General features: G+C 65.0%; 51 protein-coding genes, 1 tRNA gene and 1 pseudogene (1 of these 53 cut by a window edge). 13 read left to right on the forward strand and 40 right to left on the reverse strand.

Going from position 1 to position 55,668, the window contains the following annotated elements; genetic code table 11:
• Window positions 1-779, forward strand: the 3' portion of a protein-coding gene (locus tag TBU01S_RS01035) for a DnaJ C-terminal domain-containing protein (RefSeq protein ID WP_068634835.1). It extends 265 nt beyond the left edge of the window; only the last 779 of its 1,044 coding nucleotides appear in the window; the start codon falls outside the window, past its left edge; its stop codon occupies window positions 777-779.
• Window positions 766-2,178, forward strand: coding sequence for a membrane-bound lytic murein transglycosylase MltF (gene mltF, locus TBU01S_RS01040; protein ID WP_068634773.1), 1,413 nt, complete (start codon window positions 766-768; stop codon window positions 2,176-2,178). Before TBU01S_RS01035 ends, mltF begins: the two co-directional genes overlap by 14 nt.
• Before the next feature lie 8 nt (window positions 2,179-2,186).
• Here mltF and serS read toward each other — a convergent pair whose 3' ends face one another.
• Entirely contained in the window at window positions 2,187-3,479 is a 1,293-nt protein-coding gene (serS, locus tag TBU01S_RS01045) for a serine--tRNA ligase (protein WP_068634774.1), read from the reverse strand.
• Between the two features lie 301 nt (window positions 3,480-3,780).
• On the opposite strand from serS, the gene TBU01S_RS01050 reads away from it, so the two are divergent.
• A complete protein-coding gene (locus tag TBU01S_RS01050) occupies window positions 3,781-4,044 on the forward strand; it encodes a hypothetical protein (RefSeq protein ID WP_068634775.1) in 264 nt (87 codons plus the stop codon).
• Here the strand turns inward: TBU01S_RS01050 and TBU01S_RS01055 are convergent.
• The 4 genes from TBU01S_RS01055 to TBU01S_RS01070 all read right to left on the reverse strand — a co-directional run bounded on the left by TBU01S_RS01055 (window position 4,016) and on the right by TBU01S_RS01070 (window position 9,242).
• Window positions 4,016-5,407 (reverse strand): replication-associated recombination protein A, encoded by a 1,392-nt coding sequence (locus TBU01S_RS01055; protein WP_068634776.1) that lies wholly within the window; start codon window positions 5,405-5,407, stop codon window positions 4,016-4,018. The two genes, TBU01S_RS01050 and TBU01S_RS01055, sit on opposite strands and share 29 nt — an antisense overlap.
• A gap of 2 nt (window positions 5,408-5,409) precedes the next feature.
• A complete protein-coding gene (lolA, locus tag TBU01S_RS01060) occupies window positions 5,410-6,126 on the reverse strand; it encodes an outer membrane lipoprotein periplasmic chaperone LolA (protein ID WP_083953396.1) in 717 nt (238 codons plus the stop codon).
• Window positions 6,126-8,414 carry a DNA translocase FtsK gene (locus TBU01S_RS01065; protein WP_068634777.1) on the reverse strand — a complete coding sequence of 763 codons (2,289 nt, stop codon included), beginning with the start codon at window positions 8,412-8,414 and terminating at the stop codon, window positions 6,126-6,128. The genes lolA and TBU01S_RS01065 overlap by 1 nt, the downstream gene beginning before the upstream one ends.
• Window positions 8,415-8,570: 156 nt before the next feature.
• Entirely contained in the window at window positions 8,571-9,242 is a 672-nt protein-coding gene (locus tag TBU01S_RS01070; RefSeq protein ID WP_068634778.1) for a Crp/Fnr family transcriptional regulator, read from the reverse strand.
• Window positions 9,243-9,421: 179 nt separating this feature from the next.
• Here TBU01S_RS01070 and trxB point away from each other — a divergent pair, with 179 nt between their 5' ends.
• Both trxB and TBU01S_RS01080 read left to right on the forward strand, forming a co-directional pair.
• Window positions 9,422-10,375, forward strand: coding sequence for a thioredoxin-disulfide reductase (gene trxB, locus TBU01S_RS01075; RefSeq protein WP_068634779.1), 954 nt, complete (start codon window positions 9,422-9,424; stop codon window positions 10,373-10,375).
• A gap of 8 nt (window positions 10,376-10,383) precedes the next feature.
• Window positions 10,384-11,481 (forward strand): Smr/MutS family protein, encoded by a 1,098-nt coding sequence (locus TBU01S_RS01080; protein ID WP_068634780.1) that lies wholly within the window; start codon window positions 10,384-10,386, stop codon window positions 11,479-11,481.
• A 49-nt stretch (window positions 11,482-11,530) separates the two neighbouring features.
• Here TBU01S_RS01080 and TBU01S_RS01085 read toward each other — a convergent pair whose 3' ends face one another.
• Complete coding sequence (locus tag TBU01S_RS01085) at window positions 11,531-11,869, reverse strand: P-II family nitrogen regulator (protein WP_068634781.1); 339 nt, start codon at window positions 11,867-11,869, stop codon at window positions 11,531-11,533.
• A 366-nt stretch (window positions 11,870-12,235) separates the two neighbouring features.
• Here TBU01S_RS01085 and TBU01S_RS01090 point away from each other — a divergent pair, with 366 nt between their 5' ends.
• Window positions 12,236-13,417 carry a GNAT family N-acetyltransferase gene (locus tag TBU01S_RS01090; protein WP_068634782.1) on the forward strand — a complete coding sequence of 394 codons (1,182 nt, stop codon included), beginning with the start codon at window positions 12,236-12,238 and terminating at the stop codon, window positions 13,415-13,417.
• A gap of 54 nt (window positions 13,418-13,471) precedes the next feature.
• Here the strand turns inward: TBU01S_RS01090 and TBU01S_RS01095 are convergent, their stop codons facing one another.
• The 18 genes from TBU01S_RS01095 to tpiA all read right to left on the reverse strand — a co-directional run bounded on the left by TBU01S_RS01095 (window position 13,472) and on the right by tpiA (window position 30,006).
• Window positions 13,472-14,035 (reverse strand): NUDIX domain-containing protein, encoded by a 564-nt coding sequence (locus TBU01S_RS01095; RefSeq protein ID WP_068634783.1) that lies wholly within the window; start codon window positions 14,033-14,035, stop codon window positions 13,472-13,474.
• A gap of 4 nt (window positions 14,036-14,039) precedes the next feature.
• The gene (gene nuoN / locus TBU01S_RS01100) at window positions 14,040-15,509 is read right to left on the reverse strand and encodes an NADH-quinone oxidoreductase subunit NuoN (protein WP_068634784.1); all 1,470 of its coding nucleotides are present in this window, start codon (window positions 15,507-15,509) and stop codon (window positions 14,040-14,042) included.
• A 52-nt stretch (window positions 15,510-15,561) separates the two neighbouring features.
• Window positions 15,562-17,043: an NADH-quinone oxidoreductase subunit M gene (locus TBU01S_RS01105; protein WP_068634785.1), complete on the reverse strand. Its 1,482-nt coding sequence runs from the start codon at window positions 17,041-17,043 to the stop codon at window positions 15,562-15,564.
• Between the two features lie 77 nt (window positions 17,044-17,120).
• The gene (gene nuoL / locus TBU01S_RS01110; protein ID WP_068634786.1) at window positions 17,121-19,142 is read right to left on the reverse strand and encodes an NADH-quinone oxidoreductase subunit L; all 2,022 of its coding nucleotides are present in this window, start codon (window positions 19,140-19,142) and stop codon (window positions 17,121-17,123) included.
• Window positions 19,143-19,154: 12 nt separating this feature from the next.
• Complete coding sequence (gene nuoK / locus TBU01S_RS01115; RefSeq protein WP_004333802.1) at window positions 19,155-19,460, reverse strand: NADH-quinone oxidoreductase subunit NuoK; 306 nt, start codon at window positions 19,458-19,460, stop codon at window positions 19,155-19,157.
• A 62-nt stretch (window positions 19,461-19,522) separates the two neighbouring features.
• Window positions 19,523-20,128, reverse strand: coding sequence for an NADH-quinone oxidoreductase subunit J (locus tag TBU01S_RS01120; RefSeq protein WP_068634787.1), 606 nt, complete (start codon window positions 20,126-20,128; stop codon window positions 19,523-19,525).
• Window positions 20,129-20,161: 33 nt separating this feature from the next.
• The gene (nuoI, locus tag TBU01S_RS01125; protein WP_068634788.1) at window positions 20,162-20,647 is read right to left on the reverse strand and encodes an NADH-quinone oxidoreductase subunit NuoI; all 486 of its coding nucleotides are present in this window, start codon (window positions 20,645-20,647) and stop codon (window positions 20,162-20,164) included.
• Between the two features lie 7 nt (window positions 20,648-20,654).
• The gene (gene nuoH / locus TBU01S_RS01130) at window positions 20,655-21,704 is read right to left on the reverse strand and encodes an NADH-quinone oxidoreductase subunit NuoH (protein ID WP_068634789.1); all 1,050 of its coding nucleotides are present in this window, start codon (window positions 21,702-21,704) and stop codon (window positions 20,655-20,657) included.
• Entirely contained in the window at window positions 21,704-24,043 is a 2,340-nt protein-coding gene (gene nuoG / locus TBU01S_RS01135) for an NADH-quinone oxidoreductase subunit NuoG (RefSeq protein WP_068634790.1), read from the reverse strand. The genes nuoH and nuoG overlap by 1 nt, the downstream gene beginning before the upstream one ends.
• Window positions 24,037-25,341, reverse strand: coding sequence for an NADH-quinone oxidoreductase subunit NuoF (gene nuoF, locus TBU01S_RS01140; protein ID WP_068634791.1), 1,305 nt, complete (start codon window positions 25,339-25,341; stop codon window positions 24,037-24,039). Before nuoF ends, nuoG begins: the two co-directional genes overlap by 7 nt.
• An 11-nt stretch (window positions 25,342-25,352) precedes the next feature.
• Window positions 25,353-25,832, reverse strand: coding sequence for an NADH-quinone oxidoreductase subunit NuoE (gene nuoE, locus TBU01S_RS01145; protein ID WP_004333791.1), 480 nt, complete (start codon window positions 25,830-25,832; stop codon window positions 25,353-25,355).
• A gap of 77 nt (window positions 25,833-25,909) precedes the next feature.
• Entirely contained in the window at window positions 25,910-27,163 is a 1,254-nt protein-coding gene (locus TBU01S_RS01150) for an NADH-quinone oxidoreductase subunit D (protein WP_068634792.1), read from the reverse strand.
• On the reverse strand, window positions 27,156-27,761 hold the full coding sequence (locus TBU01S_RS01155) for an NADH-quinone oxidoreductase subunit C (RefSeq protein WP_068634793.1): 606 nt from the start codon (window positions 27,759-27,761) through the stop codon (window positions 27,156-27,158). Before TBU01S_RS01155 ends, TBU01S_RS01150 begins: the two co-directional genes overlap by 8 nt.
• 14 nt (window positions 27,762-27,775) lie before the next feature.
• Window positions 27,776-28,252 carry a NuoB/complex I 20 kDa subunit family protein gene (locus tag TBU01S_RS23535; RefSeq protein WP_068634794.1) on the reverse strand — a complete coding sequence of 159 codons (477 nt, stop codon included), beginning with the start codon at window positions 28,250-28,252 and terminating at the stop codon, window positions 27,776-27,778.
• Window positions 28,253-28,255: 3 nt separating this feature from the next.
• Complete coding sequence (ndhC, locus tag TBU01S_RS23540) at window positions 28,256-28,630, reverse strand: NADH-quinone oxidoreductase subunit A (protein WP_068634795.1); 375 nt, start codon at window positions 28,628-28,630, stop codon at window positions 28,256-28,258.
• 101 nt (window positions 28,631-28,731) lie between these two features.
• A tRNA-Leu gene (locus TBU01S_RS01170) sits at window positions 28,732-28,816 on the reverse strand.
• A gap of 65 nt (window positions 28,817-28,881) precedes the next feature.
• Window positions 28,882-29,241, reverse strand: a complete 360-nt coding sequence (gene secG / locus TBU01S_RS01175; protein WP_068634796.1) for a preprotein translocase subunit SecG — start codon at window positions 29,239-29,241, stop codon at window positions 28,882-28,884.
• A gap of 30 nt (window positions 29,242-29,271) precedes the next feature.
• A complete protein-coding gene (gene tpiA, locus TBU01S_RS01180; protein ID WP_068634797.1) occupies window positions 29,272-30,006 on the reverse strand; it encodes a triose-phosphate isomerase in 735 nt (244 codons plus the stop codon).
• A gap of 272 nt (window positions 30,007-30,278) precedes the next feature.
• Here tpiA and TBU01S_RS01185 point away from each other — a divergent pair, with 272 nt between their 5' ends.
• The gene (locus tag TBU01S_RS01185; RefSeq protein WP_068634798.1) at window positions 30,279-30,524 is read left to right on the forward strand and encodes a DUF2789 domain-containing protein; all 246 of its coding nucleotides are present in this window, start codon (window positions 30,279-30,281) and stop codon (window positions 30,522-30,524) included.
• Between the two features lie 216 nt (window positions 30,525-30,740).
• Here the strand turns inward: TBU01S_RS01185 and pstB are convergent, their stop codons facing one another.
• The 8 genes from pstB to TBU01S_RS01225 all read right to left on the reverse strand — a co-directional run bounded on the left by pstB (window position 30,741) and on the right by TBU01S_RS01225 (window position 39,622).
• Window positions 30,741-31,505, reverse strand: coding sequence for a phosphate ABC transporter ATP-binding protein PstB (gene pstB / locus TBU01S_RS01190; RefSeq protein ID WP_068634799.1), 765 nt, complete (start codon window positions 31,503-31,505; stop codon window positions 30,741-30,743).
• Between the two features lie 67 nt (window positions 31,506-31,572).
• Window positions 31,573-32,415 (reverse strand): phosphate ABC transporter permease PstA, encoded by an 843-nt coding sequence (gene pstA / locus TBU01S_RS01195; protein ID WP_068634800.1) that lies wholly within the window; start codon window positions 32,413-32,415, stop codon window positions 31,573-31,575.
• 13 nt (window positions 32,416-32,428) lie between these two features.
• Entirely contained in the window at window positions 32,429-33,391 is a 963-nt protein-coding gene (gene pstC / locus TBU01S_RS01200) for a phosphate ABC transporter permease PstC (RefSeq protein ID WP_068634801.1), read from the reverse strand.
• A 114-nt stretch (window positions 33,392-33,505) separates the two neighbouring features.
• Entirely contained in the window at window positions 33,506-34,549 is a 1,044-nt protein-coding gene (gene pstS, locus TBU01S_RS01205) for a phosphate ABC transporter substrate-binding protein PstS (protein ID WP_245650810.1), read from the reverse strand.
• Between the two features lie 138 nt (window positions 34,550-34,687).
• Window positions 34,688-36,040, reverse strand: a complete 1,353-nt coding sequence (glmM, locus tag TBU01S_RS01210) for a phosphoglucosamine mutase (protein ID WP_068634802.1) — start codon at window positions 36,038-36,040, stop codon at window positions 34,688-34,690.
• Window positions 36,041-36,096: 56 nt separating this feature from the next.
• A complete protein-coding gene (gene folP, locus TBU01S_RS01215) occupies window positions 36,097-36,927 on the reverse strand; it encodes a dihydropteroate synthase (RefSeq protein WP_068634803.1) in 831 nt (276 codons plus the stop codon).
• Window positions 36,928-36,994: 67 nt separating this feature from the next.
• Window positions 36,995-38,887: an ATP-dependent zinc metalloprotease FtsH gene (ftsH, locus tag TBU01S_RS01220; protein ID WP_068634804.1), complete on the reverse strand. Its 1,893-nt coding sequence runs from the start codon at window positions 38,885-38,887 to the stop codon at window positions 36,995-36,997.
• Window positions 38,888-39,001: 114 nt separating this feature from the next.
• Window positions 39,002-39,622: an RlmE family RNA methyltransferase gene (locus TBU01S_RS01225; protein WP_068634805.1), complete on the reverse strand. Its 621-nt coding sequence runs from the start codon at window positions 39,620-39,622 to the stop codon at window positions 39,002-39,004.
• Between the two features lie 90 nt (window positions 39,623-39,712).
• Between TBU01S_RS01225 and yhbY the strand changes: the two genes are divergently transcribed.
• Entirely contained in the window at window positions 39,713-40,168 is a 456-nt protein-coding gene (gene yhbY, locus TBU01S_RS01230; protein ID WP_068634806.1) for a ribosome assembly RNA-binding protein YhbY, read from the forward strand.
• Between the two features lie 97 nt (window positions 40,169-40,265).
• Here yhbY and greA read toward each other — a convergent pair whose 3' ends face one another.
• The 5 genes from greA to TBU01S_RS01255 all read right to left on the reverse strand — a co-directional run bounded on the left by greA (window position 40,266) and on the right by TBU01S_RS01255 (window position 46,748).
• Window positions 40,266-40,742, reverse strand: coding sequence for a transcription elongation factor GreA (gene greA, locus TBU01S_RS01235; protein ID WP_068634807.1), 477 nt, complete (start codon window positions 40,740-40,742; stop codon window positions 40,266-40,268).
• On the reverse strand, window positions 40,739-43,969 hold the full coding sequence (gene carB / locus TBU01S_RS01240) for a carbamoyl-phosphate synthase large subunit (protein WP_068634808.1): 3,231 nt from the start codon (window positions 43,967-43,969) through the stop codon (window positions 40,739-40,741). The genes greA and carB overlap by 4 nt, the downstream gene beginning before the upstream one ends.
• A gap of 96 nt (window positions 43,970-44,065) precedes the next feature.
• Window positions 44,066-45,208: a glutamine-hydrolyzing carbamoyl-phosphate synthase small subunit gene (carA, locus tag TBU01S_RS01245; protein WP_068634809.1), complete on the reverse strand. Its 1,143-nt coding sequence runs from the start codon at window positions 45,206-45,208 to the stop codon at window positions 44,066-44,068.
• A 253-nt stretch (window positions 45,209-45,461) separates the two neighbouring features.
• Window positions 45,462-46,268 (reverse strand): 4-hydroxy-tetrahydrodipicolinate reductase, encoded by an 807-nt coding sequence (gene dapB, locus TBU01S_RS01250; protein WP_068634810.1) that lies wholly within the window; start codon window positions 46,266-46,268, stop codon window positions 45,462-45,464.
• Window positions 46,269-46,343: 75 nt separating this feature from the next.
• Window positions 46,344-46,748 (reverse strand): outer membrane protein assembly factor BamE, encoded by a 405-nt coding sequence (locus TBU01S_RS01255; protein ID WP_068634811.1) that lies wholly within the window; start codon window positions 46,746-46,748, stop codon window positions 46,344-46,346.
• A gap of 184 nt (window positions 46,749-46,932) precedes the next feature.
• On the opposite strand from TBU01S_RS01255, the gene fur reads away from it, so the two are divergent.
• Entirely contained in the window at window positions 46,933-47,376 is a 444-nt protein-coding gene (gene fur / locus TBU01S_RS01260; protein WP_068634812.1) for a ferric iron uptake transcriptional regulator, read from the forward strand.
• 106 nt (window positions 47,377-47,482) lie between these two features.
• Here the strand turns inward: fur and recN are convergent, their stop codons facing one another.
• Together recN and TBU01S_RS01270 are read right to left on the reverse strand one after the other, a co-directional pair.
• A complete protein-coding gene (gene recN, locus TBU01S_RS01265) occupies window positions 47,483-49,147 on the reverse strand; it encodes a DNA repair protein RecN (protein ID WP_068634813.1) in 1,665 nt (554 codons plus the stop codon).
• Window positions 49,148-49,214: 67 nt separating this feature from the next.
• Window positions 49,215-50,099: an NAD kinase gene (locus TBU01S_RS01270; RefSeq protein ID WP_068634814.1), complete on the reverse strand. Its 885-nt coding sequence runs from the start codon at window positions 50,097-50,099 to the stop codon at window positions 49,215-49,217.
• A 132-nt stretch (window positions 50,100-50,231) separates the two neighbouring features.
• Here TBU01S_RS01270 and hrcA point away from each other — a divergent pair, with 132 nt between their 5' ends.
• Both hrcA and hemH read left to right on the forward strand, forming a co-directional pair.
• The gene (gene hrcA / locus TBU01S_RS01275; protein ID WP_068634815.1) at window positions 50,232-51,260 is read left to right on the forward strand and encodes a heat-inducible transcriptional repressor HrcA; all 1,029 of its coding nucleotides are present in this window, start codon (window positions 50,232-50,234) and stop codon (window positions 51,258-51,260) included.
• A 64-nt stretch (window positions 51,261-51,324) separates the two neighbouring features.
• The gene (gene hemH, locus TBU01S_RS01280; protein WP_068634816.1) at window positions 51,325-52,374 is read left to right on the forward strand and encodes a ferrochelatase; all 1,050 of its coding nucleotides are present in this window, start codon (window positions 51,325-51,327) and stop codon (window positions 52,372-52,374) included.
• Here hemH and TBU01S_RS01285 read toward each other — a convergent pair whose 3' ends face one another.
• Window positions 52,375-53,739: a protein kinase domain-containing protein gene (locus TBU01S_RS01285; protein WP_068634817.1), complete on the reverse strand. Its 1,365-nt coding sequence runs from the start codon at window positions 53,737-53,739 to the stop codon at window positions 52,375-52,377.
• 188 nt (window positions 53,740-53,927) lie between these two features.
• Here TBU01S_RS01285 and TBU01S_RS01290 point away from each other — a divergent pair, with 188 nt between their 5' ends.
• Together TBU01S_RS01290 and TBU01S_RS01295 are read left to right on the forward strand one after the other, a co-directional pair.
• Window positions 53,928-55,247 (forward strand): TRZ/ATZ family hydrolase, encoded by a 1,320-nt coding sequence (locus TBU01S_RS01290; protein WP_068634818.1) that lies wholly within the window; start codon window positions 53,928-53,930, stop codon window positions 55,245-55,247.
• A 113-nt stretch (window positions 55,248-55,360) separates the two neighbouring features.
• A pseudogene (locus tag TBU01S_RS01295) lies at window positions 55,361-55,668 on the forward strand (OmpA family protein); the annotation flags it as partial.

Genomic DNA, 55,668 nt, shown 5'->3' on the forward strand with positions numbered 1-55,668 from the left:
CCCCCCGCGGCGCCGACCGCTCCATGGACCTGGAGCTGGACCTGGAAGAGGCCTTCCTCGGCGGCACCAGGCAGATCTGCCTGAGCCAGGCGAGCAGCTGCACCCATTGCTCGGGCACGGGCGAAATCCGGCTGACTTTCACCCGGCTGTGCGAACCCTGCCGCGGCTCGGGGAAGGTGCGCAATGGCAAGGGCCTGCAAAGCTGCACGGCCTGCGCCGGCCGTGGCTACCGCAGCACCGCGGCCTGTCCGGACTGCGAAGGCAGCGGCCAGCAAACCAGTGAACGCTGGCTGGCCGTGAGCCTGCCGGCCGGGCTGGTCGACGGCGACAGCCTGCGCCTGAGCGGCGAAGGCGAGCCCCATCCCGAACACTCCGGCAAGCCCGGCGATCTCCACTTGCGCATCCGGCTGAATGCCCACCCGCTATACACGCGCAAGGGGCGCGACCTGCTGCTGCAACGCCCGATCAGCGCGCTGCGCCTGCTGCTCGGTGGGACAGTGCCCGTCCCGCACCCGGGCGGGCCGCGCAAGGTGACGATCCCGGCCGGCAGCGCATCGGCACGCCAGGTCCGCTTCGATGGCGAAGGCTTCCCCGCCCGCGCGGGCCGCCCCGCCGGCGACATGGTGATCGACTTCCAGCCGCTCATGCCCACGCAGGTGGATACGGCCCTGCATGCACAGTTCGAAGCCTTGGAGGCCGAACTGCAGCGCGGGCTGGGGCAATACCTGCCCGAGCTCGCTGCATGGGAAGCGAAGTGGATGCAGAATGCGGGGCGATAAAACCGCTGCCGCGAGACGACTATCGACCCTGCTGCTGGGCTTGTCGCTGGCGGCCTGCGGGCCGGCCGAAACACCCCGCATCGCCGACTACCTCAGCCTGGGTGAGCTGCGCATCGCCACTCGCCACGATGCCATCTCCTACCGGCTCGACGAAAACGGCCGGGCAAGCGGCTTCGAGCATGACTTGCTGCTGGCGCTCGGCGACGAGCTCGACGTCGACGTCACTTTCGTGCCCTACCCCGACACCACCCGTGCGCTGGATGCGGTGATCAACGGCCAGGTACACATGGCCGCCGCCAGCCTGGGTGTGAACAGGCGCCTGCCGCTGCGATGGTCGAAGCCGATGCGCGAGGTGGAGTACGTCGTCGTCGGCCGCAGCGGCGGCCAGGCGGAAGCATCGGCCGACGAACAGTCTCTCGCCGGACGCACGATCTCGGCCCGCCGCGGCTCGCTGGCGGCGGAGAAGATCATGGACATCCGCAAGCACCGTCCCGGCGTCAACGTGCATTTCCCGATCAAGGCCGGTGAAGAACAACTGCTTGCCGATCTCGCCGCAGGCAAGCTCGACCTGGTCGCCACCGACCGCCTGCACTATGCGCTTGCCGCCCATCTCCATCCCGCACTGGAAATCGTCTACGAGCTGCCGGGACGTTCGGCCATTGCCTGGGCGCTGCCGGCCGGGCAGCACGCGCTGGCGGCCGAAGTCGACGCCTTCATCGGCCGGGCCGCGGCCGACGGCCGCCTCGCCCGCCTGGCCGACCGCTACTTCGACTACGTGCGCCGTCTGAACACTGCCGACATCACCACTTTCCTGGCCCGCATCCAGGAACGCCTGCCCCGCTACCGCGCCTTCTTCCACGAGGCCGAAGCCCAGACCGGCATCGACTGGCGCTACGTCGCCGCGGTGGCCTATCAGGAGTCGCACTGGGATCCGCAGGCCACCTCCTTCACCGGCGTGCGCGGCATGATGATGCTGACGGCGGACACGGCCGACCGGCTGGGCGTGAACGACCGGCTCGACCCTCGCCAGAGCATCCTCGGCGGCGCGCGCTACCTGGCGATGCTGAAAGGCTTGCTGCCGGACGAAATCGACGAACCGGACCGCACCTGGCTGGCAACGGCGGCCTACAACCTGGGCATGGGGCACATGAACGGTGCCCGTGCGATCGCCCGCCGGCTGGGCAAGGACGATCGAGCGTGGTGGGAAATGAAATCGGTGCTGCCGCTGCTGTCCCGGCCGGAATACGCCCAGCGGCTCAAATCCGGCCCGGCGCGCGGCGGCGAAGCGGTGGTGATGACGGAGAACGTACGCAGCTACCACGACATCCTGGCTCGCCTGGAGCCGCCCTACGAAGCGGGGCCGGCCTTGCCCCGCCTTCGGCTGGGCAAGGCCGACTGAGCAGGCGCTCAGAGCGCCGGTTCGAGCCGCTCGATGCCGCCCATGTAGGGCACCAGCACTTTCGGGATCACGATCGAGCCGTCCGCCTGCTGGTAGTTCTCCAGCACCGCGACCAGCGTGCGGCCGACGGCCAGCCCGGAACCGTTGAGCGTATGCACCAGCTCGTTCTTGCCCTGCGCGTTCTTGAAGCGCGCCTGCATGCGGCGGGCCTGGAAAGCCTCGCAGTTCGAGCAGCTCGAAATCTCGCGATAGGTGTTCTGCGCCGGCAGCCAGACTTCCAGGTCGTAGGTCTTGCTTGCCGAAAAGCCCATGTCGCCGGTGCATAGCGTGATCACGCGATACGGCAGTTCCAGCTTCTGCAGGATGGCTTCGGCATGGCCGACCATCTGTTCCAGCGCCTCGTAGCTGGTCGAGGGCTCGACCACCTGCACCATTTCCACCTTGTCGAACTGGTGCTGGCGGATCATGCCGCGCACGTCGCGACCGCCGCTGCCCGCTTCCGAGCGGAAGCAGGGGCTGTGCGCCGTCATCCGGATCGGCAGCGCATCGAGCGCCAGCACTTCCTCGCGCACGCTGTTGGTCAGCGTGATCTCGGCGGTCGGGATCAGGTATTGCTCCAGGCCCTCCTCGTCGCCGCCGCGCAGCACCCAGAACAGGTCTTCCTTGAACTTGGGCAGTTGGCCGGTGCCGAACAGCGCCTCGCGGTTGACGATGTAGGGCGTGTAGCACTCGGTATAGCCGTGCTCGCGGGTATGGGTGTCGAGCATGAACTGCGCCAGCGCACGGTGCAGGCGCGCCACCGGCCCGCGCAGGAAGGCGAAGCGCGAGCCCGACAGCTTGGCGCCGGTCTCGAAATCCAGCCCCAGCGGCGCGCCGAGATCGACGTGGTCGCGCGCTTCGAAATCGAAGCTGGCCGGCGTGCCCCAGCGGCGGACTTCGACGTTGCCGCTCTCGTCCTCGCCCACCGGCACGCTCTCGTGCGGCAGGTTGGGCAGGCGGGCGACGAAATCGTTGATGCGTTCGAGCAGCCCCGGCAAGGCCTGCTCGCAGGCTTTCAACTCGTCGCCGAGCTGGGCCACTTCGGCCATCACCGGGCCGGCGTCCTCGCCCTTGCCCTTGAGCATGCCGATCTGTTTCGACAGGGCGTTGCGGCGCGCCTGCAGTTCCTGGGTCCGGGTCTGGAGCTGCTTGCGCTCTTCCTCGAGCGCGAGGAAGGCGGCGCTGTCCAGTTGCAGGCCGCGGCTGGACAGCCGGCTGGCAACGGTGTCGATCTGGTTACGCAGAAGCTGGATATCGAGCATCGAGTTGTCCTGAAAATCGTTGGTGGGTCATCGGCCTGAAACAAGCCTGGAGTTGAAGCGTGCGGCGTGCAGTCGAGCTGCGGTCGCGGACTCGATCGTGCGGGCAGCCGCAGATGCTTCGGCAGCGGTCATGAGCAGGCAAGGAACACTTCCCGGAATGACGCACCGCAATAATCGATTAAATAAATCAATCCCTTACAAAGTTCACCCTACGTAAATTGAACTTGCTATTTCCGCTTTGTCGGATAAGTTCAAAGAATCAACAAGCCGCATCAGACGGCGTAACAATGGAGGAGTGAATATGCTATCGATTCGTGACTGCCTGGACTACTGCGACATCACCGACGACGAAGTCGCGCTGGTTGCCGAACATGAAGGGATCCCCGATGCCGCCGCTGCGCAAGTGGTTTGCGGCTTGGTCCAGACACCCGAAGGAGTCCTGCTGCTGACCAACTTCATGCTCGACCTCGTCGAGCGTGCCAACGAATGCGGCGACAAGGAAAAAGCCGCCAAGGCGGAATCCGTCTGCGCCCGCTTCATGGCCGATCATCCGCTGACGCATTAGCTGCGCCATCCGACGCCGAACGCTCGCCCGCCTGCTTGCCAAGCGGTCGGGCGTTCGGGCTTTCTACAGCTTCATCCAGCGCACGCAACTGGGCCAGCTTTTCCGCGATGCGGCCTTCCATGCCACGCGGCGTGGGCCGATACCACTCGGGACGTGCCATGCCTTCGGGCAGGTAGCTCTCGCCGGCGGCATAGGCGCCCGGTTCGTCATGGGCATAGCGGTAAGCCTTGCCGTAACCCAGACTCTTCATCAGCTTCGTCGGCGCATTGCGCAGGTGCAGCGGCACCGGGCGTGAGCCGTCGCGTTTGACGAATTCGCGCGCCGCATTGTAGGCCTTGTAGGCTGCATTCGATTTGGCCGCACAGGCGAGGAAGATCGTCGCCTGCGCCAGCGCCAGTTCGCCTTCGGGAGAACCGAGGCGCTCGTAGGTGGCGCAGGCGTTCAGCGTCATTTCGAGCGCCCGCGGGTCGGCGAGGCCGATGTCTTCCACTGCCATGCGGATCAGGCGCCGGCCGACATAGAGCGGGTCCGCGCCGCCGTCGAGCATCCGGCACAGCCAGTAGAGCGAGGCATCGGGGTTCGAGCCCCGGACCGATTTGTGCAGCGCCGATATCTGGTCGTAGAAGGCTTCTCCGCCCTTGTCGAAACGGCGCAGGTTCTGCGACAGCGCGGCATCGACGAAGGCCGCATCAACCTTTGCCGCGCCCGCGGTTTCGGCCGCCACCTGCACTTGTTCGATCAGGTTCATCAGCCGCCGCGCGTCGCCGTCGGCAAAACCGATCATGCGTTCGCGGGCGTCGTCGTCGAACGGCAGGTCCGGACATGCCGCCAGGCGCGCCCGCTCGAACAGCGCGGTCATGGCCTCGGCATCGATCGGTTCGAGGACGTAGACCGCCGCACGCGACAGCAGCGCCGAATTGACTTCGAAGGAAGGGTTCTCGGTGGTGGCGCCGATGAAGGTCACCAGACCCTGCTCGACATAGGGCAGGAAGGCATCCTGCTGCGACTTGTTGAAGCGATGCACTTCATCCACGAACAGGATGGTGTGCCGCCCCCGCGCCTTCGCCGCCTGGGCCTGCTGGATCGCTTCGCGGATCTCCTTGACCCCGGAAAACACCGCCGACAGCGCGGCGAAGTCGGCGTCGAAGCCCTGCGCCATCAGGCGGGCGAGCGTGGTCTTGCCGACGCCGGGCGGTCCCCACAGGATCATCGAATGCGGCTTGCGCGAGGCAAAGGCCAGCCGCAGGGGCTTGCCTTCGCCCAGCAGATGGGCCTGGCCTGCGACCTCGTCGAGCGACTTCGGCCGCATGCGCTCGGCCAGCGGCACCTGCGGCGGCGCGATGGATTCGAACAGATCGGCCACGGTCAACGCGTCGGAGCAGCACCGCTGCTGCCCGCCGCGCCCGGCAGTTCGCCGATCACGTCGGCACCTGCCGGCGGCTCGAAACGGAAGCGGTCGGATGCCAGGTCGGGGTTCGGCTGCAGCCGGGTGAAGCGGATCAGCGTGGTCTGGCCGAAGTTGTCGCGCATCTCCATGCTGTGCAGACGGCCATCCTTCAGGCCGATGCGCAGGGACTCGAAGCCGCTGTCGGTCTGCCTGGGGCGTGCTTCGACCCAGTCCAGTTCGCCATCGCTGCCGCCATCGGCAAGAACGAAACCCTCTTCGATGTCACCGCTGCCGAACAGGATCGCCGCCGGCGTCGCCCCCAGGGCATCGCCGAGCGCGCGCACCGTGACCTGGTTCAGGTCCGGGTCCCAGGTCCACAGCGTGCTGCCGTCGCCGACCAGTACCTGGCGGTAGGGACGCTGGTACTCCCAATGGAAGCGCCCGGGCCGCGCATAGGCGAAGCTGCCCGACGCCTGCTGGGGCTTGCGGCCGGAGCGGGCAACGACGATCTGTTCGAAATCGCCTTCGGCGCTGCGCGTCTCCGACACGAACTGGCGCAACTGGGCGATGCCGTCCGCCGCCAGCGCGGCAGCGCCGGCACAAGCCAATGCAAGGGCCAGCGAGACGCGCGCGATCACCGGGGCACGAGCCGCAAGCCGGCGAGCCACCGCCCCTGTACCGAAATGCATTCCCATCATTCGCTCTCCTTGGCCGGCACGATCACTTCGCGGTTGCCGTTGCTGCCCATCGCCGACACCAGGCCGGCACGTTCCATCTGCTCGATCAGGCGCGCCGCGCGGTTGTAGCCGATGCGCAGGTGGCGCTGCACCAGCGAGATCGACGGCCGGCGGGTCTTGATCACGACTTCGACCGCCTGGTCGTACAGCGGGTCGGCCTCGCCATCGCCGCCATCGCCTCCGCCGCCGGGCGCGGCATCGAGGTCGTCCTCGGGTTGCGACAGGATGCCTTCGACGTAGTCCGGCGGGCCGACGCGCTTGAGGTGATCCACCACCTTGTGCACCTCCTCGTCGGCGACAAAAGCGCCATGCACCCGTACCGGCAGGCCGGTGCCCGGCGCGAGGTAGAGCATGTCGCCCATGCCGAGCAGGTTCTCCGCGCCCATCTGGTCGAGGATGGTGCGCGAGTCGATCTTGCTGGACACCTGGAAGGCGATGCGGGTCGGCACGTTGGCCTTGATCAGGCCGGTGATGACGTCCACCGACGGCCGCTGCGTGGCGAGGATCAGGTGGATGCCCGCCGCGCGCGCCTTCTGCGCGAGGCGGGCAATCAACTCTTCCACCTTCTTGCCGACCACCATCATCATGTCGGCCAGTTCGTCCACAATGACGACGATGTAGGGCAGCGTGTCGAGCGGCTCGGGGTTCTCGGGCGTGATCGAGAAGGGGTTGGTCAGCGGCATCTCGGCCTTGCGCGCCTCCAGCACGGCCTTGTTGTAGCCGGACAGGTTGCGCACGCCGACCGCCGCCATCAGCTTGTAGCGCTTGTCCATTTCGGCGACGCACCAGTTCAGCGCGTTCGCCGCGTGCTTCATGTCGGTGACGACAGGCGCCAGCAGATGCGGGATGCCTTCGTAGATCGACAGTTCGAGCATCTTCGGGTCGACCATGATCAGCCGCACGCGGTCCGGCTCGCTCTTGTACAGCAGCGACAGGATCATCGCGTTGATGCCGACCGACTTGCCCGAACCGGTGGTGCCGGCCACCAGCAGGTGCGGCATCTTGGCCAGGTCGGCGACCACCGGCTGGCCGCCGATGTCCTTGCCGAGCACCACGGTGAGCGGCGAACCCATGTCGTGATAGACCTTGGAGCCGACGATCTCGGACAGGCGCACCGTCTGCCGCTTGGGATTGGGCAGCTCCAGCGCCATGCAGGACTTGCCCGGCACCGTCTCGACCACCCGCACCGACACCAGCGACAGCGCACGCGCCAGATCCTTGGCCAGATTGACCACCTGGCTGCCCTTGACGCCGGTCGCCGGCTCGATTTCGTAGCGCGTGATGACCGGGCCAGGATAGGCGGCCAGCACCTTGACCTCGACACCGAAGTCGCCGAGCTTGGTCTCGATCAGGCGCGAGGTGAATTCCAGCGTTTCGGCCGACGGCGGCTCGACATCTCCGGAAGCCGGATCGAGCAGAGCCAGCGGCGGCATCGCGCCTGCGCTCGCATCGGCGAACAGAGTCTGCTGGCGTTCCTTGTCGACGCGCTCGGACTTCTGCACGGCGATCAGCGGCGGTTCGATGCGCAGCGGCGCAGGCGCCACCTTCTCGGTCTTGCGGCGCCGGGTCTCGACCACCGCTTCACGCTTCTGCGCCACTTCGCGGCCGACGCGGCGATCCTGCCAGCGTTGCCAGCCCTGCTGCACGGCCAACACGGTCTGCTCCAGCAACAGCCCCACCCGCTCGACCACGGCCAGCCAGGACACGCCGGTGAACAGCGACAGCCCCGAAGCCATCAGCGCGAGCAGCAGCAGGGTACCGCCAGTGAAGCCGAAATAGCGCTGGGTGAGCCCGCCGATCTCCATCCCCAGCAAGCCGCCCGGCGCGAGCGGCACCTGGGCGCCGTGGCCGTGGAAGCGCAGGAACTCGAGCGCGCTGCTGGTCAGCAGCACGACGAGAAAGCCGGCCATGACGAAGATGAAGGACCGGTGGTCCAGCGTCAGCCGGTTCTTCAGCCGCCGGAAGCCCCACAGCAGGCTGTAGCCGAGGAAGATCACCCACCACCACGACGAAAGCCCGAACAGGTAGAGCAGCAGGTCGGCCAGCCAGGCGCCGAAGCGCCCGCCGGGGTTGATCACGCTGGCGACGTCCGAGGCATGGGACCAGCCCGGATCGGCCTTGCTGTAGCCGAGCAGGATCAGGCCGACGTAAAGGGACATGACGCCCAGGATCAGCCAGCGAGCCTCCTGCAGCAGCAGCGAGATCTTTTCGGGCAGGGGCTGAGGGCGGGACGAGCGAGACTGCATGAGGCGGCGGCGCGAAACCTGAATGAAACAACAGCGTCGATTATAAGCGATACGCCCCGGCGCTCCCGCGCCGCGTTGCGCATCCTCACAAAGCCCCAGGCCGGAGCGGCATGCAGACTCCGGCGAAACGCGCCCCTGCCGGGTCGTGCCCCGGGATCAGACCTCGCTGAGGCGTTCGCGCAGCACGATTCCCTGCGGACGCTCCTCGATCAGGCCCTGCTGCCCCAGATCCTTCATCACCCGGCTCACCATCTCGCGCGAGGCGCCGATCATCTTGGCGATGTCCTGCTTGGATATCTTGCGCACCACGACCGTTTCGCCGCCCACGTCCTCGGCCATCTCGATCAGCAGGCGGGCGACGCGGCCGTATACGTCCATCAGCGCCAGGCTCTCGATCTTGCGGTCGGCATTGCGCAGGCGGCTGGCCAGGTTGCACATGATCCGCCAGGCGATGTCGAAGTTGTCGCGCATGATCACGCGGAAATCCTGCTTGGCGATCAGCACCAGGTCGGCCGGTACCACCGCCACCACCGACGCCGAACGCGGCTGCTCGTCGAACATGCCCATCTCGCCGAACAGCTCGCCCTGGCCGAGGATGGACAGGATCACTTCCCGCCCGTCCTCGTCGCTGACGATGACCTTCAGGCTGCCGGTCAGGACGAAATAGACGAAATCGGAGCGATCTCCCGCATTGACGACCGGCTGGCCGCGCGGAATCCGCCGCATCATGGAGACGCGAGCCACGTTGGCGAGCACATCGTCTGACAGCCCGTGAAAGAGCGGGAAGGTCTTCAGGGCGATGATGGACACTGCAGCGGTTTTCGACATGCTGACTCCACGGAAGAACCTGCAAGTGCAGGCTTGTCTGGTCGATATGTCACAAGTGTAAACGAATATTGCCCGGGCGATTGCCATGGCATCCGGTCGCTGCCACCCTTCCGTTCCTCCGGCCTGCCGCCGCGGCCGGCTCGGCTATAATTTATCGTTTCACCGCAGGAACGCTCCCGATGACCACGAAACACGCCCGCCTGCTCATCCTCGGCTCCGGCCCGGCAGGCTACACCGCCGCGGTGTATGCCGCACGCGCGAATCTCGCCCCCGTTCTCATCACCGGCCTCGCCCAGGGCGGCCAGTTGATGACCACGACCGACGTCGACAACTGGCCGGCGGACGCCGACGGCGTGCTGGGCCCGGACCTGATGGCACGTTTCCAGAAGCATGCCGAACGCTTCAACACCGAGATGATCTTCGACCACATCCACACCGTGAAGCTGGCCGAAAAGCCCTTTCGCCTGGTCGGCGACTCGGGTGAATACAGCTGCGATGCGCTGATCATCGCCACCGGCGCGACCGCCAAGTATCTCGGCCTGCCCTCGGAAGAGAAGTTCGCCGGCCGCGGCGTGTCGGCCTGCGCCACCTGCGACGGCTTCTTCTACCGCAACCAGGACGTCGCCGTGGTCGGCGGCGGCAATACCGCGGTCGAGGAGGCACTGTATCTCGCCAACATCGCCAGGAAAGTCACCCTGGTTCATCGCCGCGAGAAGTTCCGCGCCGAGAAGATCATGGTCGACAAGCTGATGGACAAGGTCGCCGCGGGCAAGATCGAACTGGCGCTCAACAGCACGCTCGATGAAGTGCTCGGCGACAGCAGCGGCGTCACCGGCATGCGCATCAAGGACGTGAATGCCGGTGCGACCCGCGACGTCGGCCTGCAGGGCGTGTTCATCGCCATCGGCCACAAACCGAACACCGATCTCTTCGAAGGCCAGCTGGAAATGGAAGACGGCTACATCGTCACCCAGGGCGGGCGCAACGGCAATGCCACGCAGACCAGCGTTGCCGGCGTGTTTGCCGCGGGCGACGTCCAGGACCACGTGTACCGCCAGGCCGTGACCTCGGCCGGCACCGGCTGCATGGCCGCGCTCGACGCCGAGCGCTACCTCGACGGCCTCGGCAGCTGAGCGGACCGATGAGCCGCCGCCCGCGCACGCCTCCGGCCGAACCGGCGGACAAGCATGCCGGCGACGGCCGGCCTTGCCGGCCCGCCAGCGGCAATACGCCGTTCGCCGGCTTGCGCAGACAGTTGCAGGACGGCAAGGGCGGCATGCCCTCATCGCCGCCGCAGCATTCCCCGGGCAAGCGGATCCGGCCGTCTCCGATTGCGGACGACGCCAAGGCCGCCACTCCGGGTATCCAGCCCGACGAAGCCGAACTGGCGCTGTTTCGCAAGACCGTGGGCGCGGCAGTACCGGTCCGCAGCGGCAACCGGGCCGAAATCGAACGGGCACGCCCGGCGCCGCTGCCACGCCCGCGATCGCCGCAGCAGGACGAGGAAAGCATCGGACCGGGCGCTCCGGCCGCCCGGCTCGATCCCCTGCGCCTCGCCTACGAAGGCGTGGTGCCGCTGCGGGAGACGGGACGCATCGAACTCGATACGCCGCTGCGGCACGGCATGCGCACGCCGGCCGCGGACAAGGCGCGGGCGGCGCGCCCGGACGGGCGCGTCCTGCCCGCCGATGCCGGCAACGGCGACCCCGCGTCGCTGTTCCACAGCATGGTGGCCGACGTCCGCCCCATCGACACCCGCAACCGGGTCGAACTGCAGCGCCCCGCGCCCCGGCCGGCGCCGATCAAGCGTGAGGAAGACGAACGCGCGGCACTCGGCGAATCCCTGGCGGCGCCGCTGAGCTTCGAGGATCGGCTCGACATGGGGGAAGAAGCGGCTTTCCTCCGCCCCGGCCTGCCGCGACGAATACTGACGGATCTGCGGCGGGGGCGCTGGGTGCTGCAGGGCCAGCTCGACCTGCACGGCCTGGTGCGCGACGAGGCACGCGAAGCGCTGGCCCGCTTCCTGAGCGACAGTCTGCTGCAGGGCAAGCGCTGCATCCGGGTGATCCACGGCAAAGGCCACGGCTCCCCCGGCAAAGTCTCGATTCTCAAGCAGTTGTCGCGCGGCTGGCTGGCACAGCGCGAGGAGATCCTGGCCTTCTGCCAGGCCGGTCCGCACGATGGCGGCGGCGGCGCACTGCTGGTGCTGCTGCGCGCGCAGAACGGCGCGCGCAGTTGAAGAAGCGGCCGAACGCCGCCCTTCTTTCATTGCCCGCCTTTCTCGCCGTTCAGATCGCCGCTTCGTTGGTCTCGCCGGTACGGATGCGAATGACCTGCTCGACGGGCATGATGAAAATCTTGCCATCACCGATCTTGCCGGTATGGGCTGCCTTGACGATCGCCTCGACCGCGGCATCGACCAGTTCGTCGCTCACCACCACTTCGACCTTGATCTTCGGCAGGAAATCGACGACGTATTCCGCCCCGCGGTAGAGCTCGGTATGGCCCTTCTGGCGGCCGAAGCCCTTGACCTCGGTGACGGTCAGACCGGTGATGCCGACTTCGGACAGGGACTCGCGGACTTCATCCAGCTTGAACGGTTTGACAATCGCTTCGATCTTCTTCATCGGCCTCTCCTGTTTCTGATCTTCGTTGTGGTAGCTGAATGTTATCGGATAACGCCCGCCCTTATCGAATCCCATCGCGAATCCCATCGCGCGCCCTTCGTCTGACATACCCAGTGATCGGGCCCGGTATTGCCCGCCCACCGCCCCGGAAGCACCCGAATCGATGCCGCGGTGTCGCCCCGGCCACGCAGCACGCCGGACGGGGACAACCCACAAGCCGGGTGAGCAAGCCTGTGGATAAGCCGTGGACAGCGCTTGCAAGTGGCCGCCGCCAAAGCGTATCTTTGCACTGCACAAAATTTGAGCAGCACCCCGACTCTGCCGGCATGGCACTGCAATACCTCCGGCATTTCCCAAGTTCCCGCGATGCCCTTTCCCGACGGACTGCATTTTTTCGACTCGATCGCACCCATCGCTCCCCGGCACTGGGACGCCCTGTCGCCCGATCCGCTGCCGCCGCATCTGCGCCACGCCTACCTGCACGCGCTGGAAGCGAGCGCCTGCGTGGGCGGGCACAGCGGCTGGATACCGCGGCATGCGACGCTGTGGGACGGCGGACGGCTGATCGCGGCGATGCCGCTGTACCTGAAGACGCATTCCTGGGGTGAATACGTCTTCGACTGGGCCTGGGCAAAGGCCTACCAAGAACACGGCCTCGACTACTATCCGAAATGGCTGGCGGCCGTGCCTTTCACGCCGATTCCGGGGCCGCGCATCCTCGGGCGCTCGCCTGCCACGCGCCGGCAACTCGTCGATGCCGTGCTGCACCAGGTCGAAGGCAGCGGCATGTCTTCGCTTCACGTGCTGTTTCCGCACGAGCGGGATCTGGAACTGCTGCGGGACAGCGGCCTCGCCGTACGCCATGGCGTGCAGTTCCACTGGGAAAACGGCAGGAGGGCGACGGACACGGACGATGCCGGCCCTTATTGCGATTTCGAGGATTTCCTCGGCAGCCTGAACCACGACAAGCGCAAGAAGATTCGCCAGGAGCGCCGCCGCGCATCGATGCACGGCCTGCGGATGCGCTGGCTCGACGGCCGCAGCACCCGGGACGGGGACTGGGCCTTCCTGAACCGCTGCTATGCCAACACCTATGCCGCACACCGCTCGACGCCCTACCTGAACCTGGATTTCTTCCTGCGGCTCGCCGCCGGCATGCCGGACCAGGTTCTGCTGCTGCTCGCCGAACGGGAAGAACGGCCGGTCGCCTGCGCCTTCTTCCTGCGCGACGACGAGGCCTTGTACGGGCGCTACTGGGGGGCGATCGCAGCGCTGCCTTTCCTGCACTTCGAGCTGTGCTACTACCAAGCGATCGAATACTGCATCCGGCATGGGTTGCGGCGCTTCGAAGGCGGCGCACAAGGGGAGCACAAGCTGTCCCGCGGGCTTCTGCCGGTCAGGACGCAGTCGGCGCACTGGATCGCCGATCCGCGCTTCAGCGCCGCGGTGGATGACTACCTGGAACGGGAGCGCACACAGATGGGCTTCTACCTGGACGAACTCGACGAGCACACCCCTTACCGGCGGGCTGCCCCTGCCGATGGCTGATCGAAGGCCGGGCCTTTCTCAGCCGACGTTTTGTCCGGAATATTCCAGCGCAGTTCAGCCTTGCCCGGCCGGGATCAGGGGCAGGCAGCGGTAGAGCGCGGCGATCGACTTGCCGTCGGTCAGCTCGCCGTTGTGGATCGCCTCCTCGGCTTGCTCCACGCTCAGACTGAGCAATTCGAGGAATTCGCCGTCGTCCAGCGCATGCCCGACGTGGCGAAGCCCCGTAGCGAGGAATATCTCGATCCGTTCGTCGGAATAGCCAATGCACGGATGCATGACGCCGATGTAGCGCCACTGCTCCGCTTCGTAGCCGGTTTCCTCGCGCAGCTCCCGCCGGGCGCAGGCGAGGATGTCCTCGCCGGGATCGATCTTGCCGGCGGGCAGCTCCAGGAACACCCGCCGCAAGGGATAGCGGAACTGGCGTTCGAACAGCAGACGGCCATCCGGCAGAAGCGCGACCACGACGACGGCGCCGGGGTGGCGGATGTATTCCCTCAGCCCCTCGCTGCCATCGGGCAGCAGTACCCGGTCGCGCCAAACCTTGAGCAGCCTGCCGTCGACGAGCTGCTCGCTCGCCAGCTCCCGCTCTTCGAGCGGGTCGGGCCGGGTCGTGCTCACCGAATCAAAGCGAGCCGAGCAAGGCGTAGGCGCACAGCGACATCAGCATCTGCGGCGCCAGGCCCAGGGCAGCGATCGCGATGCCGTTCGCCGACAGCATGACCCGCACTTCGGCCGGCGCATGGATCGGCGACTCGTCGACCGGCGCATCGAAGTACATCACCTTGACGACGCGCAGGTAGTAGAACGCCCCCGCCACCGACAGCAGCACCGCGACCACGGCCAGCCAGAAATAGCCCGCGGCGACCACCGCCTGCAGTACGGCCAGCTTGGCGAAGAAGCCGATGAAGAAAGGCACGCCCGCCATCGAGAACATCACGAACAGCATCATCAGCGCAAACCACGGGCTGCGCCTGTTGAGGCCCTTGAAGTCGTCGATGTTCTCGGCCTCGAAGCCGGCCCGCGACAGCAAGATCAGCATGCCGAAGGACGCCAGGCTCATGATCACGTAGGCGACGGCATAGAACATCGCCGAGCTGTAGGCATTGAGCGCGAAGTGCCGGTCGCCATCGACCACGCCCGCCAGCAGGCCGAGCAGCATGAAGCCCATGTGCGAGATACCGGAATAGGCCAGCATCCGCTTGATGTTCTGCTGCGCGATCGCTGCCAGGTTGCCGAGTGCGATCGACGCGACCGCGACCAGCATCAGCATGCCCTGCCATTCCTCGGCGACGTCGAACAATGCCCAGATCAGCAGGCGGACGGCCATCGCGAACGCGGCGAGCTTGGGCGCGGCCGAGATCATCAGCGTCACGGCCGTGGGCGCGCCCTGATAGACGTCCGGCACCCACATGTGGAAGGGCACCACGCCCAGCTTGAAGCAGATGCCAGCGACCAGGAAGACGAGGCCGAAGGTCAGCACGGTCTGGTTCGCCGCCTGGTTGTAGATGGACTGGGCGACGGCGGAGAATTCCAGCGAGCCGGTCGCGCCATAGACCATCGACATGCCGTACAGCAGCAGGCCCGAGGCCAGCGCGCCGAGGACGAAGTACTTCATCGCCGCTTCGGTCGAACGTGCGGAGTCGCGATCGAAGGCGACCATCGTGTACAGCGCCAGCGACATCATTTCCAGGCCAATGTACATCGGCAGCATGTGGTTGGCCGAGACCATGACCATCATGCCCAGCGTCATCAGCAAGGCCAGCAGGTAGTACTCCGGCTTGTCGATCTTGCGATCGGCCAGGTAGCCCCGGCCGTACAGCAGCGCGATCGCGGTGGCGAAATAGATCATCAGCTTCAGGAAACTGCCCATCAGATCGCTGATGAACAGGTTGCTGAAGGTATATACCGGTTCGCCTTGCATCGTGTAGATGGTGATGAAGGCCGCCGCGATCAGCGTCGCCTGCGTTGTGTAGTAAGCCAGCGAGCGTGCGATGCTGCGGGCGAAGGTGCTCGCCAGCATGATCACCAGGGCCATCACGGCGACGAAAATCTCTGCCGCGGCGGGGTAGAAGTCGGGGACGACAAAGTTCATCTTCTGACCAGTCCGTTAAGTGTCTCTAAAGGTGCCTCGAGCCTGACGGCACTCAGAGCTTGCTCACGGCAACATGCCGCAGGAGTTCGTTGACCGAAGCGTGCATCACTTCGGTGAAGGGATAGGGATACAGGCCCATCGCCAGCACGCAGAAAGCAAGGATGGCGAGGAAGGCGAACTCGCGGGAGTTGAGATCCTCGAGCTCCGCCACGTGCTTGTTGGCAACCTTGCCGAACACCACCCGCTTGTACATCCACAGCGAGTAGGCCGCGCCGAGAATCAGCGTGATCGCCGCGCAGAAGCCGACCCAGAAGTTGAACTGCACCGCGCCGAGGATGACCATGAATTCGCCGACGAAGCCCGAGGTTGCCGGCAGCCCGGAGTTGGCCATCGCGAACAGCATGAAGAAGGCGGCGAACTTGGGCATGGTATGCACCACGCCGCCGTAGTCGGCGATCTGGCGCGAATGCACGCGGTCGTACAGCACGCCGATGCAAAGGAACATCGCGCCCGAGACGAAGCCGTGCGAGATCATCTGCACCAGCGCGCCTTCGACACCCATCGGGTTGAAGATGAAGAAGCCCAGGGTGACGAAACCCATGTGCGAGATCGAGGAATACGCGACCAGCTTCTTCATGTCGGCCTGCACCAGCGCGACGAAACCGATATACACCACCGCGATCAGCGACAGCGTGATGATCAGCCAGGCAAGCTCCTGCGACGCATCCGGCACGATCGGCAGCGAGAAGCGCAGGAAGCCGTAGGCGCCGAGCTTCAGCGCGATCGCGGCCAGCACCACCGAGCCGCCGGTGGGCGCTTCGACGTGGGCATCCGGCAGCCAGGTATGCACCGGCCACATCGGCACCTTGACGCCGAAGGCGATCAGGAAGGCCAGGAAGATCAGGATCTGCGGCTCCATCTGCAGCGGCAGTTGATGCCAGTCGAGGATGCTGAAGCTGCCGCCGGACTGCATGAACAGGTACAGCAGCGCGATCAGCATCAGCAGCGAGCCGAGCAGCGTGTAGAGGAAGAACTTGATCGCGGCATAGACGCGGTTCGGGCCGCCCCAGACGCCGATGATCAGGTACAGCGGAATCAGCGAAGCCTCGAAGAACACGTAGAACAGCACGCCGTCCAGCGCCGAGAAAATGCCGTTCATCAGGCCCGACATGATCAGGAAGGCCGCCATGTACTGCGCCACGCGATCCTCGATCACCTTCCAGCCTGCCATCACGACCATGATGGTGATGAAGGCGTTGAGGATCACGAACAGCACCGAGATGCCATCGACACCCAGGTGGTAGTTGATGTTGAAGCGCGGCACCCAGGAGCTGAGCTCGACGAACTGCATCGCGCTGGTCGTCGTGTCGAAGCCGGTGTAGAGCGGAATGGTGACGACGAAACCCACCACGGCAACCGCCAAGGCGAGCATCCGCGCCAGCGGGGCATTGCGATCGGAGCCGGTCGCGAGCACCAGCAGGCCGCCAAGAATCGGCACCCAGATCGCCAGACTGAGGAGAGGAATGTCCGTCATCGTTGCTTTCCGTTCAGTGCGCCGCGGGCGGCGCGTTCCATCTTGTTATGAGTACGTTCCTGTTTGCCCTGCCCCGCTTACCCGCGGTTGAACCAGAAGGTAAGCAGGATGAACACGCCGATGATCATCACGAAGGCGTACTGGTACAGGTGGCCGGTCTGGAACAGGCGTGACATCTGCGCGACCCAGCCCACCAGCCTGGCCGTGCCATTCACCGCGACGCCATCGATCAGGGCCTGGTCGCCCGCCTTCCACAAGCCCTTGCCGAGCGCGCGCGCGCCACCAGCGAAGAAGATCTCGTTGAAACGGTCGAAGAAGTACTTGTTCTCCAGCAGGCAGTAGATCGGCTTGAAGATGCGCTGGATCGCGGCCGGGATGTCCGGCCTCACCATGTAGAAGAACCAGGCCACCACGACACCGCCCATCGCCAGCCAGAACGGCGCGGTCTGCAGGCCGTGGATCGCCATCGCCAGCGGGCCGTGGAAGTTCGCTTCGAGCTCCTTCAGGCCGACGTGGTTGTCGCCGACGAAGATGACGTCCTTGAACCAGTCACCGAACAGCATCGGTTCGATGGTGAAGAAGCCGATCAGCACCGAGGGGATGGCCAGCAGCACCAGCGGCAGCGTGACGACCCACGGCGACTCGTGCGGCTTCTGGCCGGGGGCGAGGCCATGGTGGTGGTCGGCGCTCGGCTCCTCGTCGTCGTGGTCGCCATGGTGGTCATGATGGCCGTGCGCGTTGCCGAAGCGTTCCTTGCCGTGGAACACCAGGAAGTACATGCGGAAGGAGTAGAACGCGGTCACGAACACGCCCAGCATGACGCAGAACAGCGCGTAGCCGGCACCCGGGATGGTCGAGGCATGCACCGCCTCGATGATCGAGTCCTTGGAGAAGAAGCCCGAGAACAGCGGGAAGCCGATCAGCGCCAGCGAGCCCAGCAGCGAGGTGAACCAGGTGATCGGCATGTACTTCCACAGGCCGCCCATGTTGCGCATGTCCTGGTCGTGGTGCATGCCGATGATCACCGAGCCGGCACCGAGGAACAGCAGGGCCTTGAAGAAGGCGTGCGTCATCAGGTGGAAGACGGCTGCCGAGTAGGCCGACACGCCGAGCGCCACCGTCATGTAGCCGAGCTGGGACAGCGTCGAGTAGGCGACCACGCGCTTGATGTCGTTCTGCACGATGCCGAGGAAGCCCATGAACAGCGCGGTCGTGGCGCCGATCACCAGCACGAAGGACAGCGCCGTGTCGGACAGCTCGAACAGCGGCGACATGCGCGCCACCATGAAGATGCCGGCGGTCACCATGGTCGCGGCGTGGATCAGCGCCGAGATCGGGGTCGGGCCTTCCATCGAGTCGGGCAGCCAGACGTGCAGCGGCACCTGGGCGGACTTGCCCATCGCACCGATGAACAGACAGATGCAGATCGCGGTGATCAGCGGCCAGCCGGTGACGGCCATTTCCTGGGAAGCGAGGCTGTCGGCCTGGGCGAACACTTCGGCGTAGTTCAGCGAGCCGGTGTAAGCCGCGATCAGGCCGATGCCGAGCAGGAAGCCGAAGTCGCCGACACGGTTGACCAGGAAGGCCTTCAGGTTGGCGTAGATCGCGGTCGGGCGGTCGTACCAGAAGCCGATCAGCAGATACGAGACGAGGCCCACCGCTTCCCAGCCGAAGAACAGCTGCATGAAGTTGTTGGACATCACCAGCATCAGCATCGAGAAGGTGAACAGCGAGATGTAGCTGAAGAAGCGCTGGTAGCCGGGGTCTTCCGCCATGTAGCCGATGGTGTAGATGTGCACCATCAGCGACACGAAGGTCACCACCAGCATCATCATCACCGTCAGCGAGTCGATCAGGAAGCCGACTTCGAAGGTGAGGCCGCCCGCCACCATCCAGGTGTAGATCGTGCCGTTGAAGGTGTTGCCCGCCTGCACGTCCTGGTAGATGTACACCGAGGCGGCCAGTGCGATCGCCACGCCGAGGATGGTGACGACGTGCGCGCCGGTGCGTCCGATCGCCTTGCCGAACAGTCCGGCCAGAATCGCGCCGGCGAGCGGCGCCAGCGGCACGAGGAGATAGAGAGTCTGCATGTCCGTCATCGTGACGCTTCCTTAACCCTTGAGGCTGTCCAGATCATCCACGTGGATCGTGCGCATGTTGCGGAACATGACGATCAGGATCGCGAGGCCGATCGCGGACTCCGCCGCGGCGACCGTGAGGATGAAGAAAACGAAAACCTGGCCGGCGATGTCGCCCAGATAGTGCGAGAAGGCGATGAAGTTCATGTTCACCGCAAGCAGCATCAGTTCGATGGCCATCAGCAGCACGATCAGGTTCTTCCGGTTCAGGAAGATCCCGACAACGCTGATCGCGAACAAGATCGCGCCCAGGATGAGGTAGTGGGAAAGCGAAAGCATCTGTGGTGACTCCCTGATCGCACCGGTGCGTCACCGGTGCGTTTCTATTTTCGCGTGCTGTTTCAGTCTTCTTTTTCGGCCTGCATCTTGACCAGCTCGACGCGGCCCTCGCGCTTGACCGCCACCTGCTCGGAGGCCGGGATGCTCTTGATGCCCTTGCGCTTGCGCAGGGTCAGCGTGACCGCCGCGACCATCGCCACCAGCAGCACCAGCGAAGCCAGTTCGAACGGATAGACGTAGTCGGTATAGAGCACGCGGCCGAGTTCGCGGGTGTTGCTGAAGCTCTCACCCGCCGGCGGCGGCGCGGGCATCGCCTCGAGCCCGAAGTAGGAGCCGCCGAGCACCATCGCCATCTCGACCAGCATCAGGATGCCGACCAGCGCACCGACGGGCAGATAGCTCCAGAAGCCTTCGCGGATACGGTCGAGATTGATGTCCAGCATCATCACGACGAACAGGAACAGCACCATCACCGCGCCGACGTAGACCATCACCAGCGTGATGGCGAGGAATTCCGCCTGCAGCAACAGCCAGATACCGCCCGCGTTGAAGAAAGTCAGCACCAGGAACAGCGCGGCATGCACCGGGTTCCGGGCGGTGATTACCCTCAGCGCCGCGAACACCATGATCACGGCGAGAAAGTAGAAGACGAAGGTCTTGAATTCCATGTTCTTGACTCATGGCGCGCAAGGCGCCGTCCGTTAGCGGTATTTGGCGTCCTGCTCGCGGTCGGCCGCGATCTGCGCTTCGTGGCGGTCCCCCACGGCAAGCAGCATCTGCTTGGTGTAGTAGAGATCGCCCCGCTGTTCGCCGTGGTACTCGAACACGCGCGTCTCGACGATGGCATCGACGGGACAGGCTTCCTCGCAGAAACCGCAGAAGATGCACTTCGTCAGATCGATGTCGTAGCGGCTGGTACGGCGCGAGCCGTCCTCACGCTGCTCGGATTCGATCGTGATCGCCATTGCCGGGCAGATCGCTTCGCACAGCTTGCACGCGATGCAGCGCTCCTCGCCGTTCGGATAGCGGCGCAGGGCATGCAGGCCGCGGAAGCGGTTGCTCTGAGGCGTTTTTTCCTCGGGGAACTGGACGGTGATCTTGCGCTGGAAGAAATGCCGCCCGGTCAGGGCCATGCCCTTGACCAATTCCTTCAGGAACAGACTGCCGATGTAATCCTTGGCACCCATGGTCTTCTCAACTCCAGATCGACAGCGGCGACATCATCCACACCGCCACCACAAACACCCACACGAGGGTCACAGGGATGAACACTTTCCAGCCCAGGCGCATGATCTGGTCGTAGCGGAAGCGAGGGAAAGTCGCACGTGCCCACAGGAAGATGAACAGAATCGCGGCGGTCTTGATCGCCAGCCAGTGGAAGCCATCCGGCAGGAAACCCACCGGCGACAGCCAGCCGCCCAGGAACAGGACCGAGGTCAGGATCGAGACCAGGATCATGTTGGCGTACTCGGCGAGGAAGAACAGCGCGAAGGCCATGCCCGAATATTCGACCATGTGGCCCGCCACCACCTCGGCTTCGCCTTCGACGACGTCGAAAGGCGCGCGGTTGGTTTCGGCGATGCCCGAGATCAGATAGACGACGAACATCGGCAGTAGCGGCAGCCAGTTCCACGACAGGAAGCCCAGGCCCATGTCGGCGAACATGCCGGTCCCCTGCGAGATGACGATGTCGCTCAGGTTCAGGCTGGCCGAGATCAGCAGCACGCAGATCAGCGCGAAGCCCATCGACACTTCGTAGGACACCATCTGCGCGGCGGCGCGCATCGAGCCCAGGAAGGGATACTTCGAGTTCGATGCCCAGCCGGCGACGATCACGCCATAGACTTCCAGCGAGGTGATCGCGAGCAGGAACAGCAGGCCGGCATTGACGTTGGCCAGCACCAGCCCGTCATCGAAGGGCACCACCGCCCAGGCCGCCAGCGACGGCGCGATGGCGAGGATCGGGCCGAGGATGAACAGCCCCTTGTTGGAACTGCTCGGAACGATGATTTCCTTCAGCAGCAGCTTGACGCCGTCGGCGATCGGCTGCAGCAGGCCTTTCGGGCCGACGCGGTTGGGGCCGATGCGAACCTGCATGTAGCCGATGACCTTGCGCTCGGCCAGGGTCAGGTAGGCCACACAGATCATCAGGGGCGCGATGATCGCGACGATCTTGGCCAGCGTCCACACTGCAGGCCAGGCAGGGCCGAAGAAGTCGGCGACGGGTTGCAGCATCGATTCCATCAGGCACGCTCCAAGCTCAATTCACCGCTCATCGCGCCGAGCGTCGCGGTCGATATGTGCGCGGCCGCAATCCTCACGCAGGCTGTGGCAAGCGCCGGATCGGCCTGCGCGACCAGTTCCGCGGACGCCGGCCCCTGCGTCACGCGGACGCGGTCGCCGTCGGCGATACCCAGCGCGGCGAGCGTCGCGGGCGCGATACGCGCCGTCGGCGCCTTGGCATCGCGGGTCTTCTGCAAGGCCTCGGCACGACGAACGATCGGATCGGCAAAATGGATCGGCACGTCGGTGACACGCTCCAGCGCTCCGCCCGGAGCTTCGGCCACGCTGACGATGATGCCCTCGATGCTGTTGCCGAGCTTCGACGCCACATCCTCACCCAGCGCCTCGGCGCGCACGGCTTCGGAATCGTTCTGCGAGAAGCCATCGAGCGACAGCAGGTTGCCCAGCACGCGCAGCACCTTCCAGGCCGGCCGCGTCTCGCCTTGCGGGCGGGCGACGGCATTGAAGCTCTGCGCCCGACCTTCGCAATTCACGTAAGTACCGGAGGTCTCGGTGAAGGGCGCGACCGGCAGCATCACGTCGGCGACGCCACGCAGCGACTCGGAATCGAAGGCGCTCAGGGCGACGACCAGTTGGGCGGAACCCAGCGCGGCAGTGGCCGCCGAAGGATTGGCGAAATCGAAGGCGGGTTCGGCGCCGAGCACGACATAGGCCTTGCGCGCCTGCTCGATCATGGCCGCGGCGTCGAGGCCGCCGTTCGCCGGAACGGCGCCAGCCAGATGACCGCCGACGCTGTTGGCCGCCTCGCCGATGAAGCCGAAGACGCCACCGGTGAGATGAGCGATTTCCTGGGCGAGCATCTGCAGTTCGCTGGCGCGGGCATGCTGCACGGCCAGGTTGCCGAGCCAGACCGCAGGCTTGCGGCCCGAGGCCAGGCTCTTCGCGATCGAACGCGCTTCGTCCGACACCTGCTCCGGCAGTTTGCCGCGCAGCGCCACCGACACCTCGGCGCCCTTCTCTTCGGCCAGCGCCGCGACGATCTGCGCCAGCGCCGACACCATGGCCGACGGTGCGACCAGGGCACGACTCCTGACCGGCAGCAGCCACTCTTCGGCGTTCGGGCCGAGCGCACTCACCTGCAAGCCCTTCTTCGCCGCCTGGCGAACGCGCTGCGCCAGCAACGGTGCATCCTTGCGCAGGAAGCTGCCGACCACCAGCAGGCGGTCCAGCTCCTTGACGCCGGCGATCGGCATGCCCAGCCAGGGGGCACCGCCGCACTTGCCGTCGGCACGGAAGTCCGACTGGCGCAAGCGGAAATCGACGTTGTCCGAACCCAGGCCCCGCATCAGCTTCTGCAGCAGATACAGTTCTTCGACGGTGGCGTGCGGCGAACCCAGCGCGCCGATCGAGGCCGGGCCGTGGTCCTTGGCGATGCCGCGCAGCCCGTTGGCGACGAATTCGAGCGCCGCCTGCCAATCGACCCGCTTCCACTCGCCGCCCTGCTTGATCATCGGCACGGTCAGGCGTTCGTCGCTGTTGAGCGCCTCGTAGGAGAAGCGATCCTTGTCGGACAGCCAGCACTCGTTGATTTCTTCGTTCTCGAGCGGCAGCACGCGCTTGACCACGTCGTGCTTGGTCTGGACGATCAGGTTCGAGCCGAGCGAATCGTGCGGACTCACCGATTTGCGCCGCGACAGCTCCCAGGTGCGCGCGGCGAAGCGGAAGGGCTTCGAGGTCAGCGCGCCCACCGGGCAGAGGTCGATGATGTTGCCCGACAGCTCCGAGTCGATGGTCTTCTCGATGAAGGGCATGATCTCGGCGTGCTCGCCGCGGAAGGCCTGGCCGAGTTCCATCTCGCCGGCGATCTCGGCGGTGAAGCGGACACAGCGCGTGCAGTTGATGCAGCGCGTCATGTCGGTCGACACCAGCGAGCCGAGGTTCTTGTTGAAGACGACGCGCTTCTCTTCCTGGTAGCGCGAAGCCGACGAACCATAGCCGACCGCCAGATCCTGCAGCTGGCACTCACCGCCCTGGTCGCAGATCGGGCAGTCGAGCGGGTGGTTGATCAGCAGGAACTCCATGACGCCCTTCTGGGCCTTCACGGCGAGTTCCGAGTGCGTCCACACCTTCATGCCGTTGGTCACCGGCGTGGCACAGGCGGGTAGCGGCTTGGGCGCCTTCTCCACCTGGACGAGACACATCCGGCAGTTGGCCGCGATCGACAGTTTCTTGTGATAGCAGAAGTGCGGAATGTAGGCGCCGGCAGCGGCGGCAGCATCCATCACGGTGCTGCCGTCGTCGACCTGGACCTGCTTGCCGTCGATTTCGATCTCTAGCATGACGGGCTCACGTAGATTTGACTGCCAGCGTACTGCACTTCAGGCGGCACGAGGCATTTCTTGTTTTCGATGTGGTACTCGAACTCGGCGCCGAAGTGCTTGATGAAGCTTTGCACCGGCATGGAAGCGGCGTCGCCCAGGGCGCAGATCGTGCGGCCCATGATGTTGGTGGTAACCGAGTTCAACAGTTCGAGGTCGTCGGCGCGGCCGAGGCCGTTTTCGATCCGATGCACCACGCGGTACAGCCAGCCGGTGCCCTCGCGGCACGGCGTGCATTGCCCGCAGGATTCCTCGAAGTAGAAATACGACAAGCGTTCGAGCGCCTTCACCATGCAGGTGGTCTCGTCCATGACGATGACCGCGCCCGAACCCAGCATCGACCCCGCCTTGGAGATCGAGTCGTAGTCCATGGTGCAGTCCATCATGATGTTGCCGGGCACCACCGGCGACGACGAACCGCCCGGAATCACCGCCTTCAGCTTGCGGCCGCCGCGCATGCCGCCGGCCATCTCCAGCAGCTCGGAGAACGGTGTGCCGAGCGGGATCTCGTAGTTGCCGGGACGATTGACGTGACCCGAGATCGAGAACAGCTTCATGCCGCCGTTGTTGGGCTTGCCGAGGTTCAGGAAAGCTTCGCCGCCCATGTTCATGATGAAGGGCACCGAAGCGAAGGTCTCGGTGTTGTTGATCGTGGTCGGTTTGCCGTAGAGGCCGTAGCTCGCCGGGAACGGCGGCTTGAAGCGCGGCTGGCCTTTCTTGCCTTCGATCGACTCGAGCAGTGCGGTTTCCTCGCCGCAGATGTAGGCGCCATAACCATGATGGGCGAACAGCTCGAAGGAGAAGCCGGAACCGAGGATGTTCTGGCCGAGCAGGCCGGCAGCACGCGCTTCGGCCAGCGCCTCTTCGAAGCGCGAATACACTTCGAAGATCTCGCCGTGGATGTAGTTGTAGCCGCGGGCGGCACCCATCGCATAGGCCGCGATGATCATGCCTTCGATGACGCTGTGCGGGTTGTAGCGCAGGATGTCGCGATCCTTGAACGTCCCGGGCTCGCCTTCGTCCGAGTTGCAGGCAAGGTACTTGTCGCCCGGGAAGGCGCGGGGCATGAAGCTCCACTTGAGACCGGTGGGGAAGCCCGCGCCGCCGCGACCACGCAGCACCGAGGTCTTCAGCTCGGCGATGATCGCATCCTGCGGCGTCTTCTCGGCGAGAATCTTCTTCAGCGCGGAGTATCCACCGCGCGCGACGTAATCCTGGAGCCGCCAGGTGCGGTCGCCGTCACAACCGGCGAGGATCATTCCTTGCGTGCTCATTTCTTGTCCAGGTCCGCCAGCATCTGGTCGATCTTTTCCGTGGTCATCCAGCTGCACATCTGGTGGTTGTTCACCAGCAGTACAGGTGCATCGCCACAGGCACCCATGCACTCGCCTTCCTTCAGCGTGAACTTGCCGTCGGGCGTGGTCTCGTTGAAATCGATTCCCAGCTTCTGCTTGACGTACTCGGCGGCATGGACTCCGCCGGACAAGGCACAGGGCAGGTTCGTGCACACGGTGATCTTGTGGCGCCCCACCGGCTCGAGATCGTACATGTTGTAGAAGCTGGCCACCTCGTAGGCCGCGATCGGCGGCATCTCGAGATAGCGGGCGACGAACTCGATGAGTTCCTTCGGCAGCCACCCTTTCTCGACCTGCGCGATGCGCAGCGCTGCCATCACGGCAGACTGCTTCTGGTCTGGTGGATACTTGGCGATCTCTCGATCGATCTGTTGCAAGGATTCCTGGCTCAGCATTTCGTTTTGATCTTCCGGATAGCCTGCCGACTCTTGTTAGCCGATGTCACGCCCATGGCGCGGGAAGCGGTCCGACCTCAGCGGTCGATCTCGCCGAACACGACATCCATCGTACCGATGATGGCGACGACGTCCGCGATCATGTGTCCACGGGCGATGTCATCCATCGCGGCGAGGTGCGCGAAGCCCGGCGCCCGCAGCTTGAGGCGGTACGGCTTGTTCGCGCCGTCCGAGACCGCATACACGCCGAACTCGCCCTTCGGGTGCTCGACCGCGGCATAGACCTCGCCCTTGGGCACATGGATGCCCTCGGTGAAAAGCTTGAAGTGGTGGATCAGCTCTTCCATGTTGGACTTCATGTCCTCGCGCGAAGGCGGTGCCACCTTGTGGTTGTCCGTGATGACCGGACCGGGATTCTTGCGCAGCCAGTCCACGCACTGCTTGACGATGCGATTCGATTGGCGCATTTCCTCCATGCGGCACAGATAGCGATCGTAGCAGTCGCCGTTCTTGCCGATGGGCACGTCGAAATCCATGCGGTCATAGACTTCATAGGGCTGCTTCTTGCGCAGATCCCATGCGATGCCGGAACCGCGCAGCATCGGACCGGTGAAACCCCAGGCGAGCGCCTGCTCCGGCGAGACCACGCCGATGCCCACGGTACGCTGCTTCCAGATCCGGTTGTCGGTCAGCAGGGTTTCGTACTCGTCGCAATAAGTCGGGAAGCGGTTGGTGAAATCCTCGATGAAATCGAGCATCGAGCCATCGCGCGCGGCGTTGAGCTCGCGCACCGTCTTCTCGTTGCGGAACTTGTTGACCTCGTACTTCGGCATCCGGTCGGGCAGGTCGCGATAGACGCCGCCGGGCCGGTAGTACGCCGCATGCATCCGCGCGCCCGAGACCGCCTCATAGACGTCCATCAGATCTTCGCGTTCGCGGAAGGTGTAGAGCACCATCGTCATCGCACCGATGTCGAGCGCGTGGGTGCCGATGTTGAGCAGGTGGTTCAGGATGCGCGTGATCTCGTCGAACATCACGCGGATGTACTGCGCCCGCTCCGGCACCTCGACGCCGAGCAGGCGTTCGATGGCCATACAGTAGGCGTGCTCGTTGCACATCATCGACACGTAGTCGAGGCGGTCCATGTACGGCACCGACTGGACCCAGGTGCGCGTTTCGGCAAGCTTCTCGGTACCGCGGTGCAGCAGGCCGATGTGAGGATCGGCGCGCTCGACGACTTCGCCGTCGAGTTCGAGCACCAGGCGCAGCACGCCGTGGGCCGACGGGTGCTGCGGGCCGAAGTTGATCGTGTAGTTGCGGATCTCAGCCATGGCCGACGTCCCCGTAGTTCTCTTCGCGCACGATGCGCGGCGTGTTCTCGCGCGGCTCGATGGTGACCGGCTGATAGACGACCCTGCCCTGCTCCGGGTCGTAGCGCATTTCGACGTAACCCGAAATCGGGAAGTCCTTGCGGAACGGATGTCCGACGAAGCCGTAGTCGGTCAGGATGCGACGCAGATCGGGGTGGCCGGCATACATGATGCCGTACAGATCGAAGGACTCGCGCTCGAACCAGTTGGCGCTCGGCCAGACATCCACGACGGAATCCAGCACCGGAAAGGCATCGTCGTCGGCAAACACCCGCAGACGCAGGCGCCAGTTGTGGCGAACGGAGGTCAGATGCGCGGCCGAAGCGAAGCGCTTGCCCTCCCAGCTCTCATTGCCGTAGGTGGAATAGTCGAGACCCGAGATGTCGATCAGTTGCTCGAAATGCAGGTCTTCGTGGTCGCGGAGCGTTCGGGCGACGTTCAGATAATCGGCGGCAGCGACTTCGATCGTCACTTCCCCACAGTCGACAACCAGGGACTGCAGTGTTTCACCGAATACATCGCACAGCTTCTGGCTCAGGCGTTCAAGCTTGGCACTCATGTCTGGGGCACCTGTCAACGCGCGATCGTGTTCGTGCGCTTGATCTTGTTCTGAAGCTGGAGAATGCCGTAGAGCAAGGCCTCGGCCGTGGGCGGACAGCCCGGCACATAGACATCGACCGGCACGATGCGGTCGCAGCCACGCACGACCGAATAGGAATAGTGGTAGTACCCGCCGCCATTGGCACAGGACCCCATCGAAATGACCCAGCGCGGCTCGGCCATCTGGTCGTACACCTTGCGCAGCGCCGGCGCCATCTTGTTGCACAAGGTACCGGCCACGATCATAAGATCGGACTGGCGGGGACTGGGCCGGAATACCACACCGAAACGGTCCAGGTCATACCGGGCACAGCCGGCATGAATCATCTCGACCGCACAGCAGGCCAGACCGAAAGTCATCGGCCACAGCGAGCCGGTGCGCGTCCAGTTGATGACCGCGTCGAGCGAAGTCGTGACGAAACCTTCGCGGAAGACACCCTCAATGCTCATGCCTTACTCCCAGTCGAGCGCACCGTTCTTCCACTCGACGATGTATCCGATAACCAGAATCGCAAGAAAGACCATCACCGAACCGAACACGAACCAGGCATGCTCGCCGGCAGCGATGAACTCCTGGAAAACCGTCGCCCACGGAAACAGGAAGGCGATTTCCAGATCGAACAGAATGAAGAGAATGGCGATCAGATAGTAGCGAACGTCGAACTTCATGCGGGCGTCCTCGAACGCCTCGAAGCCGCATTCGTACGGGGAGAGCTTTTCACTGTCGGGACGATAGGGAGCAACGATCCGCCCGAGAAGCACAGGGGCAACACCGAAACCCAGTCCCACGAGCATGAACATCAGAACAGGAAAGTAATTTTCCAGCATGCTCAAAACCCCCTAGCAAATTCGACAGCAGGAGCGCTGTCATTATTGTTTTGGCTGCTCTGCATGGGAACGCCCGCAATAGCGGGCGCTCTCCGTAATCATGGTGCCGACGATGAGACTCGAACTCATACGGCTTTCGCCACTACCCCCTCAAGATAGCGTGTCTACCAATTTCACCACGTCGGCGCTTTGTTTCAAAGCCAAGCGATTATACGATTTTTTACGCAGCGAGCAAACAGCCGGATGCGTATTTATTTGGGGATGGCCTGCGCTGCGGAGTCGTCGGCCGGCACCGGCGGCACCGCAGGGACGGCATCCTGCGACGGCGACACCTGCACGCCTTCCATGATGCTCGACGGCGCTGCCGGCTTGTCGTTGGCGAGGTAGCTCAGCCCCAGACTGGTCAGGAAGAAGGCCGTCGCCAGCACTGCCGTCGTGCGGCTGAGGAAGTTCGCCGAGCCGGACGAACCGAACAGGCTGCCCGACGAACCACTGCCGAACGCGGCCCCCATGTCGGCCCCCTTCCCATGCTGCATCAGGACCAGGCCGATCACGCCGAGGCCGACCAGTACATGGACGGTCAGCACGAGAGAGAAAAGATAGTCACCCATCACAAACCCTAAAAGAACTTCGTTGAAAACTCAGACCCCTGCCGCCCGGCAGATGGTCATGAAATCATCGGCAACCAGCGACGCGCCGCCGATCAGCCCGCCATCCACGTTCGGCATCGCGAAAAGCTCTGCCGCATTGTCCGGCTTCACGCTGCCGCCATACAGGATGCGGATGACACCCGCATCGACGCCCTGCCCCGCCAGCCAGCCGCGCATCGCAGCATGGGCTTCTTCGGCCTGTTCCGCCGTGGCCGAACGCCCGGTGCCGATCGCCCAGACCGGCTCGTAAGCCAGCACCAGCCGGCTCAACCCTTCCTGGCCGAGCAAATCGGCCACTGCAGCAAGCTGGCGCGTGATGACGGCCGTCACTTCACCCGCCTCGCGCTCGTCCAGCGTCTCGCCCACACAGACGATCGGCACCAGCCCCGCCGACAAGGCCGACGAGGCCTTGCGGGCGACGGTCAGATCATCCTCGCCGAACAGCGCCCGCCGCTCGGAATGGCCCACGATCACGTAACGGCAACCGAAGTCCGTGAGCATCGCCGCGCTGACTTCGCCCGTGTAGGCGCCTGCGGCAAATTCGCTGACGTCCTGCGCCCCCAGTTCGAAGCCCGACGGACGACGCTGCAACTGGGCAAGATAGGGATAGGGCACACACAGCGCGACATCGACCCCAGGCACCGGCTGAAGCGCCGCAAGCAGCGCTTCGTTGGCAGCGAGGCTGCCGTTCATCTTCCAGTTGCCTGCGACGAGTTTCTTGATCATGGTACCGCCGTTCTGACGCAGAAAGCTAAACCGCAGGATTATAGGACCCAGGCGACCAGCCGGCAAATCCGCGCGAATGGCCTGCCCTGCGGCACACTTCGCCCGCGCCGTGGCGGCACACCGGCGCGTGTGTCGACGCTATGCTTGGAATCACGCCCACCCGCCGATGCCTGGTGGCGTGCGGCGTAGCGAATGCCGGACCGCGCCGGACACGAACCAAACCGTGCCAGGTCTGCCGAACGAGAGCCACTCGCCACCGCAGGAGCACCGCCATGGAAAAGCCAGTGCACGTCTTGAAGGATCTTTTCGCCCAGCTCGGGCTGCCGGACTCGACCGCCGAGATCGAAGCCTTCATTGCCGCTCATGCGCCGCTTGCCGACGAAGTGAAGCTGCCCGACGCGCCGTTCTGGACCACGGGCCAGGCAGCATTTCTCCAAGAGCAGCTTGCGAACGATGCCGATTGGGCCGAACTCGTCGACCAGCTCAACGCGGCGCTGCGCAGGAACGATTCCGCATAGGCTGTGGCCGGCAGCATATGCCGGCCACATCCGGGCGCAGAAAAAGGCCCCCACGCCCCACCGCTGCGCGGATCGCAGGAGGGCCAGCTTTACACCGCTGGCCCGTTCCGCCGACACGGAGCAGTGCTCCGCGAAACCCTGCTCACCCCCCGAGGGGCGCTTTTGCCTCGGGGCGGCCGGGCATTGAAAAAGGGCGGCCCGGCCGCCCTCGTCCGTTCAGCCGAATCGGCCGGTGATGTAGTCCTCGGTTTCCTTCTTCTTCGGCTTCACGAACAATTCGTCGGTGACGCCGAACTCGACCATCTCGCCAAGGTACATGTAGGCGGTGTAATCCGAGATCCGCGCCGCCTGCTGCATGTTGTGCGTGACGATGATGATGGTGAACTCGGCCTTCAGTTCGTCGACCAGTTCCTCGATGCGCGCAGTCGAGATCGGATCGAGCGCCGAAGTCGGTTCGTCGAGCAGGATGACTTCGGGCTTCACCGCGATGCCGCGGGCGATGCACAGGCGCTGCTGCTGCCCGCCCGACAGGCTCATGCCGCTCTGGTGGAGCTTGTCCTTGACCTCCTCCCACAGCGCCGCCTTGCGCAGCGCCCATTCCACGCGATCGTCCATGTCTTTCGCCGACAGCCTTTCATGCAGCTTCACGCCGAAGGCGATGTTGTCGTAAATCGACATCGGAAACGGTGTCGGCTTCTGGAAGACCATGCCGATCTTGGCCCGCAGCACGCTGACGTCGATGTCCGAGCCCAGCAGGTTGCGGCCGTCGAGCAGCAACTGGCCGTCGGCGCGCTGTTCGGGGTAGAGATCGTACATGCGGTTGATCGTGCGCAGCAGCGTCGATTTGCCGCAGCCGGACGGGCCGATGAAGGCAGTGCATTTGTGCCGCGCCATCTTGAAGTTGATGTTCTTCAGCGCATGGAACTTGCCGTAGTAGAAGTTGAAGTCCTTGAACTCGATTTGTGCGTCGTTGATCTGCATATGTTCTTCTCCAGTCGCGGGCCGGCTGTCGGCCCCGGATTGCTGGCAACGGATCCTTGCTTGATCCTCAGTTGATCTTCTCGGCCCGCAGGAAGACGCGGGCAATGATGTTGAGTACCAGGACACCCATGGTGATCAGGAAGACGCCCGCCCAGGCCAGCTCCTGCCAGTTGGTGAAGGGACTCATGGCGAACTTGAAGATGGTCACCGGCAGGTTGGCCATCGGTTCGTTGAGGTTCAACGACCAGAACTGGTTGGACAGCGCGGTGAAGAGCAGCGGCGCCGTTTCACCCGCGATCCGCGCCACCGCCAGCAGCACGCCGGTCAGCACGCCGGCGCGGGCCGCCCGCAGCGTGACCTTGGAGATCACCACGCTCTTCGGCGCGCCCAATGCAAAAGCGGCTTCGCGCAAGGTGTTGGGGATCAGCTGCAGCATGTTCTCGGTCGTGCGCACGACGACCGGCAGCACGATCAGCGCCAGCGCGATCACCCCCGACCAGGCCGAGAACTTGCCCGTCTGCGCCACCACCACCGCATAGACGAACAGACCGATGACGATCGACGGCGCCGACAGCAGCAGGTCGTTGATGAAGCGGGTGGTCTTGCCCAGCCAGTGGTGCTGGCCATATTCGGCCAGATACACGCCGGTCAGGATGCCGATCGGCGTTCCGAGCAGGGTCGCCAGCGTCACCAGGATCAGGCTGCCCATGATGGCATTGAGCAAGCCGCCGCTGTCCGCGCCCGGGGGCGGCGTCATCTCGGTGAACAGGGCGACCGACAGGCCGGACAGCCCCAGATCGAACACCGTCCACAATATCCACGCCAGCCAGAACAGGCCGAAGGCCATTGCCGACAGGGACAGGGTCAGGGCGACCTTGTTGGTGAGTTTGCGTCTTGCAAGCAGATTCATGTCGGTCACTCGCTCAGCTCTTGGCGCCTTCGCCCTTGGCGAGTCGCATCAGCAGCAGTTTGGAAACGATCAGCACGACCAGCGTGATCGCAAACAGGATCAGGCCGAGTTCCATCAGCGCAGCGGTATGCAGGCCCGGATCGGCTTCGGCGAACTCGTTCGCCAGCGCCGAGGTAATGCTGTTGCCGGGCTCGAACAGCGATGCGGAATTGAGGAAGTTGGTGTTGCCGATGACGAAGGTCACCGCCATCGTCTCGCCCAGCGCACGGCCGAGACCCAGCATCACGCCGCCGATCACGCCGGTCTTGGTGTAGGGCAGCACCACGCCCCACATCACTTCCCAGGTCGTGCAGCCGACGCCGTAGGCCGACTCCTTCAGCATCGGCGGCGTCACCTCGAACACGTCGCGCATGACCGAAGCGATGTAGGGGATGATCATGATCGCCAGGATGATGCCTGCACAGAGCAGGCCGATGCCCAGCGGCGCACCGGCAAAGAGCTTGCCGATGATCGGCACCTGTCCGATCGACGACTGCAGGCCGGGCTGAACGTACTGCGCGAAGATGGGGGCAAAGATCAGCAGGCCCCACATGCCATAGACGATGCTGGGAATGGCCGCGAGCAGCTCGATCGCGGTACCGAGCGGCCGGCGCAGCCAGGCAGGCGAAAGCTCGGTCAGGAACAGCGCGATGCCGAAGCTGACCGGCACTGCGATCAGCAAGGCGATCGCCGACGTGACCAGCGTGCCGTAGATCGGAATCAGCGCGCCGAAATCCTCCATCGGCGGATTCCAGGCATCGGAGAACAGGAAACCGATGCCGAAAGCCTGGATGCTCGGCCAGGATGCATAGATGAGCGCGACGACGATGCCCGCCAGCAGGATCAGCGTCAGCCAGGCGAAAGCCTTCGCCATGCCGCTGAACACCTTGTCGCCGGCTCTTCTCGACGCCGACGACTTGAACTCGGTCGTTCGCATTGAAACACCCGGAAGGGCGGCGGCCTGGGAGCCGCCTCCCGCAGTGACTGAAGCACCAAAGGCCCCATGGGCCTCCGGCTGTTGGCTACGTTGGGCCATGGGGTGGAGTCCCGCTTACTTCGCGTACGGGATCGGCGCGCCGGCAGCGTCCTTCATCTCGCCCCAGGAGGCGCGAATCAGGTCGACGGTGGCCTTCGGCATCGGAATGTACTCGAGCTCGAGCGCCATGTCGCCGCCGTTGGCATAGGCCCAGTCGAAGAACTTCAAAACTTCAGCGGCCTGTGCCGGCTTGCCCTGCACCTTGTGCATCAGGATGAAGGTCGCGCTGGTGATCGGCCAGGACTTGGGGCCAGGCTGGTTGGTCAGGATCTCGTAGAAGGCCGACTTGGACCAGTCGGCGCCTTCGGCTGCTGCAGCGAAGCTTTCGTTGCTCGGCTCGACGAACTGGCCGTCCTTGTTCTGCAGGATGGCATGCGCCAGCTTGTTCTGCTTCGCGTAGGCGTATTCGACATAGCCGATCGACCCCGGCAGGCGCTGCACGAAGGCCGACACGCCTTCGTTGCCCTTGCCGCCCAGGCCCACCGGCCACTGCACCGCAGTACCCTCGCCGATCGCGTCCTTCCACTCGGCGGAAACCTTGGACAGGTAGTTGGTGAACACGAAGGTCGTGCCGGAGCCGTCGGCGCGGCGCACCACACCGATGTCCTGATCCGGCAAGGCAAGGCCCGGATTCAAGGCGACCAGCGCCGGATCGTTCCATTTGTTGATCTTGCCCTGATAGATCTGGGCCAGGACTTCGCCGGTCAGCTTCATGTCGCCCGGCTTGATGCCCTGCAGGTTCACCACCGGCACGACCGCGCCGATCACCGTGGGAAACTGCTGCAGCCCGCCCTCGGCCAGCTTCTCCGGCGTCAGCGGCATGTCGGAGGCACCGAAATCGACCGTCTTCGCGGTGATCTGGCGAATGCCGCCGCCGGAGCCGATCGATTGGTAATTCACACGGTTGCCCGAAGCCTTCTGGTAGGCGTCGGCCCACTTGGCGTAGATCGGCGCGGGAAAGGACGCGCCCGCCCCAGTGATGTCGGCCGCCTGCGCATTGAAGGCAAGCAGGATGGCGGAAGAAGCGGCAAGGGCAAACTTGGTGGAGAAACGCATCATCGTTACCTCGGGTTGAAAGCCAGGCCCCTAAGGTAACAACGCATTGTTACAGCCGCGTTTCATGTCATCGGACGGAAAAATCCGTCCGGCCATGGCAGCGCAAGGCGGCGGTGCGGCATGCCCCGCACCGTTCCGCGATCAGGCGATCGCGTGCTGCACCACATCGGCGATTTCGCGCGCCAGACGTTCGACGAGTTCGCCATCACGTCCTTCGACCATCACCCGCAGTAGCGGCTCGGTGCCGGACGGGCGCAGCAGCACACGGCCGCGGTCGCCCAGGGTCGCTTCCGCCCTGGTCTGCGCTGCAGCGATGCCGGTATCGGCACGCCAGTCGAAGCCGGTGGGCAGCCGCACGTTGATGAGTTTCTGCGGGTAGAAGACGAGATCGGCACAAGCATCGGCGAGGCTCGTCCCCCGCTGCTTGAGCGCCGCCAGCACCTGCAGCGCCGACACGATGCCGTCGCCGGTGCTGTGGCGATCGAGGCAGATGATGTGGCCCGAATTCTCGCCGCCCAGCTTCCAGCCGCGTTCGTGCAGCATCTCGAGCACGTAGCGATCACCCACCTTGGCACGGGCGAACGGCGCACCGAGCCGGCCGATCGCATGCTCGAAGCCCAGATTGCTCATCAAGGTGCCGACCACGCCGTCGAGCTTGCCTTCGGCGTGCCGGGCTGCAGCGACCACGTACAGCAGCTTGTCGCCGTCGTAGATCTCGCCGCGATGATCCACCATGATCAGGCGGTCGGCGTCGCCGTCGAGCGCAATCCCCAGGTCCGCCTTTTGCGCCAGCACTGCCTGGCACAGATGCTCGGGCCGGGTCGCGCCGACGCCGTCGTTGATGTTCAACCCGTTCGGCTCGACCCCGACCGGCAGGATCTCGGCGCCGAGCTCATGGAACACTTTCGGCGCAATCTGATAGGCCGCGCCATGGGCGCAGTCGATCGCGATCCGCATGCCGCGCAGATCCAGCTCGTTCGGGAAGGTGCTTTTGCAGAACTCGATGTAGCGCCCGGCAGCATCACCGATCCGGCGTGCCCTGCCCAGGCGGGCGGAATCCACCGAGCCCATCGGTTCGTCGAGATGGGCTTCGATTTCGGCTTCGAGCGCGTCGGGCAGCTTGGTTCCGCCGGCGGAGAAGAACTTGATTCCGTTGTCGTAGAACGGGTTGTGCGAAGCCGAGATCACCACGCCGGCCTGCAGCCGCAGGGCCCGGGTCAGGTAGGCGACGGCCGGCGTCGGAATCGGCCCCGCCAGCATGACGTCGACGCCCGCCGCGGCAAAGCCTGCTTCGAGCGCTGCTTCGAGCATGTAGCCGGAAATCCGCGTGTCCTTGCCGATGAGGACGGCCGGGCGCTCGCCGGCAGGCAGTTTTTCGCGCGCAACCAGCGTCACACCGGCCGCATAACCCAGCTTCATCACGAACTCGGGCGTGATCGGCGCCTCGCCGACCTTGCCCCGCACACCATCGGTACCGAAATACTTGCGCCCCATCATCACTCCGGCTGATTCACAAAGCCCGGATTATGACACCGGACGCAGGCGATCGCTCAGGACATGCCACGCACTGCCTGCCAGATTCTGATTGCATCGCAGGTCGGCCCCACATCGTGGACACGCACGATGTCCGCCCCGCGCTGCACGGCAATCAGGGCAGCGACGACACTCGCCGGCATCCGCTCGGCGACGCCGCGGCCCGTCACCGCGCCCAGCATCGATTTGCGCGACAGGCCGGCCAGCACCGCAAAACCATCCGCGCAGAAACGCTCCAGCTCGCGCAGCAAGGCATAGTTGTGTTCGACCCGCTTGCCGAAACCGAAGCCCGGATCGAGCACGATCCGCTCGCTCGCGACACCGGCCGCCCGCAGCGCCTGCACACGCTGGCCGAGGAAGCGCCTGACCTCCTCGACCACGTCCTCGTAGCGGGGATCGTGCTGCATCGTGCGCGGCTCGCCCTGCATGTGCATGACGCACAGGCCGGCCCGGCTGCCGGCGACGGCCTCGATCGCCCCAGGTGCGCGAAATGCGTTGATGTCGTTGATCATGTCGGCGCCTGCGTCGAGCGCAGCCCGCATCACCGCCGGTTTCATCGTGTCGACGGACAGCGGGACGTTCCAGCCACGGGCCTGCTCGATGAAACGCAGCACGCGCTCCTGCTCCTGCGCCTCCGGCACGAGTTCCGCCCCCGGGCGCGACGACTCCGCGCCGATGTCCAGCATGTCGGCGCCCTGTCCGAGCGCCTGCTCCGCGGATCTCAGGGCTGCGGACACGTCCCCCTGAAGTCCATCACCGCTGAAGGAGTCGTCCGTCAGGTTGATGATCGCCATCACCCGCGGCCGGGAAAGGTCGAGGCGGAAACGCCCGCACTGAATGATCGACATGCTTGCTCACCAAAGAAAACGGGCCGGAAATCCGGCCCGTCGGGTTTCGAGGATCAGGCTGAGGCCATCAGGCCGCCGGCGCCGGCGCCGTCGGTGCCGCACCCGGCGCATCGTCGGTCGGGCGGCTTGGCGGCGGCGCCAGCGGCTTGGGCGGGCGCGGCGGACGGCCCGCCATGATGTCGTTCACCTGCTCGGCATCGATGGTTTCCCATTCCAGCAGCGCCTTGGTCATCGCCTCGACCTTGTCGCTGTTCTCCTCGAGCAGACGGCGCGCCAGCGTGTACTGCTGATCGATGATGCGGCGAATCTCGGCATCGACCTTCTGCATCGTGGCCTCGGACACATTGCGATGCGTCGTCACCTGGCGGCCAAGGAAGATTTCGCCCTCCTCCTCGCCATACACCATCGGCCCCAGGGTATCGGACATGCCCCATTGCGTGACCATGCGGCGAGCCAGATCGGTCGCCCGGGCAAAGTCGTTGGATGCGCCAGTCGTCATCTGCTTCATGAAGATTTCTTCGGCGATCCGGCCGCCGAAGAGCACGGCAATCGTCTGCAGCAGGCGCTCGCGATCCTGGCTGTAGCGATCCTCGGTCGGCAGTTGCATCGTCACGCCCAGCGCACGGCCGCGCGGGATGATCGTGACCTTGTGCACCGGATCGGTCTTGTCGAGCAGGCGCGCCACCACCGCATGGCCGGATTCGTGGTAGGCGGTGTTGCGGCGCTCCTCTTCGGGCATGACCACCGAGCGGCGCTCGGCGCCCATCATGATCTTGTCCTTGGCACGCTCGAAGTCGTCCATGTCCACCAGGCGCTTGTTGGCGCGTGCCGCGAACAAGGCCGCCTCATTGACCAGGTTGGCCAGATCGGCGCCGGCAAAACCCGGCGTGCCGCGTGCCAGCACCTGCGCATCGACGTCGGGTGCGATCGGCACCTTGCGCATATGGACTTTCAGGATCTGCTCGCGGCCGCGGATGTCGGGCAGCGCCACGACGACCTGGCGGTCGAAGCGGCCAGGGCGCAGCAGCGCCGGGTCGAGCACGTCGGGGCGGTTGGTCGCGGCGATCACGATCACGCCGGTCTGGCCTTCGAAGCCGTCCATTTCGACCAGCAGCTGGTTCAGCGTCTGCTCGCGCTCGTCGTTGCCGCCACCCAGGCCGGCACCACGCTGGCGACCGACCGCGTCGATTTCGTCGATGAAGATGATGCAGGGCGCCTGCTTCTTGGCCTGCTCGAACATGTCGCGCACGCGCGCGGCACCGACGCCGACGAACATCTCGACGAAATCCGAACCCGAGATCGAGAAGAACGGCACCTTGGCCTCGCCCGCGATCGCCTTGGCGAGCAGGGTCTTGCCGGTACCCGGCGAGCCGACCATCAGCACGCCCTTGGGAATGCGGCCGCCGAGCTTCTGGAACTTGGACGGATCGCGCAGGAACTCGACCAGTTCGGCAACCTCTTCCTTGGCCTCGTCACAACCGGCAACGTCGGCAAAAGTGATGTTGTTGGCCGATTCGTCGAGCATGCGCGCCTTGCTCTTGCCGAACGAAAACGCGCCGCCCTTGCCGCCGCCCTGCATCTGGCGCATGAAGAATATCCACACGCCGATCAGCAGCAGCATCGGGAACCACGAGACGAACACGCTGGCGAGGAAGGACTGCTCCTCTTCCGGCTTGGATGCGTTGACCTGGACACCGTACTTCATCAGATCGGATACCATCCAGATGTCCTGCACGCCAGGCGTATAGACGGTGATCATCCGCCCTTCCTGGGTGGTCGCCTTCACCATGCGGCCGTCGATCGTCGCCTTGGTGATGCGCCCCGCCTTAGCCTCTTCCAGAAACTGGGAATACTCCATCGTATTCGGCATGGCCTGGCGGGTATTGAACTGGTTGAACACAGTCATCAGTACGACGCCTATGACCATCCAGATCGCGAGGTTTTTGAATAAATTGTTCAACGTTCCGTTCCTCAAAAGCCATTGCGGCCATGTACGCGACTGACCGATTCTAGTGCCGAACGTTCCCCCGGGCAAACCAATGGCAACGATTACCCGGCTCAATCACGAACATGCTCAAGCACGCAGTCCCTTGCCCAGCAGATAGACCTCGGCGCTGCGGTCGCGCGAGGCCTTCGGCTTGCGCACCTGGACCGACGAGAACGCGGCTTCCACCTGCTTGCGATAGGCCATGAAGCCTTCGCCCTGAAAGACCTTGACGAGGAATTGCCCGCCCGGCTTCAGGTGGCGCACGGCGAAATCGAGCGCCAGTTCGCACAGGTGGATCGAGCGCGCCTGATCGACCGCCGCCACACCGCTCAGGTTCGGCGCCATGTCCGACAGCACGACATCGACTTTCGCCCCGTCGAGCCGGGCTTCGAGCGCCTCCAGCACCTCGTCTTCGGTGAAGTCGCCATGCAGGAAATCCACCCCGGGCACCACCTCCATCGGCAGGATGTCGAGCGCGAACACCCGCCCCTTCGGCCCGCAGCGCTTGACCGCGACCTGGCACCACGAGCCGGGCGTCGAGCCGAGGTCGACCACCACCGCGCCCGGTTTCAGCAGATGGTCGCGCTCGTCGACCTCCAGCAGCTTGTAGGCCGCGCGCGCGCGATAGCCGTCGGCCTGGGCGCGCTGGACGTAGGGATCGTTCACGTGGTCGTGCACCCAGGCACGGCTTGTCTTGTTCTTTTTCATCGGCTTGGAAAGACGTCGCTCAAAAAGCCGTCCTCATCAGAGTAGGAGTAGAATCGCGGGCCCGAAGCTTCAAGCATCCAGAGACATCCAATGGTCGAACTCACCCCGGTTCAGCGCCGCGACCTGCGCGCCCGAGCCCATCATCTCAACCCCGTCGTCACGATCGCCGGCAACGGGCTCGCACCTGCCGTCGTCGCCGAAATCGAGCGCTCGCTGCAGGCCCACGAACTCATCAAGGTGAAAGTCCAGGGCGCCGAACGGGAGCAGCGCGACGAGTTGATGAAGGAATTGTGCGAAGCCCTCGATGCGGCGCCGGTCCAGCACATCGGCAACATTCTCGTCGTCTGGCGCGAACGGCGCGAGGAAAAGGCTGCAGCGCCCGCCGCGCCGAAAAACACTGCGCGCGCCTCCACGGCCAAATCGGCCGCGGCTTTCGCCGCAGCCGCTCGCCGTGCCGCACTGGCGAAGGCAAGCGCCGAATCCCGCCGCTCCCCCGCACGCGGCTCGTCCAGCCGGGGGCCGGCAAAGAGCAGCCGCGGCCGCTGAGGCCGGATCCGGCCGCACATACGGACAGGCGGCCAGAGGGCCAACCCAAACGAGGGCCGGGCTCGAAGGGCGGCCGCAAGACCGCCTCCGCCTTCATTCACTCGTAGCGCACGTCCAGGATTTCGTACTCGCGCACGCCACCCGGCGCCTGCACTTCGGCGATGTCGCCGGCATACTTGCCGATCAGCGCGCGCGCGATCGGCGAGCTCACCGAGATCTTCCCTTCCTTGATGTCGGCCTCGTCCTCGCCGACGATCTGGTAGGTCACCATCTTGCCGGCATCGAGATCCTCGAGCTCCACGGTCGAAGCGAACACGCAGCGGCCGTCCGCGTCGAGCAGCTTGGGGTCGATGATCTGGGCATGCGACAGCTTGCCCTCGACTTCCATGATGCGCCCTTCGATGAAGCCCTGGCGCTCCTTGGCAGCATCGTATTCGGCGTTTTCGGACAAGTCGCCGTGCGAACGCGCTTCGGCGATCGCGGCGATGACGTTGGGACGATCCACAGTCTTCAAACGGTGGAGCTCCTCGCGCAGCTTCTCCGCGCCGGCGACGGTCAGCGGAATCTTGTTCATGCCTTACCCGCCAGTTCGGCGTGCAGCGCCTGCACCGAATACACATCCAGCCCTGCGGCCATCTGGCGCATGCCCATGCAGGCCGCGCGCGCACCCTCGATCGTGGTGAAGATGGTGAGCTTGGCCGCCAGCGCGCTGGTGCGGATCGAGCGCGAATCGGTGATCGCCTGGCGCTTCTCCTCGACGGTGTTGATCACCAGCGTGATTTCCTCGTTCTTGATCATGTCGACGATGTGCGGACGGCCTTCATTGACCTTGTTGACCACCGCCACCGGAATGCCCGCCGCTTCGATCACCGAGGCCGTACCGCGGGTGGCGACGAGCGAGAAGCCCAGTTCGCGCAGCTCGCGTGCGACCTCGATCGCCACCGGCCGGTCGCTCGGCTTGACGCTGATGAAGGCGGTGCCGCCGGTCGGCAGTCTGACGCCGGCGCCGATCTGGCTCTTGACGAAGGCTTCGCCGAAGTTGCGGCCGACGCCCATGACTTCGCCGGTGGACTTCATCTCGGGGCCGAGGATGGTGTCGACGCCCGGGAACTTGACGAAGGGGAACACCGCTTCCTTGACCGAGTAGTACGGCGGCACGATCTCGCCGGCCACGTCCTGGCTGGCCAGGCTCTGGCCAGCCATGCAGCGCGCCGCGACCTTGGCCAGCGGCAGCGAGCAGGCCTTGGAGACGAAGGGCACCGTGCGGGACGCGCGCGGATTCACTTCCAGCACATAGACGACGGCGTTGTCGCCCTCACCCTGGATGGCGAACTGCACGTTCATCAGGCCGACGACATTGAGCGCGCGTGCCATCGCCTCGGTCTGGCGGCGCAGTTCGTCCTGCAGCCTGGCCGACAGCGTGTACGGCGGCAGCGAGCAGGCCGAATCGCCCGAATGCACGCCCGCCTGTTCGATGTGCTCCATGATGCCGCCGATGATGACCTGCTGGCCGTCCGACAGCGCATCGACGTCGACTTCGGTGGCGTCGTTGAGGAAGCGGTCGAGCAGTACCGGCGATTCGTTGGAGACCTTCACCGCCTCGCGCATGTAGCGCTCGAGATCCTTCTGCTCATGCACGATTTCCATCGCACGGCCGCCGAGCACGTAGCTCGGGCGCACCACCAGCGGGTAACCGATCTCGGCCGCCAGGCGCACCGCCTCTTCCGGCGTGCGCGCAGTGCGGTTGGGCGGCTGCTTGAGGCCGAGGTCGGTCAGCAGCTTCTGGAAGCGCTCGCGGTCTTCGGCGGCGTCGATCATGTCGGGCGTGGTGCCGATGATCGGCACGCCGTTCTCTTCCAGCGCCTTGGCGCGCTTCAGCGGCGTCTGGCCGCCGAACTGGACGATGACGCCGACCGGCTTCTCGATATGCACGATCTCGAGGATGTCTTCCAGCGTGATCGGTTCGAAATACAGGCGATCCGAGGTGTCGTAGTCGGTCGACACGGTCTCGGGATTGCAGTTGACCATGATGGTCTCGTAGCCGTCCTCGCGCAGCGCGAGTGCGGCATGCACGCAGCAGTAGTCGAACTCGATGCCCTGGCCGATGCGGTTCGGCCCGCCACCCAGCACCATGATCTTCTTCTTGTCGGTCGGCCTGGCTTCGCACTCTTCCTCGTAGGACGAGTACATGTAGGCGGTCGAAGTGGCGAACTCGGCCGCGCAGGTATCGACGCGCTTGAACACCGGACGCACGCCCAGCGCATGGCGATGCAGGCGCACGGCGGTCTCGTCGGTGTTGAGCAGCTTGGCCAGGCGGCGGTCGGAGAAGCCCTTGCGCTTCAGCTCGCGCAGCTCGGCGGCCTGCAGGGCCTTCAGCGAGCGGCCGGCCAGCGCCTTCTCGGACAGCACGATGTCCTCGATCTGGGCCAGGAACCAGGGATCGATCTTGCTCAGATTGAACACCTGCTCAAGGTTCATGCCTTCGCGGAAAGCCTGGCCGACGTACCAGATGCGTTCCGGGCCGGGGCTGGCCAGTTCACGCTCCAGATCCTCCACATCGGCCTCGATCTCGTCCAGGCCATAGACGCCGACCTCAAGGCCGCGCAGCGCCTTCTGGAAGGATTCCTGGAAGCTGCGTCCCATCGCCATGACTTCGCCCACCGATTTCATCTGCGTGGTCAGGCGGTCGTTGGCCTGCGGGAACTTCTCGAAGGCGAAGCGCGGAATCTTGGTGACGACGTAGTCGATCGAGGGCTCGAACGAGGCCGGCGTGGCGCCGCCGGTGATGTCGTTCTTCAGTTCGTCGAGCGTGTAGCCCACTGCCAGCTTGGCCGCGACCTTGGCGATCGGGAAGCCGGTGGCCTTGGACGCCAGCGCCGACGAACGCGACACGCGCGGATTCATCTCGATGACGATCATGCGGCCGTCCTTGGGATTGATCGCGAACTGCACGTTCGAACCGCCGGTGTCGACGCCGATCTCGCGCAGCACGGCGATCGAGGCGTTGCGCAGGATCTGGTATTCCTTGTCGGTGAGCGTCTGCGACGGGGCGACGGTGATCGAGTCGCCGGTATGGACGCCCATCGGGTCGAGGTTCTCGATCGAGCAGACGATGATGCAGTTGTCGGCGCGGTCGCGCACGACTTCCATCTCGTATTCCTTCCAGCCCAGCAGCGACTCTTCGATCAGCAGTTCGTTGGTCGGGCTGGCTTCGAGACCGCGCTTGCAGATCTCGTGGAACTCTTCCATGTTGTAGGCGATGCCGCCGCCGGTACCGCCAAGCGTGAAGCTGGGGCGGATGATCACCGGAAAGCCGATGCCGCCCTGCACCTGCAGCGCCTCTTCCATGCTGTGGGCGATGCCGGAGCGCGCCGAGCCGAGGCCGATCTTGGTCATCGCGTCCTTGAACTTGAGGCGGTCCTCGGCCTTGTCGATGGCCTCTTCGGAGGCGCCGATCAGCTCCACGCCGTACTTGGCCAGCACGCCGTGGCGGCCGAGGTCGAGCGCGCAGTTCAGCGCCGTCTGCCCGCCCATGGTCGGCAGGATGGCATCGGGGCGCTCCTTCTCGATGATGCGCTCGACCACCTGCCAGGTGATCGGCTCGATGTAGGTGACGTCGGCGGTTTCCGGATCGGTCATGATGGTCGCCGGGTTCGAATTCACCAGGATGACCTTGTAACCTTCTTCGCGCAGCGCCTTGCAGGCCTGGGCGCCGGAGTAGTCGAACTCGCAGGCCTGGCCGATGACGATCGGGCCGGCGCCGATGATGAGGATGCTCTTTATGTCGGTACGTTTCGGCATTGTCTTGCCTCGATGATTCCTTGACCCGGCGGAGGGCGCCGGCGTCGAACAGTGAGGGCGCCGCGGGGACGATCCCGGCGGCCACCCCGAGCCGTATTACTTGGCCGCTTCCATCAGCTTGATGAAGCGGTCGAACAGGTAGGCGACGTCATGCGGCCCCGGGCTCGCTTCCGGGTGGCCCTGGAAGGAGAAGGCCGGCACGTCGGTGCGCTCGATGCCCTGGTTGGTGCCGTCGAACAGCGACACGTGGGTGACGCGCAGATTGGCCGGCAGCGTCGCAGGATCGACGGCGAAGCCGTGGTTCTGGCTGGTGATCAGCACCTTGCCGGTGTCGAGGTCCTTGACCGGATGGTTGGCGCCATGGTGGCCGGTGCCCATCTTCATGGTCTTCGCCCCCGACACCAGCGCCAGCAGCTGGTGGCCGAGGCAGATGCCGAAGGTCGGCGTACGGCTGGCGAGGATCTCGCCGATGGCCTCGATCGCGTAATCGCAGGCGTCGGGGTCGCCCGGACCGTTGGACAGGAACACGCCGTCGGGTTTGAGCGCCAGCACGTCCTTGGCGGGCGTCTGCGCCGGCACCACGGTCAGGCGGCAGCCGCGCTCGGCCAGCATGCGCAGGATGTTGAGCTTGACGCCGTAATCGTAGGCGACGACGTGGAAGCGCGGCGCGGTCTGCTCGGTGTAGCCTTCGCCGAGCTTCCATTCGGCCTGCTTCCATTCGTAGGGCTCGGTGACGCTGACGACCTTGGCCAGGTCCATGCCGGCCAGCCCCGGGAAGGCGCGCGCCTGGGCGACGGCGGCTTCGGCGTCGAGCTTCTCGCCTTCGGCGGCGGTGACGATGCAGCCGGCCTGGGCGCCTTTCTCGCGCAGGATGCGGGTCAGCTTGCGGGTATCCAGACCGGCGATCGCGACCACGTTCTCGGTGCGCAGATAGGCGTCGAGCCGCTGGCTCATGCGGAAGTTGGACGGCAGGATCGGCAGGTCGCGGATGACCAGCCCGGCGGCATGTGCGCGGGTGGCCTCGACGTCCTCGAGGTTGACGCCGGTGTTGCCGATGTGGGGATAGGTCAGCGTGACGATCTGGCGTGAATAGCTCGGGTCAGTCAGGATCTCCTGATAACCGGACATCGAGGTGTTGAACACCACCTCGCCAACCGTGCTGCCTACCGCACCGATACCCTTGCCATGGAAGACTGTCCCGTCGGCAAGCGCAAGAAGGGCGGGCGGGTATGCACTCACAAAAAACTCCTGGATTCAGCGATGAGCAGGGGCTGGCGAACGGCCGCGCCCCGGATATGTGCAAAAAAGCGGGACGAGCCTCTGGGCCGATCCCGCTGGATAAACTGTTGAATTGTATATTTTCGGCCCTTCGAAGGCAAACGGGGAAAACGGCAGATGCCTCGCACACCCCCGCTGCTGCCAGCATACCGGCTGCCGAAATCGCAGCCGGCCAGACATCCACCCTTGCCTGCGGCCGTCGTTCATGCCTGCCTCAGCGCAGGCCCAGCACGTCCTGCATGTCGAACAGGCCATTCTCGCGCCCTTGCAGGAACTTCACCGCCCGCACCGAGCCCAGCGCATACGGCATCCGGCTGCCGGACTTGTGCGTGATCTCGATCCGCTCGCCGATGCCGGCGAACAGCACGGTATGGTCACCGACCACGTCGCCACCGCGAATCGTCGAAAAACCGATCGTCTCGGCCTTGCGCTCGCCGGTATGCCCTTCGCGGCCGTAGATCGCACAGGCGTCGAGATCGCGCCCCAGTTCCCGCGCCACCACTTCGCCCATGCGCAGCGCAGTGCCGGAAGGCGCATCGACCTTGAAGCGGTGGTGGGCTTCGATCACTTCGACGTCGTAGCCTTCGGACAGGATGCGCGCCGCCACTTCGAGCAGCTTGAACACCGCATTGACCCCCACTGCCATGTTGGGCGCGAAGACCACCGGTACATCACGCGCGGCTTCGGCGATCGCCGCCTTCCCCTGGGCGTCGAGGCCGGTCGTGCCGATGACCATCGCCTTGCCCAGTCCGCGCGCGAGCGCCAGGTGCTGCAGCGTGCCTTCCGGACGGGTGAAGTCGATCACGCAGTCGGCCGCGGCGATCGCGACGCGCGCGTCGTCGCCGATCGCGACGCCGGTGACGACACCGGCCATTTCTCCTGCATCGCGGCCGATGAAGGGCGTGCCCGGCCGATCGAAAGCGGAACCCAGCACGACGCCTTCGGCCCCCAGCACCGCCTCGATCAGCATCCTGCCCATGCGGCCGGATGCGCCGGCGATCGCAACACGAATGTCAGCCATGGAAAATCCTCAAAAAATGCCTTGCGCCGCCAGCAGCGGCATGCTCAAACCCGTTCGCAATCCGGGTCGCCGCGCTCAGTCATCCGTCGCGGGCGGAATCTCGATGACCCGGCTGCGTTCGGCCGGGGCCGCGGCCTCGCCGCTGCCGCCCTGGACGTCGCCCGCGACGTGGTCCAGCAGATCGTCGACGAAGAAGACCGAAATCACCCGCTGCTCGGCTTCTCCGGAACCCGGCTTGTAGCGATAGACGTAATCCCAGCGGTCCCTGCGGAACATGTCGACCACCAGCGGCGAACCCAGCACGAAGCGCACCTGCTCGCGCGTCATGCCGCGCTTGAGCTGGGACACCATGTCCTGATCCACGTAATTGCCCTGGCGCACATCGATCCGGTAAGGATCGACCACACCGACGATGGAATCGAAAGAGCAGCCTGCAAGCAGGCTGGTGGCGAGGACCGCCGCGGAAAAATAGGAGCGCATGTGGATCTTGGGGAAAAATCCCGTAGGGAAGACCGTGGGGGAGTTGGCGCACGAGAGGGGTGCGCGGTTCTCAGGAAAGGGCAAAAAATATAACATAGGGCCGCTAGGCACGGCGCACTGCACCATACTGGCGGCTTGCCACCATTCAACCGGCCCTCCACACGGCCTTTTTTCCCGAAGACTCATGCCCGACAATTCAAAAAACCTGAAGAGCATCGGCCTGAAGGCAACCTATCCTCGCCTGAAGATCCTCGACCTCTTCCAGAACTCGGGTCAGCGCCATCTGACTGCCGAAGACGTTTATCGCGCGCTGATGAACGACGGCATGGACATTGGCCTGGCAACCGTATATCGCGTGCTGACGCAATTCGAACAGGCCGGCCTGCTGGAGCGCCATTATTTCGAGTCCGGCAAAGCTGTGTTCGAACTCAACGAAGGCGGCCACCACGACCACCTGGTGTGTGTTCAATGCGGCAGGGTCGAGGAGTTTTTCGATCCCGAGATCGAGAAGCGGCAGAATGCGATCGCCCAGGAACGCGGCTTCAAGCTGCGCGAGCACGCGCTCTACCTTTACGGCGACTGCATGAAGGAAGACTGTCCGAGCGGCCAGGCACAGAAGGAATCGTAAGACCCCGAAGAGCCTTGCGGGTTGCAGCCCCTCACGAGGCAGGCGGATCCGCCCGCGGGGGCTGCACGGGAATCCATCCCGTTCCCAGGGTTCGCCTTGCCGCGAGCTACTTTTCCGGGGCTAAGCCCAGCATTTCCGCCGCATGTTCGCGCGTCGTCGCCGTGATGCTCACGCCGCCGAGCATGCGCGCGATCTCCTCGATTCGCCCGGTCTCGTCCAGCGCCTGCACTTCGCTCAAGGTCTCGCCCGCCTGCTCCCGCTTGGCGATGCGCCACTGCCAGTCGGCGCAGGCGGCGACCTGCGGCAGGTGCGTCACGCACATCACCTGCCGGTCTTCGCCGAGCTTCGCCAGCAGCTTGCCGACGATCTCGGCCACACGGCCGCCGATGCCGACATCGACCTCGTCGAAGATCAGGGTCGGCGTATCGCTCGAACGGCTGGTCATGACCTGGATCGCCAGCCCGATACGCGAAAGCTCACCACCTGAAGCGACTTTGGCCAGACTGCGCAAGGACTGCCCCGGGTTGGCGGCGACGCGGAACTCGACGGTCTCGACTCCGTTCGACGACGGCTCGCAGGCTTCCAGCGCCACCTCGAAACGCCCACCCGCCATCGCCAGCGTCTGCATGGCGTCGGTGATCGTCGCAGACAGGGCTTCGGCGGCCGGACGCCGGATGGCGGACAGCGCCGCCGCCGCCTCGCCGAAGGCCTTCCTCGCCCGAGCCTCGTCGGCGGCCAGCCGTGCCGGATCGGCCGTTTCCTCCAGGGTATCGAGCCGGGCCTGCCACTGCGCCAGCAGCTCGGGCAACTCGTCCACCGCGACGCGGTACTTGCGTGCGACATCGGTGACGGCCGCGATCCGCCCTTCGATCTCGGCCAGCCGCTGCGGATCGAGGTCGAGCCGGTCGCGATAGCGGCGCAAGGCGTGCAGGGCTTCATCCGCCTGGATCGCCGCCGACGACAGCAGCTCCCGCACATCGGCGAGCGCAGGGTCGATGTCGGCCAGCGCGGCCAGGCGCCCATCGAGGTGGCGCAGGATCGAGCACACCGCCACCTCGCCTTCGCCGAGGGCAGCCAGGGTCTCGTCCGCGCCCTCCATCAGGCCCGCGGCATGCGCCAGACGACCGTGCTCGACGTTCAGTTCGCCCCACTCCGCCGCATCGAAGCCGAGCTCCTGAAGCTCGCGGATCTGCCATGCGAGCAGTTCGCGCTCACGCGCCGAACTGGCCGAATCGGCTTCGGCCTCGCGCCGCAGGCGAAGAATGTGCTGCCAGGCCCGATAGCGCTCGGCCACGTCGGCAGCCAGTCCCTGGGCATCGGCATGCGCATCGAGCAACTGGCGCTGCGTTTCGGGCTTCAGCAGGGCATGGTGGGCATGCTGGCCATGGATGTCGGCCAGCCAGTCGCTGGCCGTGCGCAATTGCGCAAGCGTCACGCTGGTGCCATTGATCCAGGCCCGGCCACGCCCGCTGCTGTCGATGGTGCGGCGCAACAGCACGGTCCCGTCCTCGGCCGGCAGTTCCTGCTCGGCCAGCCAGGCACGCAAGCCGCCGCCGTCCGGCAGGTCGAATTCGGCAACCACGTCGGCCCGCTCGCGATCGCGGCGGACCATGCCCGCCTCTCCTCGCCCACCCAATGCGAGTCCGAGCGCATCGAGCAGGATCGACTTGCCGGCACCGGTTTCCCCGGTCAACGCGCCAAACCCCTTTTCGAACTCGAGCTCGAGATGGTCGACGATGACGAAGTCGCGGATGGACAGGCTTCTCAGCATGGCAGCTCAGTGAAGAATGGAGGAAGACAGTGCTCGGTATGAGGCGGGTACGGCATGGATGCCCGCATCAGTTGTGCCGCGGCGGGGCACTCCAGTGGAGCTTTTCGCGCAGCATGGCGAAATAGCTGTAGCTCTCGGGGTGCAGCAGCCTCAGGCCATGTCTCGAACGGGTCATGCGCACGCAGTCGCCGGCACGCAGATCGAAACGGGCCTGGCCGTCGAAATGCACCCGCGCATCCTGGGGAGGCAGCAGCACGATGTCGATGCGGCAGCTGTCCGGCAGCGTGATCGGCCGTGCCGTCAGCGCGTGAGGACACAGCGGCACAAGGGCGATGCCGTCGACGCTCGGATGCAGGATGGGACCATTGGACGACAAGGCATAGGCGGTGGAGCCCGTCGGCGTCGACACGATCATGCCGTCGGAACGCTGGGTATAGACGTACTCTCCATCGATCGACAGTTCGAATTCGATCATCCGCCCGAGTTCGCCCTTATTGACGACGACGTCGTTGAGCGCCAGCGTCTGGAAGATGCGCTCGCCGCCCCGCAGCACTTCGGCGTCGAGCATGAAGCGGAGCTCTTCGCGGAAGCGCCCTTCGACGATCTCGGCGAGGCGTGCATTGGCATCGTTCAGCGCGATGTCGGTCAGGAAACCCAGGCGGCCGAGATTGACCCCGGCCAGTGGCACGCCGTACTCGGCCAGACGGCGGGCGGTGTGGAGCATGGTGCCGTCGCCGCCGACCACCACGGCCAGATCGACTTCGCCGCCGATGCGCTCATAGCCGGCAACCGGAAAATCGCCCGCGCCGCCGATGGAACTCGCCGTGCCCTGCTCGATCCACACCATGCGTCCGCGCTCGCGCAGGAAACGGGCGATCGTCATGACCGATTCGGCCACGTCCGGACTCTGGTACTTGCCCACGAGGGCGATGTTGTGGAATTTGGCGCTCATGACGCGGATTAAACCATATCCCGCCAGCACCTTGGCGAGCACTGAACGGCGGCGCCGAAGCCCGGCGGCAGGGACCGGGAGATATCCGGAATATCCATCGATGGATGATCCGGGCTATATTCTTCGTCTGCCATGAATTCCTTAGACGCTCGTTCCCAGATCCTGCTGAAAACCCTGATCGAACGCTACATCGCGGACGGCCAGCCTGTCGGTTCGCGCGCGCTGTCGCGCTTTTCCGGGTTGGAGCTGTCGCCGGCAACGGTGCGCAACGTCATGAGCGACCTGGAGGAGTTCGGCCTGATCGCCAGTCCGCACACCTCCGCCGGCCGGATTCCGACGGCGCGCGGCTACCGTTTCTTCGTCGATTCGCTGCTGACGGTCCAGCCGCTCGACACCACGCGGGTACATGAACTCAAGGGCCAGCTCCAGCCCGACCAGCCACAGCGGCTGCTCAATTCGGCCTCTCACCTGTTGTCGAACCTCACGCAGTTCGCCGGCATCGTCGTCGCCCCGCGCAAGGACGCCGTCCGCATCCGGCAGTTCGAATTCATCAGCCTGTCCGAAAACCGCATCCTGCTGATCATCGTCACCACCGCCGGCGACGTGCAGAACCGGATCCTGATGACCCGCCGTGCCTACAGTGCCAGTGAACTGAGCAGCGCCGCGAGCTACCTGAACGAGCATTTCGCCGGCCTGTCCTTCGACGAGATCCGCCGCCGCGTCATGGACGAGCTGCGCCAGCTGCGCAGCGACATGACCGAACTGATGACCGCGACCGTGGATGCCGGCAGTGCCGCCGCGGAAGAAACGGCCACTCGCTACGTCATTTCCGGTGAAACCAATCTGCTCGACGTCGAGGACCTGTCGTCGAACATGTCGCGCCTGCGCGAACTGTTCAAGCTCTTCGAACAGCGCACCAGCCTCGTGCAGCTACTCGAACTGTCGAACAAGGCCGACGGAGTGCAGATCTTCATCGGCGGCGAATCCGGTCTCGCGCCGCTCGACGCCTGCAGTGTGATCACGGCACCCTACGAGGTGGACGGCCAGATCGTCGGCTCGGTGGGTGTCATCGGCCCGACCCGGATGGCCTACGATCGCGTGATTCCGATCGTCGACATCACCGCCCGGCTGCTGTCCAACGCGCTATCGTCGAACACCTGAAACACCGTTCCGGACCAGGCGGGCTTCGGTTTCGCCCTGTCCGGCCCCACAAACAAGGACAAGCATGGCCCGCTACCGGCCCGAACCGCCCGCTTCACACGACGCCCCCGCCCGTACCGGCATCCTGCTCGTCAATCTCGGCACGCCCGATGCGCCCACGGCCGGCGCGCTGCGCCCCTACCTGAAGGAATTCCTGTCCGATCCACGCGTGGTCGAGATCCCCCGCGCCGTCTGGTGGCCCATCCTCAACGGCATCATCCTGAACATCCGCCCGGCCGCATCGGCAAAGAAATACGCCAGCATCTGGACCACGGACGGCTCGCCGCTGATGGTCCATACCGAACGCCAGGCCAGCCGGCTGCGCGACCACCTGGCCTCGGCCGGCCGCTCCGAGGTCGATGTCGATTTCGCCATGCGCTACGGCAAACCCTCGATCGCCGAGCGCCTGCGCGCGATGCAGGCGCGAGGCTGCATGCGCATCCTCGTCCTGCCGCTCTACCCGCAATATTCGGCCAGCACCACGGCAACGGTGGTCGACGCCGTCGGCCGCGCCCTGGCAAAGATGCGCAACCAGCCGGAAATCCGCTTCGTGCGCGACTTCCACGGCTTCCCGGGCTACATCGAGGCACTCGCTGCCAGCGTGCGCGAGCACTGGGCCGCGCACGGCGAACCGGATCGCCTGCTGATGAGCTTCCATGGCGTGCCCAAGCGCACGATCGAGCTTGGCGACCCTTATCACCACGAGTGCCAGACCACCGGCCGGCTGCTCGCCGAGGCGCTCGGCCTGCCGCCCGAACGGGCGATGGTCACCTTCCAGTCGCGCTTCGGCAAAGCCGAATGGCTGCAGCCCTACACCCAGCCCACGCTCGAAGCGCTCGCCACCCAGGGTGTCGGCCGCGTCGACGTTCTGTGCCCGGGATTCATCGCCGACTGCCTGGAGACACTGGAGGAAATCGCCATGGAATGCCGCGACGCCTTTCTCGGCCGCGGCGGCCAGCGCTTCCACTACATTCCCTGCCTCAACGAGCGACCGGACTGGATCGAGGCCCTGGCCGGGCTCGCCGTCGATCACCTGGGCAACTGGCTCGCCGGCCCTGCGCGGCAGGAAAGCTGATCAGGGTTCGAGCAACTGCAGGTCGAGTCCGCCGGTGGCGGTGAAATCGCCGCGCACCGCGGGCGGCCCGCCCGTGGACAGCAGCTTCGCAATCTGGGCGAGGCGGCGGACCATCACCGTGCCCAGCTCGCGGCGGAAGCACTCCAGCACCTCTTCGCTGGCCAGCGCCAGCGCCGAAGGGTTGATTTCGAGATAGCTCACGGGCGTCAGCGACACCGCCGACAGCATGTGCCGATGTTCGAGCTGGTCCAGCCAGGCCTGGGCGCCGAACACTTCGCCCGCCCCCAGCTCCATCACCCGCCGTCCTTCGACCGACAGCTCCACCGTGCCGTCGAGGACGATGCCGAAGCGCTGGTCGTTGTCGCCTTCCTTCACCAGCGACGTATGCTGCCCGACCTTGCGCCAGGACGAGATCCGCATCACTTCCCACAGCTCGACGTCCTCGAATTCGGTGAAGAACGCCAGCTTGCGGAGCTGCATGAAACGGCTGATGTCCGGCGGCACGTAATTCTCGTCGAGGATCTGGTAGCGCACCGCGGCGAGATCCTTGGCGAACTCCGCGCCATTGCGATAGCGCGAATAGAGATCCTTTTCCAGCGCCTTGCGGATCACCGCATCCATCTGCTCGGGCACGTCGGGGTTGAGCTGCGACACCTGCGGCGGATCGGCATTGATGATCTTGTAGACGAGCTGTGCCGGATTGCTCGCGCGGAAAGGCAACCGTCCGGTCAGCATGTGGAACAGCAGCACGCCCAGCGAATACAGGTCGGTCTTCTGGTTCAGCGGGTAGCCCTTGATCTGTTCCGGGCTCATGTAGGCCGGCGAGCCCACCCCCATGATGAAGGTCGAGTCGGTATCGACCCGCTTGCTGATGTTCATCGCCAGGCCGAAATCGGTGATCTTCACGTTGTCCTGGTCATCGACCAGGATGTTCGCCGGCTTGATGTCGCGATGCACGATGCCCTGGCGAAACGCGTGGTCCAGCGCCATGCAGCACTTGAAGACGATGCCGATCGTGCGATGGATCGGCAGCAGCTTCTCGAAGCTGCAGTAGCGTTCGAGGGATTCGCCGGGGAAATACTCCATCACCACGTAGGCCTCGGTGGGCTCGACCGAGGCATCGAAGATGCGGATGATGTGCGGATGGTTCAGGCGCGACGACACCGCCCGCTCGGCCTTGAGCAGCTTCAGCAGGCGGCGGTTCCATTTCGCCTCGTCCTTCGCCTTGTCGTCGAAACGCACGTGCTTCAATGCCACAGGCTGCGGATGGTCGGGGCTCTCGACGAGGTAAACGACTGCCGTCGCCCCGCGTCCGATCTCGCGCAGGATGCGATATTTGCCGATTGTCTCTGGGATACGACTCATAGTTGGGCGATGGCGAACCTGGACGGCGCGCCGCAAACCGTGACAGACGGCACGGATTGTGGCACGAACGGAAGAAGGCCGCGCAAATGGGCTCCGATCGGGCGCGATTGCGCTTGAATCGTGGCGGCGTCCAAGCGAGGATTGAATCCCTCTGCTGAATTTCAGCTCATTCCATTGGAGCGTGACACGTGAAACGACGGATCGATCTCCTGATCACTCCCCGCTGGGTCGTTCCGGTAGAACCGGCCGGTATCACGCTGGAGAACCACGCCGTCGCCGTCGACGCAGGCCTGATCCTCGCGGTGCTTCCACTCGACGAAGCGCGTCTGCGCTACGAAGCCGGCACGACGGTCGAACTGCCGCAGCATGTGCTGATCCCCGGCCTGGTCAACCTCCACGCCCACGCCGCGATGAACCTGATGCGGGGCATTGCCGACGACCTGCCCCTGATGCGCTGGCTGCAGGAAGCGATCTGGCCGGCCGAAAGCCGCCATGTCAGCGCCGCCTTCGTCCGCGACGGCACCCTGCTGGCCGCCGCCGAAATGCTCGGCGGCGGCATCACGACCTGCAACGACATGTACTTCTATCCCGATGCCGCGGCAGAAGCGTTTGCCACCGCCGGCATGCGCGCCGTGGTCGGCCTCACCGTACTCGAATTTCCGACCCCCTGGGCAAGCGATGCCGACGACTACCTGCGCAAGGGCCTCACCGTCCGCGACGCGTGGCGCGGGCATCCGGGCATCTCGTTCTCGCTCGCGCCCCACGCGCCCTATACGGTGTCCGATGCCACTTTCCAGCGGGTGCGGGCGCTGGCCGACGAACTGGACCTGCCCATTCATACCCACGTCCATGAAACCGTCACCGAAATCCGCGACGCCATGGCCGAACACGGCATGCGCCCTCTCGCCCGGCTGGCGCGGCTGGGCGTGCTGGGCGAGAACCTGATCGCGGTGCACGCCGTGCATCTGGACGACACCGACATCGAGCTGCTGGCCCACCACGGCTGCAGCGTCGCCCACTGCCCGACCTCCAACATGAAGCTCGGCAGCGGCATTGCGCCGGCCACCCGCCTGCTGTCGGCCGGCATCCGCCTCGGCCTCGGCAGCGACGGTGCGGCCAGCAACAACCGTATCGACCTGTTTCAGGAAATGCGTCACGCCGCCCTGCTCGCCAAGGCGAGTACGCTCGACGCATCCGCGCTGCCCGCCCACACCGCGCTGCACATGGCCACGCTGGGTGGTGCCCGGGCGCTCGGGCTCGATGACAGAATCGGCTCGATCTCGCCGGGAAAATCCGCCGACCTGTGCGCAGTGGACCTCGGCGGCCCGTTCTCCCAGCCCTGCTTCGACCCCGTCTCCCATCTGGTTTATGTGGCCGGCCGCGAGCACGTCACGCATGTGTGGGTAAACGGCGAATCCCGCGTGGCTAAAGGTGTTTCGCTGTTGCAAATTAACGACAAAGAATTGCTCAGGATCGCATCGCTATGGCACACTAGGCTCGCTAATTGAACTGGATAGAGTGCTCAAACTCGACAGGAATCAGACACGAATCCGGCTTTTCAGCCGTTTTCACCTTTCGTTGCAGTGGTAATTCCGGCGACTCGCCCTTCAAAGAGGAAACCATGATCAAACAAACCAAGAAACAGATGCTCATGCTGGCCGCCATCGCGTCGATCGGCCTGTCCGCTCCCGGCGCCTTCGCGCAGGTCAAGGACGTCGTGGTCGATGGCAAGGGCGAGATTCCCTACGTCATCGATGCGCGCAACGTCGTCGCCCGCAGTGCCAACGGTCTGTGCTGGCGCACCGGCTACTGGTCGCCGGCCGCTGCCTCGACCGCCATGGCCGGCGAGTTCCCGGCTGGTTGCGAATGCGACAGCGACATCGTCGCCAAGGACAAGTGTGTCGCTCCGGTCGCCGCTGCCCCCGCCCC

Source organism: Thauera butanivorans NBRC 103042 (genome assembly GCF_001591165.1).
Taxonomy (GTDB): domain Bacteria; phylum Pseudomonadota; class Gammaproteobacteria; order Burkholderiales; family Rhodocyclaceae; genus Thauera; species Thauera butanivorans.

What these genes read in the sequence shown, in the direction of transcription:
- mltF (WP_068634773.1), top strand. Translation starts at nt 766, where the DNA reads ATGCGGGGCGATAAAACCGCTGCCGCGAGACGACTATCGACCCTGCTG.
- serS (WP_068634774.1), bottom strand. Translation starts at nt 3,479, where the DNA reads ATGCTCGATATCCAGCTTCTGCGTAACCAGATCGACACCGTTGCCAGC.
- TBU01S_RS01050 (WP_068634775.1), top strand. Translation starts at nt 3,781, where the DNA reads ATGCTATCGATTCGTGACTGCCTGGACTACTGCGACATCACCGACGAC.
- lolA (WP_083953396.1), bottom strand. Translation starts at nt 6,126, where the DNA reads ATGGGAATGCATTTCGGTACAGGGGCGGTGGCTCGCCGGCTTGCGGCT.
- TBU01S_RS01065 (WP_068634777.1), bottom strand. Translation starts at nt 8,414, where the DNA reads ATGCAGTCTCGCTCGTCCCGCCCTCAGCCCCTGCCCGAAAAGATCTCG.
- TBU01S_RS01070 (WP_068634778.1), bottom strand. Translation starts at nt 9,242, where the DNA reads ATGTCGAAAACCGCTGCAGTGTCCATCATCGCCCTGAAGACCTTCCCG.
- trxB (WP_068634779.1), top strand. Translation starts at nt 9,422, where the DNA reads ATGACCACGAAACACGCCCGCCTGCTCATCCTCGGCTCCGGCCCGGCA.
- TBU01S_RS01080 (WP_068634780.1), top strand. Translation starts at nt 10,384, where the DNA reads ATGAGCCGCCGCCCGCGCACGCCTCCGGCCGAACCGGCGGACAAGCAT.
- TBU01S_RS01085 (WP_068634781.1), bottom strand. Translation starts at nt 11,869, where the DNA reads ATGAAGAAGATCGAAGCGATTGTCAAACCGTTCAAGCTGGATGAAGTC.
- TBU01S_RS01090 (WP_068634782.1), top strand. Translation starts at nt 12,236, where the DNA reads ATGCCCTTTCCCGACGGACTGCATTTTTTCGACTCGATCGCACCCATC.
- nuoN (WP_068634784.1), bottom strand. Translation starts at nt 15,509, where the DNA reads ATGAACTTTGTCGTCCCCGACTTCTACCCCGCCGCGGCAGAGATTTTC.
- TBU01S_RS01105 (WP_068634785.1), bottom strand. Translation starts at nt 17,043, where the DNA reads ATGACGGACATTCCTCTCCTCAGTCTGGCGATCTGGGTGCCGATTCTT.
- nuoL (WP_068634786.1), bottom strand. Translation starts at nt 19,142, where the DNA reads ATGACGGACATGCAGACTCTCTATCTCCTCGTGCCGCTGGCGCCGCTC.
- nuoK (WP_004333802.1), bottom strand. Translation starts at nt 19,460, where the DNA reads ATGCTTTCGCTTTCCCACTACCTCATCCTGGGCGCGATCTTGTTCGCG.
- TBU01S_RS01120 (WP_068634787.1), bottom strand. Translation starts at nt 20,128, where the DNA reads ATGGAATTCAAGACCTTCGTCTTCTACTTTCTCGCCGTGATCATGGTG.
- nuoI (WP_068634788.1), bottom strand. Translation starts at nt 20,647, where the DNA reads ATGGGTGCCAAGGATTACATCGGCAGTCTGTTCCTGAAGGAATTGGTC.
- nuoH (WP_068634789.1), bottom strand. Translation starts at nt 21,704, where the DNA reads ATGGAATCGATGCTGCAACCCGTCGCCGACTTCTTCGGCCCTGCCTGG.
- nuoG (WP_068634790.1), bottom strand. Translation starts at nt 24,043, where the DNA reads ATGCTAGAGATCGAAATCGACGGCAAGCAGGTCCAGGTCGACGACGGC.
- nuoF (WP_068634791.1), bottom strand. Translation starts at nt 25,341, where the DNA reads ATGATCCTCGCCGGTTGTGACGGCGACCGCACCTGGCGGCTCCAGGAT.
- nuoE (WP_004333791.1), bottom strand. Translation starts at nt 25,832, where the DNA reads ATGCTGAGCCAGGAATCCTTGCAACAGATCGATCGAGAGATCGCCAAG.
- TBU01S_RS01150 (WP_068634792.1), bottom strand. Translation starts at nt 27,163, where the DNA reads ATGGCTGAGATCCGCAACTACACGATCAACTTCGGCCCGCAGCACCCG.
- TBU01S_RS01155 (WP_068634793.1), bottom strand. Translation starts at nt 27,761, where the DNA reads ATGAGTGCCAAGCTTGAACGCCTGAGCCAGAAGCTGTGCGATGTATTC.
- TBU01S_RS23535 (WP_068634794.1), bottom strand. Translation starts at nt 28,252, where the DNA reads ATGAGCATTGAGGGTGTCTTCCGCGAAGGTTTCGTCACGACTTCGCTC.
- ndhC (WP_068634795.1), bottom strand. Translation starts at nt 28,630, where the DNA reads ATGCTGGAAAATTACTTTCCTGTTCTGATGTTCATGCTCGTGGGACTG.
- secG (WP_068634796.1), bottom strand. Translation starts at nt 29,241, where the DNA reads ATGGGTGACTATCTTTTCTCTCTCGTGCTGACCGTCCATGTACTGGTC.
- tpiA (WP_068634797.1), bottom strand. Translation starts at nt 30,006, where the DNA reads ATGATCAAGAAACTCGTCGCAGGCAACTGGAAGATGAACGGCAGCCTC.
- TBU01S_RS01185 (WP_068634798.1), top strand. Translation starts at nt 30,279, where the DNA reads ATGGAAAAGCCAGTGCACGTCTTGAAGGATCTTTTCGCCCAGCTCGGG.
- pstB (WP_068634799.1), bottom strand. Translation starts at nt 31,505, where the DNA reads ATGCAGATCAACGACGCACAAATCGAGTTCAAGGACTTCAACTTCTAC.
- pstA (WP_068634800.1), bottom strand. Translation starts at nt 32,415, where the DNA reads ATGAATCTGCTTGCAAGACGCAAACTCACCAACAAGGTCGCCCTGACC.
- pstC (WP_068634801.1), bottom strand. Translation starts at nt 33,391, where the DNA reads ATGCGAACGACCGAGTTCAAGTCGTCGGCGTCGAGAAGAGCCGGCGAC.
- pstS (WP_245650810.1), bottom strand. Translation starts at nt 34,549, where the DNA reads ATGATGCGTTTCTCCACCAAGTTTGCCCTTGCCGCTTCTTCCGCCATC.
- glmM (WP_068634802.1), bottom strand. Translation starts at nt 36,040, where the DNA reads ATGGGGCGCAAGTATTTCGGTACCGATGGTGTGCGGGGCAAGGTCGGC.
- folP (WP_068634803.1), bottom strand. Translation starts at nt 36,927, where the DNA reads ATGTCGATCATTCAGTGCGGGCGTTTCCGCCTCGACCTTTCCCGGCCG.
- TBU01S_RS01225 (WP_068634805.1), bottom strand. Translation starts at nt 39,622, where the DNA reads ATGAAAAAGAACAAGACAAGCCGTGCCTGGGTGCACGACCACGTGAAC.
- yhbY (WP_068634806.1), top strand. Translation starts at nt 39,713, where the DNA reads ATGGTCGAACTCACCCCGGTTCAGCGCCGCGACCTGCGCGCCCGAGCC.
- greA (WP_068634807.1), bottom strand. Translation starts at nt 40,742, where the DNA reads ATGAACAAGATTCCGCTGACCGTCGCCGGCGCGGAGAAGCTGCGCGAG.
- carB (WP_068634808.1), bottom strand. Translation starts at nt 43,969, where the DNA reads ATGCCGAAACGTACCGACATAAAGAGCATCCTCATCATCGGCGCCGGC.
- dapB (WP_068634810.1), bottom strand. Translation starts at nt 46,268, where the DNA reads ATGGCTGACATTCGTGTTGCGATCGCCGGCGCATCCGGCCGCATGGGC.
- TBU01S_RS01255 (WP_068634811.1), bottom strand. Translation starts at nt 46,748, where the DNA reads ATGCGCTCCTATTTTTCCGCGGCGGTCCTCGCCACCAGCCTGCTTGCA.
- fur (WP_068634812.1), top strand. Translation starts at nt 46,933, where the DNA reads ATGCCCGACAATTCAAAAAACCTGAAGAGCATCGGCCTGAAGGCAACC.
- recN (WP_068634813.1), bottom strand. Translation starts at nt 49,147, where the DNA reads ATGCTGAGAAGCCTGTCCATCCGCGACTTCGTCATCGTCGACCATCTC.
- TBU01S_RS01270 (WP_068634814.1), bottom strand. Translation starts at nt 50,099, where the DNA reads ATGAGCGCCAAATTCCACAACATCGCCCTCGTGGGCAAGTACCAGAGT.
- hrcA (WP_068634815.1), top strand. Translation starts at nt 50,232, where the DNA reads ATGAATTCCTTAGACGCTCGTTCCCAGATCCTGCTGAAAACCCTGATC.
- hemH (WP_068634816.1), top strand. Translation starts at nt 51,325, where the DNA reads ATGGCCCGCTACCGGCCCGAACCGCCCGCTTCACACGACGCCCCCGCC.
- TBU01S_RS01285 (WP_068634817.1), bottom strand. Translation starts at nt 53,739, where the DNA reads ATGAGTCGTATCCCAGAGACAATCGGCAAATATCGCATCCTGCGCGAG.